Annotated in this window: 55 protein-coding genes (2 of these 55 cut by a window edge); 35 read left to right on the top strand and 20 right to left on the bottom strand. The window is 56.8% G+C overall.

Annotated elements, in window-relative coordinates:
• Both rfbD and HX783_RS26175 read right to left on the bottom strand, forming a co-directional pair.
• Positions 1–223: the 5' end (the start) of a dTDP-4-dehydrorhamnose reductase gene (gene rfbD / locus HX783_RS26180; protein ID WP_177018783.1), read on the bottom strand. Its footprint begins 674 nt before the window's first position; 223 of the gene's 897 nt are visible here — the first part of the coding sequence; its start codon is at positions 221–223; its stop codon lies beyond the left edge, outside the window.
• A 444-nt stretch (positions 224–667) separates the two neighbouring features.
• The gene (locus HX783_RS26175) at positions 668–1528 is read right to left on the bottom strand and encodes a DMT family transporter (RefSeq protein ID WP_159958800.1); all 861 of its coding nucleotides are present in this window, start codon (positions 1526–1528) and stop codon (positions 668–670) included.
• A gap of 436 nt (positions 1529–1964) precedes the next feature.
• Here HX783_RS26175 and HX783_RS26170 point away from each other — a divergent pair, with 436 nt between their 5' ends.
• Complete coding sequence (locus HX783_RS26170) at positions 1965–2753, top strand: CPBP family intramembrane glutamic endopeptidase (RefSeq protein WP_177018782.1); 789 nt, start codon at positions 1965–1967, stop codon at positions 2751–2753.
• Here HX783_RS26170 and HX783_RS26165 read toward each other — a convergent pair.
• Positions 2735–3160 carry an acyltransferase gene (locus HX783_RS26165; RefSeq protein ID WP_256347310.1) on the bottom strand — a complete coding sequence of 142 codons (426 nt, stop codon included), beginning with the start codon at positions 3158–3160 and terminating at the stop codon, positions 2735–2737. The genes HX783_RS26170 and HX783_RS26165 overlap by 19 nt on opposite strands.
• Before the next feature lie 466 nt (positions 3161–3626).
• On the opposite strand from HX783_RS26165, the gene HX783_RS26160 reads away from it, so the two are divergent.
• The 15 genes from HX783_RS26160 to HX783_RS26090 all read left to right on the top strand — a co-directional run bounded on the left by HX783_RS26160 (position 3627) and on the right by HX783_RS26090 (position 21506).
• Positions 3627–4640: a glycosyltransferase gene (locus tag HX783_RS26160; RefSeq protein ID WP_177018781.1), complete on the top strand. Its 1014-nt coding sequence runs from the start codon at positions 3627–3629 to the stop codon at positions 4638–4640.
• Positions 4640–5785, top strand: coding sequence for an FAD-binding oxidoreductase (locus HX783_RS26155; RefSeq protein ID WP_177018780.1), 1146 nt, complete (start codon positions 4640–4642; stop codon positions 5783–5785). The genes HX783_RS26160 and HX783_RS26155 overlap by 1 nt, the downstream gene beginning before the upstream one ends.
• Entirely contained in the window at positions 5727–6536 is an 810-nt protein-coding gene (locus HX783_RS26150; RefSeq protein WP_256347309.1) for a glycosyltransferase, read from the top strand. Before HX783_RS26155 ends, HX783_RS26150 begins: the two co-directional genes overlap by 59 nt.
• Positions 6533–7459, top strand: coding sequence for an aldo/keto reductase (locus tag HX783_RS26145; protein ID WP_177018778.1), 927 nt, complete (start codon positions 6533–6535; stop codon positions 7457–7459). The genes HX783_RS26150 and HX783_RS26145 overlap by 4 nt, the downstream gene beginning before the upstream one ends.
• A gap of 18 nt (positions 7460–7477) precedes the next feature.
• Entirely contained in the window at positions 7478–7867 is a 390-nt protein-coding gene (locus HX783_RS26140) for a GtrA family protein (protein WP_159958812.1), read from the top strand.
• A gap of 699 nt (positions 7868–8566) precedes the next feature.
• Positions 8567–9568 (top strand): GDP-L-fucose synthase, encoded by a 1002-nt coding sequence (locus HX783_RS26135; protein WP_177018777.1) that lies wholly within the window; start codon positions 8567–8569, stop codon positions 9566–9568.
• Between the two features lie 56 nt (positions 9569–9624).
• Positions 9625–11568: a glycosyltransferase gene (locus tag HX783_RS26130; RefSeq protein WP_177018776.1), complete on the top strand. Its 1944-nt coding sequence runs from the start codon at positions 9625–9627 to the stop codon at positions 11566–11568.
• On the top strand, positions 11565–12395 hold the full coding sequence (locus HX783_RS26125; protein WP_159958818.1) for an ABC transporter permease: 831 nt from the start codon (positions 11565–11567) through the stop codon (positions 12393–12395). Before HX783_RS26130 ends, HX783_RS26125 begins: the two co-directional genes overlap by 4 nt.
• A complete protein-coding gene (locus tag HX783_RS26120; protein WP_177018775.1) occupies positions 12385–13728 on the top strand; it encodes an ABC transporter ATP-binding protein in 1344 nt (447 codons plus the stop codon). The genes HX783_RS26125 and HX783_RS26120 overlap by 11 nt, the downstream gene beginning before the upstream one ends.
• Positions 13721–14731, top strand: a complete 1011-nt coding sequence (locus HX783_RS26115; RefSeq protein WP_177018774.1) for an FkbM family methyltransferase — start codon at positions 13721–13723, stop codon at positions 14729–14731. Before HX783_RS26120 ends, HX783_RS26115 begins: the two co-directional genes overlap by 8 nt.
• A 237-nt stretch (positions 14732–14968) precedes the next feature.
• Positions 14969–17395, top strand: coding sequence for a hypothetical protein (locus HX783_RS26110; RefSeq protein WP_177018773.1), 2427 nt, complete (start codon positions 14969–14971; stop codon positions 17393–17395).
• Positions 17396–17602: 207 nt separating this feature from the next.
• Positions 17603–18688 carry a GDP-mannose 4,6-dehydratase gene (gene gmd, locus HX783_RS26105; protein ID WP_016979321.1) on the top strand — a complete coding sequence of 362 codons (1086 nt, stop codon included), beginning with the start codon at positions 17603–17605 and terminating at the stop codon, positions 18686–18688.
• 7 nt (positions 18689–18695) lie between these two features.
• Positions 18696–19631 carry a GDP-L-fucose synthase gene (locus HX783_RS26100; RefSeq protein ID WP_177018772.1) on the top strand — a complete coding sequence of 312 codons (936 nt, stop codon included), beginning with the start codon at positions 18696–18698 and terminating at the stop codon, positions 19629–19631.
• The gene (locus HX783_RS26095; RefSeq protein WP_159958826.1) at positions 19632–20375 is read left to right on the top strand and encodes a glycosyltransferase family 2 protein; all 744 of its coding nucleotides are present in this window, start codon (positions 19632–19634) and stop codon (positions 20373–20375) included.
• A 12-nt stretch (positions 20376–20387) separates the two neighbouring features.
• Positions 20388–21506, top strand: a complete 1119-nt coding sequence (locus HX783_RS26090; RefSeq protein WP_159958828.1) for a glycosyltransferase family 4 protein — start codon at positions 20388–20390, stop codon at positions 21504–21506.
• Between the two features lie 39 nt (positions 21507–21545).
• On the opposite strand, the gene HX783_RS26085 is transcribed toward HX783_RS26090, so the two are convergent.
• The 7 genes from HX783_RS26085 to HX783_RS26055 form a co-directional block, all read right to left on the bottom strand.
• Positions 21546–22994 (bottom strand): mannose-1-phosphate guanylyltransferase/mannose-6-phosphate isomerase, encoded by a 1449-nt coding sequence (locus HX783_RS26085; protein WP_177018771.1) that lies wholly within the window; start codon positions 22992–22994, stop codon positions 21546–21548.
• Between the two features lie 500 nt (positions 22995–23494).
• Positions 23495–24133: an acetyltransferase gene (locus tag HX783_RS26080; RefSeq protein WP_177018770.1), complete on the bottom strand. Its 639-nt coding sequence runs from the start codon at positions 24131–24133 to the stop codon at positions 23495–23497.
• On the bottom strand, positions 24121–25776 hold the full coding sequence (locus HX783_RS26075) for a glycosyltransferase (RefSeq protein ID WP_256347308.1): 1656 nt from the start codon (positions 25774–25776) through the stop codon (positions 24121–24123). The genes HX783_RS26080 and HX783_RS26075 overlap by 13 nt, the downstream gene beginning before the upstream one ends.
• Positions 25773–28052 carry a glycosytransferase gene (locus HX783_RS26070; RefSeq protein ID WP_177018769.1) on the bottom strand — a complete coding sequence of 760 codons (2280 nt, stop codon included), beginning with the start codon at positions 28050–28052 and terminating at the stop codon, positions 25773–25775. The genes HX783_RS26075 and HX783_RS26070 overlap by 4 nt, the downstream gene beginning before the upstream one ends.
• A complete protein-coding gene (locus HX783_RS26065) occupies positions 28049–28807 on the bottom strand; it encodes an ABC transporter ATP-binding protein (protein ID WP_159958836.1) in 759 nt (252 codons plus the stop codon). The genes HX783_RS26070 and HX783_RS26065 overlap by 4 nt, the downstream gene beginning before the upstream one ends.
• Entirely contained in the window at positions 28804–29586 is a 783-nt protein-coding gene (locus HX783_RS26060; RefSeq protein WP_177018768.1) for an ABC transporter permease, read from the bottom strand. Before HX783_RS26060 ends, HX783_RS26065 begins: the two co-directional genes overlap by 4 nt.
• 102 nt (positions 29587–29688) lie before the next feature.
• Positions 29689–30774: a DegT/DnrJ/EryC1/StrS aminotransferase family protein gene (locus HX783_RS26055; protein WP_177018767.1), complete on the bottom strand. Its 1086-nt coding sequence runs from the start codon at positions 30772–30774 to the stop codon at positions 29689–29691.
• Positions 30775–31192: 418 nt separating this feature from the next.
• On the opposite strand from HX783_RS26055, the gene HX783_RS26050 reads away from it, so the two are divergent.
• On the top strand, positions 31193–32758 hold the full coding sequence (locus HX783_RS26050) for a PAS domain-containing methyl-accepting chemotaxis protein (protein ID WP_159958842.1): 1566 nt from the start codon (positions 31193–31195) through the stop codon (positions 32756–32758).
• 104 nt (positions 32759–32862) lie between these two features.
• Here HX783_RS26050 and HX783_RS26045 read toward each other — a convergent pair whose 3' ends face one another.
• Entirely contained in the window at positions 32863–33549 is a 687-nt protein-coding gene (locus HX783_RS26045) for an alpha/beta family hydrolase (protein WP_177018766.1), read from the bottom strand.
• Positions 33550–33628: 79 nt separating this feature from the next.
• Here HX783_RS26045 and ccoN (HX783_RS26040) point away from each other — a divergent pair, with 79 nt between their 5' ends.
• From ccoN (HX783_RS26040) to HX783_RS25995, 10 genes are all read left to right on the top strand, one after another.
• Positions 33629–35062, top strand: a complete 1434-nt coding sequence (gene ccoN / locus HX783_RS26040) for a cytochrome-c oxidase, cbb3-type subunit I (RefSeq protein ID WP_159958846.1) — start codon at positions 33629–33631, stop codon at positions 35060–35062.
• A gap of 10 nt (positions 35063–35072) precedes the next feature.
• Complete coding sequence (gene ccoO, locus HX783_RS26035; RefSeq protein ID WP_017134815.1) at positions 35073–35681, top strand: cytochrome-c oxidase, cbb3-type subunit II; 609 nt, start codon at positions 35073–35075, stop codon at positions 35679–35681.
• A gap of 3 nt (positions 35682–35684) precedes the next feature.
• Complete coding sequence (locus HX783_RS26030) at positions 35685–35885, top strand: cbb3-type cytochrome c oxidase subunit 3 (RefSeq protein WP_159958848.1); 201 nt, start codon at positions 35685–35687, stop codon at positions 35883–35885.
• Positions 35882–36829: a cytochrome-c oxidase, cbb3-type subunit III gene (ccoP, locus tag HX783_RS26025; protein ID WP_177018765.1), complete on the top strand. Its 948-nt coding sequence runs from the start codon at positions 35882–35884 to the stop codon at positions 36827–36829. The genes HX783_RS26030 and ccoP (HX783_RS26025) overlap by 4 nt, the downstream gene beginning before the upstream one ends.
• Positions 36830–37215: 386 nt before the next feature.
• Positions 37216–38658: a cytochrome-c oxidase, cbb3-type subunit I gene (gene ccoN, locus HX783_RS26020; protein ID WP_177018764.1), complete on the top strand. Its 1443-nt coding sequence runs from the start codon at positions 37216–37218 to the stop codon at positions 38656–38658.
• On the top strand, positions 38658–39266 hold the full coding sequence (gene ccoO / locus HX783_RS26015; RefSeq protein ID WP_159958854.1) for a cytochrome-c oxidase, cbb3-type subunit II: 609 nt from the start codon (positions 38658–38660) through the stop codon (positions 39264–39266). Before ccoN (HX783_RS26020) ends, ccoO (HX783_RS26015) begins: the two co-directional genes overlap by 1 nt.
• Positions 39267–39271: 5 nt before the next feature.
• Complete coding sequence (locus HX783_RS26010) at positions 39272–39457, top strand: CcoQ/FixQ family Cbb3-type cytochrome c oxidase assembly chaperone (protein ID WP_016775513.1); 186 nt, start codon at positions 39272–39274, stop codon at positions 39455–39457.
• The gene (gene ccoP / locus HX783_RS26005) at positions 39454–40431 is read left to right on the top strand and encodes a cytochrome-c oxidase, cbb3-type subunit III (RefSeq protein ID WP_159958856.1); all 978 of its coding nucleotides are present in this window, start codon (positions 39454–39456) and stop codon (positions 40429–40431) included. Before HX783_RS26010 ends, ccoP (HX783_RS26005) begins: the two co-directional genes overlap by 4 nt.
• Before the next feature lie 159 nt (positions 40432–40590).
• A complete protein-coding gene (locus HX783_RS26000) occupies positions 40591–40845 on the top strand; it encodes a type II toxin-antitoxin system Phd/YefM family antitoxin (RefSeq protein WP_101272438.1) in 255 nt (84 codons plus the stop codon).
• Positions 40846–41256: a type II toxin-antitoxin system VapC family toxin gene (locus tag HX783_RS25995; RefSeq protein ID WP_177018763.1), complete on the top strand. Its 411-nt coding sequence runs from the start codon at positions 40846–40848 to the stop codon at positions 41254–41256. It begins immediately after the preceding gene.
• 76 nt (positions 41257–41332) lie between these two features.
• Here the strand turns inward: HX783_RS25995 and HX783_RS25990 are convergent, their stop codons facing one another.
• From HX783_RS25990 to HX783_RS25980, 3 genes are all read right to left on the bottom strand, one after another.
• Positions 41333–41752, bottom strand: a complete 420-nt coding sequence (locus HX783_RS25990; protein ID WP_177018762.1) for a hypothetical protein — start codon at positions 41750–41752, stop codon at positions 41333–41335.
• Between the two features lie 258 nt (positions 41753–42010).
• On the bottom strand, positions 42011–42757 hold the full coding sequence (locus HX783_RS25985) for a hypothetical protein (RefSeq protein WP_177018761.1): 747 nt from the start codon (positions 42755–42757) through the stop codon (positions 42011–42013).
• 49 nt (positions 42758–42806) lie between these two features.
• Positions 42807–43502, bottom strand: a complete 696-nt coding sequence (locus HX783_RS25980) for a hypothetical protein (protein ID WP_177018760.1) — start codon at positions 43500–43502, stop codon at positions 42807–42809.
• Between the two features lie 456 nt (positions 43503–43958).
• Here HX783_RS25980 and ccoG point away from each other — a divergent pair, with 456 nt between their 5' ends.
• The 6 genes from ccoG to hemN all read left to right on the top strand — a co-directional run bounded on the left by ccoG (position 43959) and on the right by hemN (position 50915).
• Positions 43959–45374, top strand: coding sequence for a cytochrome c oxidase accessory protein CcoG (gene ccoG / locus HX783_RS25975; protein ID WP_177018759.1), 1416 nt, complete (start codon positions 43959–43961; stop codon positions 45372–45374).
• Between the two features lie 18 nt (positions 45375–45392).
• On the top strand, positions 45393–45932 hold the full coding sequence (locus HX783_RS25970; protein WP_159958868.1) for a FixH family protein: 540 nt from the start codon (positions 45393–45395) through the stop codon (positions 45930–45932).
• Positions 45933–46067: 135 nt separating this feature from the next.
• Positions 46068–48518: a heavy metal translocating P-type ATPase gene (locus HX783_RS25965; RefSeq protein ID WP_177018758.1), complete on the top strand. Its 2451-nt coding sequence runs from the start codon at positions 46068–46070 to the stop codon at positions 48516–48518.
• A 22-nt stretch (positions 48519–48540) separates the two neighbouring features.
• The gene (ccoS, locus tag HX783_RS25960; RefSeq protein ID WP_017735332.1) at positions 48541–48753 is read left to right on the top strand and encodes a cbb3-type cytochrome oxidase assembly protein CcoS; all 213 of its coding nucleotides are present in this window, start codon (positions 48541–48543) and stop codon (positions 48751–48753) included.
• Positions 48746–49429, top strand: coding sequence for a sulfite exporter TauE/SafE family protein (locus tag HX783_RS25955; RefSeq protein WP_159958872.1), 684 nt, complete (start codon positions 48746–48748; stop codon positions 49427–49429). Before ccoS ends, HX783_RS25955 begins: the two co-directional genes overlap by 8 nt.
• Before the next feature lie 103 nt (positions 49430–49532).
• The gene (gene hemN / locus HX783_RS25950; protein WP_177018757.1) at positions 49533–50915 is read left to right on the top strand and encodes an oxygen-independent coproporphyrinogen III oxidase; all 1383 of its coding nucleotides are present in this window, start codon (positions 49533–49535) and stop codon (positions 50913–50915) included.
• Between the two features lie 7 nt (positions 50916–50922).
• Here the strand turns inward: hemN and HX783_RS25945 are convergent, their stop codons facing one another.
• On the bottom strand, positions 50923–51393 hold the full coding sequence (locus tag HX783_RS25945) for a hypothetical protein (RefSeq protein WP_177018756.1): 471 nt from the start codon (positions 51391–51393) through the stop codon (positions 50923–50925).
• Between the two features lie 153 nt (positions 51394–51546).
• Between HX783_RS25945 and fnr the strand changes: the two genes are divergently transcribed.
• Positions 51547–52281: a fumarate/nitrate reduction transcriptional regulator Fnr gene (fnr, locus tag HX783_RS25940; protein ID WP_106576340.1), complete on the top strand. Its 735-nt coding sequence runs from the start codon at positions 51547–51549 to the stop codon at positions 52279–52281.
• A gap of 80 nt (positions 52282–52361) precedes the next feature.
• Positions 52362–52910, top strand: coding sequence for an adenine phosphoribosyltransferase (locus HX783_RS25935; RefSeq protein ID WP_124363896.1), 549 nt, complete (start codon positions 52362–52364; stop codon positions 52908–52910).
• Positions 52911–53037: 127 nt separating this feature from the next.
• On the opposite strand, the gene HX783_RS25930 is transcribed toward HX783_RS25935, so the two are convergent.
• The 5 genes from HX783_RS25930 to dnaX form a co-directional block, all read right to left on the bottom strand.
• Entirely contained in the window at positions 53038–54186 is a 1149-nt protein-coding gene (locus tag HX783_RS25930) for an acyl-CoA dehydrogenase family protein (protein WP_177018755.1), read from the bottom strand.
• A gap of 98 nt (positions 54187–54284) precedes the next feature.
• Complete coding sequence (gene recR / locus HX783_RS25925) at positions 54285–54887, bottom strand: recombination mediator RecR (RefSeq protein WP_177018754.1); 603 nt, start codon at positions 54885–54887, stop codon at positions 54285–54287.
• Positions 54888–54953: 66 nt separating this feature from the next.
• On the bottom strand, positions 54954–55988 hold the full coding sequence (locus HX783_RS25920) for an NADP-dependent oxidoreductase (protein ID WP_177018753.1): 1035 nt from the start codon (positions 55986–55988) through the stop codon (positions 54954–54956).
• 189 nt (positions 55989–56177) lie between these two features.
• Positions 56178–56516, bottom strand: a complete 339-nt coding sequence (locus HX783_RS25915; RefSeq protein WP_003175481.1) for a YbaB/EbfC family nucleoid-associated protein — start codon at positions 56514–56516, stop codon at positions 56178–56180.
• Positions 56517–56558: 42 nt separating this feature from the next.
• Positions 56559–57671: the 3' portion of a DNA polymerase III subunit gamma/tau gene (dnaX, locus tag HX783_RS25910; protein WP_177018752.1), read on the bottom strand. It continues 948 nt past the right edge of the window; 1113 of the gene's 2061 nt are visible here — the last part of the coding sequence; its start codon lies beyond the right edge, outside the window; its stop codon occupies positions 56559–56561.

Here is a 57671-nt window from a genome sequence, read left to right as displayed (position 1 = left end):
CAGGCTCACTTTCGGCTTTGTCGACGGCCGTGTAAGCCGCTGCGTTGACGATGACCTCGGGCGCAAACCGTTGCACGGTAGCGGCCAGTCCTTGCAGGTCGTTCAAGTCACCGCAGTAGTCGCGGCTTTTGGCGTCCAGCGCCAGGACTTGCCCCAAGGGCGCCAGGCTGCGTTGGAGTTCCCAGCCGACCTGGCCATTTTTACCAAGCAGCAGGATTCTCATACAGAGCGCTCGACGTAGAGCGTCGCTACCCGGCCCAATGCCACGTTTGCACCGATAAAACCTGCACTGCCGGTTACCAAAATAGTCATTGAGTTAAATCTTTTCAGTAATGTCGCAAGGATGAGCCAGAAGTGTCCCATCAACGTTCGCCGATTCAAACCGGCCAACCGAAACCCTAGCACTCGTCTGATAAAACCGCTCGCACGATTAACAGGCACGCACCAGCACGTTGCCACTCGCGAAAAACCCTCGACTGAAACCGGCGGCTTCGCTAAGCCCGCCGCCAGCTGCAAAGGTGCTTATTACTTCTTTTAAAATAATAACTTACACAATAAACAGCGGAATTATTACAGCATTGCCCTACAGGTACAACACGACCCACTGAACACCGAGGGGGAATTTCGGCGTGTCTCCACGGCCCCCTCGGCGCTCACGAACGCGCTTTTAGCGTTTGCGGAACACGAACACCAACCCGATGATGATCAAGACCATCCCCAGCAGGCTCAATACCGCGAGCCGATTACCAAAGATCAGATAGTCCATCACCGCCGTCACTGCCGGCACCAGGTAAAACAAGCTGGTGACGTTCACCAGATTGCCTCGGGCGATCAGGCGGTACAGCAACAGTGTCGCCAGCAATGACACCACCAGCCCCATCCACAGCACCGGCAGGTAAAAGCCGGCACTGTGTTCAAAGGCGAAGGGTTGGAACGGCACAAACACCGAGCACAGCAGCAACCCGGCGAAATACTGCACCGGCAGCGTGCCCAAAGGGTTGTCGGTGATGCGCTTCTGCATGATGGAACCGACGGTCATGCTCACCAGCGCCAGCAGCCCGAACACCATCCCCGCAAGCGACATACCCGACAGGCCGATGCCTTGGTAGACCACCATGATCAACCCGGCCAACCCCAGCCCCAGGCCGAACATCCGGCCCCAGGAACGCTGGCGCTCCATCAGCACCACCGTGAGGATCGGCTGCACGCCCATGATGGTTGCCATCACACCCGGCGTCACTTTGAGGTTCAGGGCCAGCAGATAGAAAATCTGGTAAGCCCCCAACAACACCAGCCCGGTCGCCGCTGCATACACCATGGGCTTGCCTGAACGTGGCAATTTCAGTTTAAGGATCGGCACCAGGATCACCAGGCCCGCCAGGGCGATGGCAAAACGGATCAACAGAAAAGCAAAGGGCGAAGCATGGGCCAGGCCCAATTTGGAGAATATCGCCCCGCTGCTCCACAACAGGACAAACAGGCTCGTCGAGGCCGCCGCGGCCACGGATTGTTTCGAAAAAACAGACATGGATACCACCTGTCATCAGGCAAAAAGCCGATTCAGCGAACGCTAAAGCTCGAAGGTTTTAGCTCAGTAGGTTTTTTTCAGGCGGGCACAGGGGAACAGCGTTTCGCTGATCAGCCCGAAATGCCAACACCCGGCGGTGATACGACTGCGTACACCGGCGTGCTACTGACAGGTGGGGGGTATTGACCGATCTGCGCAGGCTGCTGATTCCCGCACGGCACGACCACAGCGTTGAGCGCTGAATCGACTACCGCTATGCGTTGGGAAGCAGGCATGGGCTGATCTTGTGTGAAAGGTAAAGGAGCGATGACTATAAACACTCGTCGACATACTTTGCAACGAGCCTCGCCAAGTCCCACCCGCGTGGATGAGTTTTCACTTTGAGGGCCAGGTACGGTCGCTATAATGCCGACCAGTTTTTATCCAAGGATTTCATATGCTCGCTCTGCCCTGGCTGTACCTGGCACTTCTCTCGATTGGCTATGTACTGGCCTTGTCCTACGGGCAACTCGGCGCGCTGGCGGCGGTCTCGGTCGCCCTGCTGCTGATTGCCGGGTACGCCGTGCGCCAGCAACGCACACCGTGGGCGCGCTACCTCGGCCATGGGTTGTTCATCGTATTGGCCCTGGGCTTGGCGATGCACTGGCTGCCCGGTTTCTACAATGGCCGCGGCATTGACCCGCAGCGCTTTACCCCTGACGCCGTGCCGTTCTCGATGTACCTGAACCAGGACAAACCGTTGATTGGCTTCTGGCTGTTACTGGCCTGCCCCTGGATCGTGGCGCGGCGTTCACTGCGCCTGACGATTTGCGTCGCGGCGCTGGCCTTGGTCCTGACGGCGGTTGCCGCGCTGGGTGGCGCGGTGTTGTTAGGGGTCACCAGTTGGGCACCGAAATGGCCGGAACAGGCCTGGATCTGGGTGCTGAATAATTTGTTGCTGGTGACGCTGGTGGAAGAAGCGTTGTTTCGAGGCTACATACAGGGTGGCTTAAGCCAGCGGTTCAAACATCTGCCCTACGGAGAAAACCTGGCGTTATTGTTGGCTTCGCTGTTGTTTGGCCTGGTGCATTTAGGCGCGGGGTGGCAGTGGACGCTGCTGGCGGGCATTGCAGGGGTTGGGTATGGGCTGGCGTATCGGTTTGGTGGGCTGGGGGCGGCGGTTGTCACGCATTTCGGGGTGAATCTGGTGCATTTCGGCTTGTTTGTTTATCCAATGCTGGCGTGAACGCCTACCCGTTTATGATCCGTCAAATAAGGAATTGCGGCCGCCAGGCCCGGGAACGGAGACTGGCTGCTGTAAAGGAAAATCGGGTAGATCAGCCCAGCCAGGCCCAGCACGAATAAACACGTCGACGTGAGCGCGGACTTTTTAATGAGCATTGCCGGGAGCGCAATAAGGCTGCCGATCAAAAACTCGAATGCACGAAAGGGCAGAAGGTAGAACAACTCAAGAGGGTTGGCGGACAGTAGTCGCTGCGAGAAAAACAACGAAATAACCAGCATGGAAACAAGCGCGACAGGCAAAAACCGTCGTGAAACTTTTGAACAGGCCAAAATAATCTGGGGGAAGAATATATAAAACTGTTCTTCGATACCCAACGACCATAAATGCAAAAATTGCAGAATCGGCACAGGCGCGCCTCTTTCCAGAGCAGGCCACGATGCGCACAAACGGCTGAAGGGACACCGCCGCGATGGCCTTATGCCATAAGCGTCAATGGGTGGGCACACGCACTCGCGGCACGGTCCTGCGCCTATTGCGGATGACCCATTAACCGCCAGCCCCGGCAACCCGGGACAACTACCCGATGACGTCGGGTTTGTGATAATTTCCCGTGCACCTGAACAATCAGCCCCCATTTATGGTCAACGTGACGTTGTCGATGGTTATTTTCGAGCCTTGCATCCTGGATACATCGTTGGTGCATCTGCCTTGTAAGGAAGCGTCTGTGTGAGTACCGCCTCCCCCGCCACCTTGAGTGTTGCTCTGAATGATAGAGGGTGGCACTTCGCATTTACCGTATCGGCCGGCCTGCCCTGCCCGACAACTTCCACCCTTCATCATTTTTCTTTCAATGAATTGAATGAGCGCCAATAAATGGACTTTTTTCCCTGCTTCCTTTCCGTCGTATTTGTTGTTCGCAACCAATCAAACAATATTGAAAGGTACCTCGCCGACGCCGCAGCTATCATTTCTACCATCGTCAGCGATTACGAATTAATCATTGTCGATAACGCCTCCGATGACGACAGTATTGCGACACTCAAGCGCCTCACTGCGGAAACGGGGCTGGCCAACCTGCAGGTGTACGCACTGACCAAGGAAGTGGATACCGACACCGCTTCCTGGGTAGGCCTGGAAAATGCGCTCGGTGACTTCGTGGCTGTCATTAATCCATTGCTGGATGACATCAGCTTTATTCCGCACATCCTCAAAGAGGCAGCCAACGGTGCGGATGTGGTGTTTGCCAACAATGAGCAAAAGCCATCACAAAGCCTGGCGTACCGCGGTGCAAACGCCATTTTTCACGGGTTATATAACAAACTCAACGGCGTGAACCTGGCCAAGGAGGCGCCGCAATATCGCATGCTCAGCAAACGCGTCATCAACTTTATCCTCCAGCACCCGCAACCGGCCCTGACTTATCGCCATCTGCCGGCAACCGGCGGGTTCGCGCGTGCCTACCTCGCTTACAGTGCAGCGCCCAAGGCCTCGCCACCCAAGCGCCTGGGAGAGAGTATCGATCGCGGTATGCGGCTGCTGGTATCGACGACGCGTGCGCCGATGCGCCTGGTGACGTATTTGTCCTTGTTCGGCGCACTCGCTAACGTTGTGTACTCCATCTACGTGCTTGCCGTGGCCGCCCTGAAGCCTGACGTCGCTCCCGGCTGGGTGAGTTTTTCGCTACAGCAATCGGGGATGTTTTTCCTGATTTCGCTGGTGCTGTTGGTACTTGGCGAATACATCCTGAATATGGCCAGCCTGTCGAACGAGGGGCCGCTTTATCATGTAGGCCAAGAGTTCACCAGCGCGCGGATGACGCGCCTGGAGAAACTCAATATCGAAGAAGTCAGTGCCACCCCCGCCAAGACTGACGACCTCGTTTCCTGATGGAAAATCTCAATCATCAGCAGACTGCCGTTGTGATTGGTGGGGGTTTTTACGGCGCCGCCATCGCCGTTTATCTCGCCAAGCAACGCGGCCTGAAGCGTGTTCTTTTGATTGAACGTGAGCCAGCATTGCTCAGGCGCGCCTCTTACAATAACCAGGCGCGCGTGCACAACGGCTACCACTACCCTCGCAGCTTCACCACGGCTTATCGCAGCCGGGTCAACCTGCCGAAGTTTGTAAAAGACTGGCCACAAGCGATCAAGCAGGATTTCACAAAGCTCTACGCCATCGCCCGGCGCAATTCAAAGGTCACGGCCAAGCAATTCGAACGCTTTTGCCGGGATATTGGTTCAGCTATCGAACCTGCCGCGCCCGAGCTGAAGGCGTTGTTCGAGCCGCGCTTGATCGAAGATGTGTTCCTCGTTCAAGAGTACGCCTTTGACACAACAAAGCTCGCCGACTGGGCTGAACGCGAACTTAAAGAACACGGTGTGCAGGTCCTCTACGAAACGCGAGTGGTGGAAATAAACAGAGCCTCGGACCCTTCAGTGCGGGTCGTCATCGAGGGAAAAGGTGGTCAACAACAACTGATCAGTTGCGACTACCTCTTCAACTGCACCTATAGCGGTATCAATCATTTCACCGGCGACTTCACCGGCGTTCAAACCGGCCTCAAGCACGAAATCACTGAGATGCCGCTGATGCGCATGCCCGCTTCGCTGGAGGGTTTAGGCGTCACGGTAATGGACGGCCCGTTTTTCTCGATGATGCCGTTTCCTGCACGCGGGCTTCATACCTTGTCCCACGTCCGCTACACGCCTCACTTGCACTGGGACGATGAAAAAGGCGTCAACCCCTATGAAAAACTGGGTACGTACGACAAGGCAAGCCGAGTCGATCGCATGGTCAGAGATGTAGGCAGGTACATCCCGGCCGTCTTGAACGCCAGCCACGTCGACTCGTTATTTGAAGTCAAGACGGTACTGACAAAAAGCGAAGGGGACGACGGGCGACCCATCCTGTTCGAAAAGCACGCCTCACTGCCTGGCTGCTACTCCATCCTGGGCGGTAAGATCGACAACATCTATGACGTCCTGGAAAAACTGGACCTCGAAGTTTTCAGCGAAACAGAACCGGACTCTTGAGCACATAATGACTAACACTATCGAAATCACTATCCCGATTCTGAACGAAGAAGCGACCCTCGCCCAACAGGTCAAGACAGCCCATTCCTACATCCAGGAAAACCTTAAAGACCTCGGCATCATTACCATTACCCTCGCGGACAACGGTTCGACGGACAGCACTCAAGCCATCGGCGAAGCACTCTCCCAAGAGCTGCCCAACGTCAACTACCTGCGCCTTGAAAAGCGTGGTGTCGGCCTGGCCCTGAAGTCGTCATGGACCGCGTCCACCGCCGACATCGTGGGTTACATGGACCTTGACCTCGCCACCGACCTCAGCCACCTGCGGCCAGCACTCAGCAGCCTGCTGTCGAATAAAGCCGATGTGGTGACCGGCTCGCGACTGGCCAAAGGCGCGAAGGTTATCGGGCGCACGCCGTTGCGAAATTTCACCAGCGCGTGTTTTAACCGTATCGTGAAGGTCATCTTCAGAACGTCTTTCAGCGATGGCATGTGCGGTTTCAAGTTCCTGCAACGTAGCAAACTTGCCCCGCTGATGGTCGAGGGCGCGCAAAGTGATGGTTGGTTTTTTGCCACCGAAATCCTGGTTACCGCCGAACACCTGAACTACAGGGTGTTGGACCTCCCCGTCACATGGACCGATGATCCCAACTCCAAAGTTAAAATCATCAAGCTTTCGCTTGAGTACCTGAAGGCAATGTTTGCACTGCGCCAACGACTCCAAAATGCCAAGAGCGCACCCCACTCATGATCAATTTGTCAGCTGACAACAAAACCCTGGTTCTCGGCACGGCACTGTGGGGCTGGGGCATTGACGAAAGCAGCGCACACCAGCTGATTGACACCTTCGTCGCCAAGGGCGGTCGCACGATCGACACCGCGTCGAACTACCCGATAAACAAGCGGCCAGAAGACTTCGGCCTGGCAATACGCTGGATTGAACGCTGGGTGAAATCCAACCCCAATGCGGGTGTGTCCGTCATCGCCAAGATTGGCGCAACTGATAACACCGGCTCTCCCGACACGGACTTGTCCGCCGCCAACATTTTGTCGTCCGCCAGCGAACTGGCTGATCGGTTGGGAGACGCACTGTCCTGTGTGTCCGTGCACTGGGACAACCGGGGCGCTGAACAGCACGATTTTATCGACATCGAACAAACGCTGGAAGCCATGGCGACGCTGCATCGGTCAGGCCTGGACATTGGCTTGTCAGGCATAAAGTTCCCCGAGCTGTACTACAACGCCAAGCCCGACTTGTCTGAACATTGGCTCATACAGGTCAAGGAAAACTTCTCGACGCGCAGTGCACGCGAAAGCTATCACCCGCACTTTCCCAATGCGAAGTACCTCGCTTACGGTATTAATCTGGGCGGCATAAAAGCCAGCCCGGTGGAAAAGAACAGCTCCGCCGAGTTGAGAAAGATAGTCCACTCTAAAACCCTTATCGAAAAGCTGACGGGTTTCATCGCGTCAACGACTTCAATAGTGCCGCGCCCCAGCAGCTTGAATGACCTGGCCCTGGCGTTCATCTTTGCCAACCCGGCGCTGAGTGGCGTGATTATCGGCCCACGCAACAAAGAGCAATTGCTCAACACGCTGACGTACTGGGACGCGTTGAACAGCACTTTCAACCATGCCGATCACGCAGCGCTTTTAACTTCACTTGCAGATTAAACTCACCATGGGTGAAGCATGATTCAGCTTATAAAATATGCGCTCACGGGCGTCATCAACACACTCGTTGGCTATGGTGTTTTCTGGATACTGTTCACCCAGTTCAACCTGAAGGCCGAATACGCAAATGCCATCGGCTATGGCATTGCGCTTATCTTCGCCTTCGGGCTCAACAAAGTATTTGTATTCAACCAGTCAACCTTTCATCACGGCATGATCCCAAGGTTCATTGTCGCTTTTCTGGCCGCGTTCCTTATCAACCAGGTGGTGCTGATCGGGCTTCACAGGTTTCTGGGGATTCGAGCTGAAATTGCTCAAATCGTGGCGATGGCGACCTACACGGTCCTCTTCTACATATTGAACAAGCGTTATGTTTTCAACGAGCGTGCCGCTCATGGAAACCCCTGACAGAACAGACGCACTCGATAACTGCGAGCCGCTCTGTGGCGGGGCGAACACTGGGTAGTCGTGAGCACCGCCCTGCCACGGGTGACAGCAAACGTTTACGCGCCGGGCGGCTGAGAGGCTTGATTTAGACGCGTTTTTCGCATACGGCGAACGTGGCGCCTATGTACAAAAATTAATTCGACCCTCCGATTGGCGGGAGGGAAAAAATCCTACCACGTGGTAGTATCGTCCGCATGCATGCCCTGAAGAAGGGCAGTATAGAGGGGCCTGGTCAGTTGACCGCTCGTCGTCAAGGCGCGCCTGAGCGTCAAGGTTAAAATCCATGACGCACTGTTTGTCAGAAATTTCTGAACGAAGGTGCAACCTTTTAACCGACGCTACCTCTTAATACTTCAGCAGGTACGCGAGCTTAGCCATACGGACCATAAAAGAAGCTTGATAGGGCTTGCGAGCCACAAGAAGGCGTTGGCTTTCGAGGACTCATGAGGTCGACCTTCAGCTGAAATTCATCTCCCTATGCGGGTGTATTGTACTTGGGCAACACAGGCGCCACGTTGATTGCACGACCTACAGTAAACCGAACGCTCACCCTGAAACAGGAAGCTCGTTTTGGTACTGCGCACTGTTAGGTTGAGCACGACAAAGGGATATGAGGTGAAGGTGATTTTGCGAAGCTTTCTAAACAATTAGGATGATAAAATGTCTGCAACAAACGTCACTGCATCGCTACAGGGCTCTACCTCACGCTTCGCTGGGAAAAAAGTTTGGATTACGGGCCACAGAGGCATGCTCGGTTCAGCTGTAGTGCGAAACTTCCAAGATGAGGATGCCCAGCTGCTTCTGACGTCGCGGGCTGATCTGGACCTTACCAACCAAGCGGCTGTATACGATTGGATGGAAACAAACCGCCCCGATTATATCTTCCACGTCGGCGCCAAAGTCGGCGGTATTCACGCTAATGCCACGTTGCCCGCGTCATTCATTTATGACAATTTGATGATTCAAACAAATGTCATTTCCGGGGCACATAAGTTCGGTACCCAAAAGTTGCTCTTCGTGGCAACAAACTGCACCTATCCCAAGAACGCAGAGCAACCGATTCGCGAATCCGCTCTACTCACAGGCCCGTTGGACGACAGCATTCGTGCCTATGCCGTCAGCAAGATCGCCGGGATCGAAATGTGCCGCGCGTACCGCAAACAATACGGTTGCGACTTCGTGTCAATTATCCCACCGAACCTGTATGGCCCCGGCGACAATTACCACTCCCAACACAGCCATGTAGTGGCCGGCATTCTTCGTCGCACGCATGAAGCCAAGGTGCTTGAGAAAAGCGAGTTTGTCGTATGGGGCGACGGTACTCCGCGGCGCGAACTTCTGCATGTTGACGACCTGGCTGATGCGATGAAGTGCATCATGCTCGCCCCGACCACCGACGACCTTTACAACATTGGCTGCAACCATGACATCGCCATTGCCGACCTGGCGGCGATGATTGCGGAAGTCGTCGGCTATCAAGGCAAAATTGTCTACGACACTGACAAACCTAATGGCACGATGCGCAAACTGCTGGATAGCAGCAAGGTGCGGGCACTCGGCTGGAAGCCTAACATCACTGAAAAAGCGGGGCTGGAAAGCGCCTACAAAGACTTCTTGGGGCTCCTTGAGTCGCCGACACCCGACGCGCGCATCGATCTCTGATGCAAGGCGAAGACAAGACGTCTTCTTTTTTCACCCCTACAGTTGGATGCTGTGTAATGAGTAATGATTTCCCTCTGCCCGAGGGCGTATTTGGGCGCTTCGGTGTAGTCAAGCTTTGGCCAGGTATCAAAACCGCAGAAGATGAATGTATCGCACGCCTGAAACTGGCGGCCAAAGCCATCGGCGTTGAATGCGTAGAAGTGCATGCCGATGGAGGTCTCGTCTCCGCACCCGACATAAAAGTGTCCAAGACAACCGTCGATTTTGTGATCCATCTGCATTACGACACCCCCAAGCGCTACGATGCATTTTCCTTCGTAGCACTCTGGAACCCGTTGAAGTTCTACCATGAATGGGGCTATCAACGCTGTTCGCGCAACCTGACCACTCACGATGACTTCCTCAGCTGCAGCTCCATTGCCGCCGACGACCATGTCGCGCGTATGGTGCGCGGCTCTACAACGCACTTGCCGGCGCATTTCAAGCTGTACCATTCCACGCCCAAGATCGTCCACGAGCCATCCCTGGGCGACGGCAAACTGTTTTATGCCGGGATCAACTGGGAAGCCATCGTCAGTAGCCGCCAGTCGCGCCAGCAAGAAGTACTCAAGCGCCTGGACCCTACCGGCCTGTTGAAAATTTATGGCCCGACCATTTTCCAGGGCGTGCGCGTTTGGGAGGGTTATCAGAGTTATGTCAGGGAGATTCCATTCGACGGATTCTCCATGATCGACGAGATCGCCAAGGCCGGGGCTGCACTGGTGCTGTCTTCGCAGGCCCACCGCGACTCCGAAATGATGTCCAACCGACTGTTCGAGACCATCGCAGCCGGTACGCTCGTCATCTGCGACGAAAACCCGTTCGCCCGCAAGTTCTTCGGCGACTCGCTGCTCTATATCGACAGCCGCTCGCCAATGGAACAAATCTACGGCGACATTACCAAGCACTTGAGCTGGATCAAGGACAACCCCGAAGAGGCACTGGCCAAGATCCAAAAGGCCCAAGCCATCTTCAATGAGCATTACTCGCTGATTGGCAACTTGAAGGACCTGTACACCGGCCTTAATGAGCGAAAGCGCCAACTGACCGCCCGCCACCTGGGCGCAGACGGTGAGAAAACCCACATCAGCCTCAACTTGCTGATGCTGGACTACTCCACCGCCGCGCTTAAAAAACACGTGGAAAGTGTCGCTCGTCAAAATTACACCAACTTCACGGCCACACTGGTGATCGACTCAGTCGCCGCCAGCAATCTTGGATCAGAAATTTCGCGAATCCTGAGTACCTGCCCTACGCCTATTCACATCAAGGAAGTAGAGGGCTACACATACGGGATTCATCCTGAGATCAAGGCAAAACGTCGGTTGGGCGAAACCCTCAATGAACTGGTCGCCGATGCGGCGCAGTCCGATGCGATCATCTTTGTCGCACCCAATGAGAAATTGCTCGCCAACCATTTGACCGTCCTGGCCGGCGCGTTGCAGAGCAACCCTGAGACGAACTGCGCAGCCACGGCAGCCATCATGGACGACGGGCACTCCCCAGTGCATACCGTGCATGAACTGGTCGACTTTGGTCACGTGGACGCAGCAGGCCCGCCCGGGTACGGCCGCTTCATCTTCCGTACCGCGGCACTTCCTGCCGACCTGGATATTGCGCTGCCTTATCTTGATGGAAGACCATTGGCTGCCATGGTCAGCGGCAGCATCAAACATCTTCTGCCGGCGACAGTCACTTTGGATCTGCGCCAGTCTTTCCCGGAAAGAACGTGGGACGAAGCTGCCGAAACCGAACTGATCAAGGATTTCAATCCTGACGCGCTCAAAGTGTCAGCTGGCTTCTACCTCTCGAATGCACCCGCGCCCATCTTCATCGAGTCGCCGAAGCGGTCCATTGCCAAGCTGTTTCTCAACAAGACCTGGGTCAAGGCCCAGATCAATGCAATCAGGACCCAAGGTCTCAGCGCGCGCCTTGCCGTATTGAAGCGAAAACTAGGATGAACCCACACGCACCCGCTCCCATTTCGTTGCTTTCATTGCTCAAGAGCGTTTGGGCGAATTGGAATCTGATCCAGCAAATGACCAAACGGGATGTTATCGGACGCTACAAAGGTTCGATGATGGGGATTCTGTGGTCCTTTGCGAACCCGATACTGCTATTGGTCATTTATACGCTGGTGTTTTCAGTCGTATTCAAGGCTCGCTGGGGAACGGATGAGCCGGGGAGCAAAAGTGAGTTCGCGATTCTGCTGTTCACCGGGATGATCGTTCACAGTTTGTTTGCCGAGACCCTGACAAGAGCGCCGACGCTGATACTGAGCAATATCAGCTACGTGAAAAAAGTGGTGTTCCCCCTGGAGATTCTTCCGATTATCGCCATGGGCACCTCTTTCTTTCACGCCCTGGTCAGTATCGGCGTGCTGTTGGTTGCGCAACTGCTGGTTAATGGCGCTATCCCATGGACCGTGGTGTTTTTACCCTTGGTCATAGCACCGCTGATTGTTCTGTCTTTGGGGCTCGCCTGGATACTCGCCTCCCTCGGGGTGTATTTACGCGACGTTGCCCACCCAATCGGCTTGCTGATGACTTTACTGCTGTTTGCCTCTCCCGTGTTTTATCCCATATCGGCCCTGCCGGTAGAGATTCAACCGTGGTTAATGCTTAACCCCCTCACCTTCATTATCGAGCAAGCTCGCGGGGTACTGATCAGCGGATCAGTCCCCGACTTTACGGGCCTGGCGATTTATGCGGCGGTTGCAGTAAGCGTTGCATGGGCGGGATACAGCTGGTTCCAGAAGACTAGAAAAGGCTTTGCGAATGTCCTCTAATGAATTCGCGATTCGTGTGGAAGCCGTTTCCAAGCGATTCGAAATATTCGAACACCCGCGTGACCAGCTCAAGCAATTTATCTACCCAAGACTGCGCCGTTTGTTAGGCAGGCAACAGCGCAATTACTTCAAGGAATTCTGGGCTCTTCGCGAAATTTTTCTTGAGGTGCGCAAAGGTGAATCTTGCGCCATTGTCGGGCTCAACGGCAGCGGCAAAAGCACCCTGCTGCAGATCATCACCGGCACCCTGACCCCCACTACCGGTAAAGTCAGCATCAATGGTCGTGTGGCAGCCCTGTTGGAGTTGGGTTCGGGGTTCAACCCGGAGTTCAGTGGGCGTGAAAACGTCTACATGAACGGCGCCCTGCTGGGGTTCAACCGCAAAGAAATCGATGCAAAAATTCCAGACATCGAAGCATTCGCCGACATTGGCGAGCATTTTGATCAGGCACTTTCATCCTATTCGAGCGGCATGCAAATGCGCGTTGCCTTCGCCGTTTCTACGGCGTTCGAGCCCGATATCCTGATCATCGATGAAGCCCTGGCCGTAGGCGACGCCTACTTCCAACAAAAGTGCTTCCAGCGCCTGGAAAGCTTTCGTGAGCGCGGCGGCACCCTGTTGTTCGTGTCCCACGACGCCAACACGGTAAAACACATTTGCAACAAAGCTCTGCTATTAAGTCATGGGCAAACGTTGAGCTTTGGCGCGCCTCGCGACGTGATCGACCTGTATCAAGGCCTGGTGGCGAAAAAAACCGATATGAGTGGCAGCCAGGTATCGGTTGACCAGAGCATCGCGCCTTCTACTGAAAGCCTTGAACTCATCGAGCATCCAACGGCGTGGACAAAAGCCACGACCATCACGACCAATGGTGATGCGGAACTGATCGACTTTTCCTTGCTGGATGCGGAGAACCGCCCCGTTACGCACATTGAAAGCGAAACACAGCTGACCGTGCGCTATGTCATAAAGCTGAACAAGGACTTCGAGCGCCCTGCGTATGGGCTCATTGTCAGAGACCGCCTGGGGCGCTCCTTGTTTGAAACCAGCACCTTCGCACTGCAAATGCCCGACGCCCCATGCCCGCGAGGCACCCAGGTTCTGGTACGGTTCAACCTCAACTTGAACTTGAAAGCCGGTCAGTATTCATTTTCAGTCGGCGTGGCCAATAAAGGGTTTTCCAGAAGCGAATTTGAAGAATACAGCTTGCTGATGCATGACGTAGAGCAGCTACAAGTCACCGAATCACCACTGGCAGCTTTTTACGGTGGAATTTTCAACATGCACCCAGTCGTATCGGTGGATTTACTGGAAGAAAAGTCTAATGTCTGACCTCACAACGCTGTCCCAGCAGTTAGAAGAAGCCTTGAAAGAACTGAAGGCCCTGACCGAGCGCCAGTTGCACTTTGAGACTATTTTGCTGAACAAAGGCCTGTCGACGGTGGACGTGGCCGGTTTCAGCCCGTTGCTGCGTCGAAACTTCATAAGCAACGGTGATGCCGCACAGCAAAAGCACTTGATGCATAGCTGGAAGCACCACTCTCCAGCGGTGCTGGAACCGGCGGACCTGACGGACAGTGGCTTTCGCGCTTTTTCGCAAAATGATGAAGACGGACTTTTACTTCGCCTGTTTACCCATATCGGCTGCACCAACCGTTATGTCGTAGAAATTGGCAGCAATTGCAGTGACTCCGACGTAGGCATACCTGAAAATCTGTCGACCAACCTGCTGGTCAATCACGGCTGGCACGGCACCATTTTCGAACTCGATGAAACCGAGTGCAACAAGATGCGCTACTTCTTCGCGCGCACGGCGTCCACCCGCCACTATCATTGGACCCACGACGGCTTGACCGAGTACTACTCGCCGGCGATCGTTCAACAGGCCATCAGCCCAGAAAACATTAACGAGCTGCTGCTGGCTGCCAATCCGGAGCTGGAACCCGACCTTTTTATCATCGATATTGATGGCGGTGACTTCGCGGTCATGGAAAACCTGAGCGCGATCAAACCCCGCGTGATTGTCGTCGAATTTGAAAAGCGTTTTCGCGAACGTTACAGCGTCGTACAACGGGACCGCGAACACTTCAGCCTCAAATGGCAGCAATCGGGGGCGGCCAGCCTCACTGCATGGACGAGTCTGCTGGCGCCCAAAGGCTACAGACTGTGTGCGGTCGGGACCTGCTGCTTCAACGCCTTTTTCGTACGTGACGACGTTGCCGAAGGCAAGTTGGCGACCTTGTCACCCAAGTCAGCATTCGATTCGCACGCGATATTTTCTGCGATCAATGATGATTTCTGGCTTACGCCCGACGACAGCTGGCAAACATTTTGAATGTGTACTGAGCAACACCACCGTGAACGAAGATGCGCGCCACCTCTGAATCAGCACTGGCCCGAGCAATGCTGGAAAGCTCGCCATTCGCACAGGGGCGGTGGCGTACACATACGGTGAACCGCGAAGAACAGTAAAGCTGCGCCAGAACACTGCAGTCTTTTATCTTTGCCGACGACACCGCCGAACGGCCGCGTGGAAAATTTCAGCGCACACATGAGTAAGGATCACTGAGGCATGACGTTTAAGAACCCAACGCACACCGTGCTGACAGCATTATGTTTGAGCATTGTACCTTTAGTCATTGCCTACTATGCGATGGGGCTGGACAAGTCAGGTCTCGACTCGCCGTTTATCTATGAACACCTCGATGACATTTGGCAATTCACCTTAACTAAAGTACTCAAAGAAACGGGTTGGATTCTTTACAACCCTTACCTCGGTGCTCCTGAAGTTGCCAGTTGGCATTATCACTCTGCCGCCCAGACCAGTGCCCTGCACTCGATTATAATGCTGGCAATGAGTCCGTTTTTCGACAGCGCCATCACCCTGCAGCAAACGTACTTCATTTTAAACTTCCCACTGATCGCGATCACCGCCTATTGGGCCTGTCGCCTGCTTTCAATAGCTCGCTTGCCGGCGATCAGTGCGGCGCTGCTGTTTGCTTTTTGCACCTACCGCTTTAACATTCTTATTTATTCGTTCCTGCCCAACTATTTCTGCATCCCGCTGGCGATGGTCGCGATCATTTGGACCTTTCAAGGCAAGTTTGATGCGATTCTGACATCGGCCAAACTGCCCGTCGCAGTAAAATCACTACTCACCAACAAGTCGTTTTTACTCGGCCTGTTCTTTATTATTCTGATCGCCCTGTCCGACGGCTATTACGCATTTTTCTCATTGCTGTTATTCGGCTGCGCCGGTGCGATTCGACTGATTGTGGGCGGGTGGAAAACACCGAGGATCCTTATTCCCGCCATCCTGAACATCATCGTATTGGTCGTCGTTTCACTGCTGATTCAGTTGCCCCTGTACCAATACAAAAAATCCCATCACGATGAGTTCTACCAGAACAATGTTGCCGACCCCGTACTGTTAAAGTACCCCCTCGAGTCCGAAGTTTACAGCAGCAGCCTTAAGTTACTGATCACGCCCAACCAACAACATCACCTTGCCGTGATGGGCCACGTGGGCGATCGCTTGGTTGAGAGCAGCAATGCCGCTCGGCGAATTGCTATACCCGCCTCCATTACACTGGGTGTGTTCGGAACCGCGCTGCTGTTCCTGAGCTTCATCCTGCTGATGGTGCCACAGTTACGCCGTACCGTATTTACCGACAACGCTACAACCCTGGAACACGACAAGCGTTTTATTGGCTTGGGAGACAGTCTTCTCGCTATTATCTTTTTTGTTTTCCTGGCGAGCATCTCCGGCGGATTAGGTACGCTCATCGCTTTCGTCTTCCCAACTATCAGGGCCTACAACCGTTTTCCAATATTCATGGAGTTTGCCCTTTTACTCCTGGGCGCGCTGATCGCCAGCCGCGCCTTGAACACGTTGCGTCGCCCCGCACTAATAACCGCCGCCCTTGTGATCATCACCGCCCTGGGCATCTACGACCAGATCCCCGCCAATGTGGCGAACAGGTCACCCGACATTCGTCCTCGCGTGGCGCAAGAAACAGCATTCGTCAAACAGCTGGAGTCGGAACTGCCCAAGGACGCGATGGTTTATCAGCTTCCTTATTCCCAGTACCTGACAAACAACAAATACTATGGCTGGGGTTCGTTCAACCATATTCGCCTGTACTTGTTCTCTGACCACATTCACTGGAGCAATGGCGCCTCTAAAAACAGCCCCGCGGACAATTGGAATCGACGTATTTCGAAGTTACCAATCGACGCCTTGATCAATGAAATTCAAGCGGTCGGCTTCAAGGCACTGGTGATTGACAGGACCGTGGTTAAAGATGATGAGTTCGCAACACTCAAGTCGGCATTGCATTCGTTGAACCTTGTTGTGATTGAAGACCCGTCCGGGCGGTTTGCGCATGTACTGCTGCCACAGCCAAATTACAAGGTGTCCTACTCTAAAGACTACACGGCCATCGACAGCATCACGATAAACGCAGCCGCCCCCTTTGATAAGAACGCCTACCCCGAACTGATTGATGCGAACAAACTTGAACTTTATCTGAACAACAACCGTGCGCCCTTCCCTCTTCGCATAGAGCGCGCCCAGCATCCAGAAATTTTCAAGGACGTAAGGGTGCTAACTAGAGGCAGCGGTGATTCCGCGATTTTGCCTGCAACAGACCTCAACGCCACGCTGACCTGCACTCAGCTTGATAAACAACAGCACGTGGCGATAGACCTAAACAATAATGGAACTTTTAACCTGAGCCTGGGTCAGGGTGCATTCCCGATTAGCGTCGGGGTACACTTAAAAGGTCCAGATGGCGCGATGCTACTATGGGACTCGGGCTATCGCATTGCGGAAAACTTGGTAGTGAAGCCTGGCGAGAAAAAGCGGCTGGTATTCGATCTGAAAGACTATACTGGTGCCAATCAATACAAGGCCAACCCGGGTAATTCATTGCAATTTGAACTGGTACAAGATGGAAATGCCTGGTTCCCGAACGCCAGCTGTTCCTCTGCCCCATGATTGCGCACGATAAAAGCTCGAGTTCGGTGCCGATAAGTTTGCGAAGTCGCAGGCTAATCGGCACACATTGAGAATTCAGCCTCATTGAGGCAGTATAGGAAATTATCGGCCCAGGTATGGCCTGGGCTGTGTAGATCAATCGCGAGAAATTGCATTCCTCACTTTCGCGTCAAATATATTTTTTAAAAAACACGTTAAGAGAAGCATATGAAAAAAGTTGCGCTTATTACTGGAGTAACAGGTCAAGACGGATCCTACCTGGCCGAGTTGCTTCTCGAAAAAGGCTACGAAGTACACGGGATCAAGCGCCGAGCCTCATCGTTCAACACCGATCGAATCGATCACCTGTACCAGGACCCGCACGACTCCGATCGTCGCCTTGTCCTGCATTACGGCGACATGACCGATTCGACCGGCCTGATCCGCGTCATCAAGCAAGTGCAGCCCGACGAAATCTACAACCTGGCGGCACAGTCTCACGTTGCGGTGTCGTTCGAGGAGCCTGAATACACGGCCAACTCCGACGCACTGGGCGCGCTGCGTATCCTTGAAGCGATCCGGATCCTGGGCCTGGAAAAGAAAACCCGTTTCTATCAAGCGTCCACCTCCGAGCTGTACGGCTTGGTGCAGGAAACCCCGCAGAAAGAAACCACACCGTTCTACCCGCGCTCCCCGTATGCAGTGGCCAAGCTCTACGCTTACTGGATCACCGTTAACTACCGCGAAGCGTATGGCATCTATGCCTGCAACGGCATCCTCTTCAACCACGAAAGCCCGGTGCGTGGTGAGACGTTTGTAACCCGCAAGATTACCCGTGCGCTCGCGCGCATCAAGCTGGGTCTGCAGGATTGCCTGTACCTGGGCAACCTTGACGCACTGCGCGACTGGGGCCATGCAAAAGACTACGTCGAAATGCAGTGGCTGATGCTCCAACAGGAACACCCGGAAGACTTCGTTATCGCCACCGGCAAGCAATACAGCGTGCGCGATTTCGTCAACGCCGCAGCCAAACACGCCGAAATCAACATCACCTGGAAAGGTGAAGGCGTTGATGAGAAAGGCTACGACGCCGATGGCAAGTGCATCGTTTCGGTTGACCCACGCTACTTCCGCCCTACCGAAGTGGAAACACTGCTGGGCGACCCAACCAAGGCCAAGCAGAAACTCGGCTGGACACCTAAAATCAGCTTTGAGGAACTGGTCACCGAGATGATGACCGAAGACTTGAAGTCAGCGACTCGTGATGAGTTGGTGAAAAAACACGGTTACTCCGTCTACGACTACCACGAGTAATAGCTAGGTGGATAAAAGCGCCAAAATATATATCGCAGGGCACGCCGGCATGGCGGGTTCTGCGATCCAGCGGCGGCTATCCGCCGCTGGATTCAGCAATTTCGTTACTCGCTCGCACGCTGAACTCGATCTGACCCAACAGGCTGCGGTGGATGCTTTTTTCGCCGCAGAAAAACCTGAGATCGTTTTCCTGGCTGCGGGCAGGGTTGGCGGGATCAAAGCCAACAATAATTTCAGAGCTGAGTTTATATATCAAAACCTGATGATCGAGGCGAATGTGATCCACAGCGCCTGGAAGCATGGGGTCCAGCGCCTCCTGTTTTTAGGTTCAAGTTGCATTTATCCGCGAGATTGCGCTCAGCCGATTCACGAAGATTACCTGCTGACAGGGCCGCTGGAACAAACCAACGAACCTTATGCGGTGGCCAAGATTCTTGGCGTCAAACTGTGCGAAAACTACCATCGTCAATACGGTGCCCAGTTCATTGCCGTCATGCCGTCCAATCTCTATGGGCCTAATGACAGCTATGACCTTGAGAACTGCCACGTGCTGCCTGCTCTGATCAGCAAAGCCCATGCGGCAAAAATGAGCGACGCTTCAGAGTTGGTGGTCTGGGGTTCGGGCAAGCCAAGACGCGAGTTTCTTTTCGTTGAAGACATGGCCGATGCTTGCGTGCACCTGATGGAGTCCGACATTGAAAGCGGGCTTTTCAACGTAGGCATGGGCAGCGACCTGCCCATCAGCGAACTCGCCGAGTTGGTTATGGAAGTTGTCGGGTACAACGGTCAGATCGTTTATGACCGCAACCAACCCGATGGCACCCCCCGCAAACTGCTCGACATCAATCGCTTGAAAGGCCTTGGATGGACTGCCAAAACGCAATTGCGTGAAGGCATAGCTCTCACCTACAAAGATTTTCTCAGCCGCGCGGATCACCTCTGAATGTCTCAACCCTTGGTCACGATCGCAGTACCTTCATTCAACCAAGGCCGTTATCTCGACGATGCTTTGAGGTCCATATTCGAACAGGACGTTCCTGTAGAGGTATTCGTCCTGGACGGCGGTTCCACCGATAACTCGGTGGACGTTATCCGCAAATGGGAGCACAAGTTAGCCGGATGGCGCAGCCACCGGGATGAGGGTCAGGCAGCGGCTATCAATGAAGGCATCCTTCGAGGCACAGCCCCATTTGTGTGCTGGCTTAACAGCGACGACTGGTTCGAACCCGACGGGTTGAAACGCTTGATCGAAGCGATTAACGCCGCGCCGCAGGCCTCGGCGGTCTATGGTAAGTGCTGGAACTTTATTCAAAACACTTCCACGCGTAAGCCGGTCTGGGTTGAGCCCTTCAGCGAACGCCGGCTCTCTCTGCGCTGCATCATTTCACAACCCGCTACCTTGATTCGTCGATCCGCCTGGGAAACCGTAAAGGGCGTAGACGCCACGTTACACATGGCGATGGACTATGATCTTTGGTGGCGACTTTTTAAAGAAGTAGGTCCCCTCACCTACATTGATGCATTCGTGGCCGTTAATCGGGAACATGAAGAGACCAAAACAAAAACCCTACGCCGTCGCCATTACTCGGAAGCTATAGCGGTAGTGCGCAGACATCACGGTAGCGTTCCCTTGAAATGGTGGCTTTTTCAGCCCTACGCCGTCTGGCTAAAATCCATCTTCCCCTAACCGGAACTCGCCATGCGTATTTTGCATTTCTATAAGACCGCGTTCCCGGACACCATGGGTGGTGTAGAGCAAGTCATACATCAGATATGCCAACAGTCGCATCGTTTTGGTGCGACCTGCGAAGTGCTTGCACTGTCCCCTCACCCGAGCCCAACAGTGATAGAGTTGGACGGTTACAAGACTTACCAAGTTAAAGAAAATATTAAAATCGCTTCAACCGGGTTTTCGATCCAGGCGTTCTCGAAGTTCAAAGAGCTCGCGCAGCAGGCTGACATTATCCACTATCATTTCCCGTGGCCGTTCATGGATGTCATCCATTTCGCCAGCCGCATCAAGAAGCCTAGCGTTGTCTCCTACCACTCAGACATCGTTGATCAAAAGAACCTGTTAAAGCTCTATCGCCCCCTTCAGAACAAATTTTTGAGCAGCGTCGATCGGATTGTTATTGCCTCGCCCAACTATTTGGAGTCGAGCAAGGTACTGCCCGCGTTTCGTGAAAAGATCAGCATCATTCCGATTGGTCTAAACAAGGAAAGCTACCCCGTTCCTTCTCCCTCGCTGAAAGCTCGCTGGGCGACGCAACTGCCTGAGCGGTTCTTCCTGTTTGTCGGTGTGCTGCGTTACTACAAAGGCCTGCACACACTGCTCGAGGCTGTCCAGGGCACAGGTTACCCGCTGGTTATTGTTGGCGATGGGCCAAAGAAACAGGAACTCATGGCGCAAGCAGAGCAACTTGGGCTTCAGAATGTGCACTTTTTGGGAAAAGTGAGCGACGAAGACAAGGTAGCGTTGATTCAACTTTCAACGGCAATCGTGTTCCCTTCGCATCTTCGCTCGGAAGCGTTTGGGGTGGCATTGCTGGAAGGGGCAATGTATGGCAAGCCAATGATTTCATGTGAAATCGGCACAGGCACCACTTACATCAACATTGCCAATGAAACAGGCTTGGCGGTTCCGCCAGAGGACCCAACGGCATTCCGTGAAGCCATGCGATACCTGTGGGACAACCCGCAAGAAGCCGCAATCATGGGCGAAAAGGCAGAGACGCGATACACCGAGCTATTCACCGGTGATCAAATGTTGCGGGGATATATAAAGGTTTATCAGGACCTGATGAACAAGCAAGGATGACATCTGCCCGAATACTCATTCGGGCAGGTCATTAATACCTTACTTGCCGTTTTCGGCGCGACCGTAAATGTCCTCAAACCGAACGATGTCGTCTTCGCCCAAGTAATCGCCACTCTGCACTTCAATCAACACCAGATCGATAACCCCTGGGTTTTCCAGCCGATGAGTGTGGCCTGCGGGAATAAACGTCGACTCGTTGGTGTTGAGCAGGAATTCACGATCATTGTTAAACACGCGCGCCATGCCGCTCACCACAATCCAGTGTTCGCTTCGGTGGTGGTGCATCTGCAGTGAGAGTGAACCCTGCGGCTTGACCACGATGCGCTTGATCTTGAAACGCTGGCCTTCTTCCAGGGTGGTGTAGGCACCCCAGGGACGACGAACCGTGGTGTGATCAAGGTGCGAACAGTGACCGCTCTTCTTCAACTGCGCCGTGATTGCCTTAATGTCTTGTGCATGGTCTTTGTGGGCAACCAGCAGGGCGTCCGGCGTATCGACGATGATGAGATCCTCGACCCCGACCAAAGCAGTCAGGCGTCGCGGGCTGCGCACGTAGTTGTTGTTGGCACCATGAAAAATGGCTTCCCCTTCGACACGGTTGCCCTGCTCGTCCGAAGGCGACAGCTCGCTCATGGCATTCCACGAGCCGATATCACTCCAACCGATATCACAAGGCACTGTTGCCACCTTGCTTGAGCGCTCCATCAGCGCGAAGTCGATGGAAATATCAGGGACCCTGGCAAAGCTTTCCGGCTCCAGATGCAGGCTGCGATGGCTATTGCCAGTCATCGTGCCGGAACCTGCCAGGCACTGGTCCACAGCACTGGAAACATCCGGTGCGCAGAGTGCCATTTCTTCAATTAACGTACCGGCGCGGAAACAGAACATGCCGGAATTCCAGAAATATTCACCTGACGCCAAGTAACCTTGAGCGGTTTCAAGGTCGGGCTTCTCGACAAAGCGCTTAACCTTGAAGCCATTACCGAGTGGGGTTTCATTGTCTTTCTGGATATAGCCGTACCCGGTTTCCGGATACTCAGGCTTAACGCCAAAAGTTACCAGCCAGCCCTCTTTGGCCAACTCGGATGCTGCCGAAACAGCGTCGGCAAATGCCGCATGGTTATCGATCAGGTGATCAGCTGGGAGCACCAGCATGATGGCATCTTGCCCATGAGTGCGCGCAACTTCTTGAGCCGCCAGCGCAACAGCGGCTGCAGTATTACGCCCAAAGGGCTCAAGCACGAAACTCAGGTTAGTGAACTGAGGCGCTTGTGCGCTGTATTCATCTAAGGTTTTGAAATAGAGATCACGATTAGTGATTGTCAACACTTCGCTGACTGCATCCAGAGCCAATGCGCGACCATAGGTTTTGCGAATCAGATTACCGCCACCAGGCAGTTCGATAAACGGCTTGGGATGTGCTGAACGAGAGACAGGCCACAGACGACTGCCTGCACCGCCGCAGATAATGACTGGAACAAGTGTCACAATGTAACTCCTTTACGTACTGCCACTTGATTTCGGCTGCAGCGTTCGCCCCCTCGATGCGGCAGACCCGAAAACAAAGTGACGTAGAGTCTTTCAGCTAAATAAAGTCAAATCGCCGAAGCGTCCAGGGGGAAAAACATAGTGAGTTTTCTTACAAACTAGCGCCAACATTCTTATTTAAATGACTATTTATGTCTAGGAAAATACGGAATATTCCTATCGCCAAATCTGTTTTTCATCTCTGGCAAACTGGCCTCTGGATAAAACATGTCACTTTTCAGTGGAAAGGTCTGAGCATCCGCTCAGCAGGCGTCTAAACCGCTGCCTGCCACGGTCTAGAGCCCTGCCGGGGGCTGTCGCTTTTTAGTGTGAAGCGCCAGTGACGAAAGGCATGGGCAAGTGGGTGTGTTGTGCTGAACTTGGCCTTACATCCGGATGCAGGCGAGCGGTGCAGTAAACGACGATCAATTCGCACTTGGAAAGAGGCGCAAAGTGCGCGATTAACATGCCAAGGTGCACTTGATCAGCTTGCGCGTCGGTACGCCCACATAGACGCCAGGCTCCGCTAAATCACGGTGTGCGCACGCACCTGCGCCCAACGTCACGCCATCTGCGATCTTCACACCGTCAATAACGGTCGACCCCGCGCCAATAAAACAAAACTGTCCGACATGGCACCTTCCAGCGACCGCTGCATTGATGGAAATATGCGTAAAATCACCGATCGTGCACTCATGTTCAACGATCGCTCCGGTATTGACCACACACCCAATTCCCACGGAGGCCAAAGGGCCGACATGCGCGTGATGCCCTACAAACGTACCCACGCCTAATGTCGAACCGAAGCCGATTGTGGCCGTTGGGGACACGAGCGTGGCTAAAGGCCAACCACGCTGATCCACCCAATCGCACTGCGCTTGTCGGCGGGCGCCGTCTCCCGAGGCAGGCATGACAGACCATCCCTGCGATAGATCCTCATCCCAACTGCGACGCACCGGAAACGCCCCACAGGTTTCATCAGGACGCGCATGGTGGTCTACGAAACACAGGTGTTTCACGCCCAACGCCAATGCGACATCCGCCACAGCGCGAGCATGACCACCACAACCAAGGATCAACAAACCCTCTAGTGGGCGCACAGGGCGGGCTCCTGTGCGGCGGAGTCGGTTCTGGAGATAGCCTCCAATATATCGATGTGCTCGTTTACAACATCCGCCCAACTGCGCCTGGCGAGCGCCGCGTAGGCACGCAATTGAATACCCAGCAACTCATCCCGGTTCTGCACGCCCCACTCAATGCGGTAGGCGATATCCCTCCAATCATAGGGATCAAAAAACGTCACCCTTTGCAGTTCGGCATCCACCAGGATCTCTTCAGTGACCGGTATACGCGCCATGACCACGGGGGTTGCAACGGATAATGCTTCAGTAAATGTAAACGGACACCCACCTTCACTCAGGCTCGGATTCACCGCCAAATCTGCCAACGAGTAACACGCAGCCAATTCGCCCACTGACAACCCATGCATACACAGCACGTCATTTTCCAGGTGATGGTCGCGGATAAAGGCCTTCACCGGCGCAAACCCTTCTGCGTTCCCCGTGAGTATCAACTTATGCCGAATAAAGTGGTTATGAAGGAGGTGTTTGTAAGCCTTCAGCAGAGAAATTAAATTCTTGTTCGGTCGAAACTGACTCGCATAAAAAATGAACTTTACTTCGCCGTTGGCAAACGTGGAGGAATACGCCGGGTTTGAGGTTTTTCTCAGCGCCCTTTTAAAGAGCATCACACAATAGTTTTTGGACGCTGCCTCTGCGTCTACGCAACCTTTAACGGCGATATGCTCGCTGAGATCATTGGGTGCATGATGAGCCACAGAAACAGCTGACGATTTCAGCGCGTATCGCTCAACAAGTGTTTGCCATTTCACCTGCTGACTGTAGGTGACAAAGTGTTGTCCGCCCTGGATGGCAGCCTCTACGCGTTCGTATACCTGCAGAAATCGTTCCCCGCCTACCTGCGAGAATCCAACCGGAAAATCCGCTAGCACAACATCCGGCACACACATCAAACGGGGCGCTTGAATCTTATTGAACGCCGGCCAAAAAGCCGTAGGGCCGTACCACGCCTTCACCTCTGTCAGGGTGTTGATCAGTTGTAACATACGGTCTGACTCAACCTGCTCCAATCGACGGTACAGGCGCAGGACAAACGTATCCTCCTTTGGAGCCTCTGCAGAAGCCAGCAAGGGGTTGATCAAGCGTTTCACCGGTCGAAAACACTTCTGCGCAACACCGTTGAGCTTCAATTGAAGCCTATACAGCGGTACAAGGATCAGTAAGGGGCTTATCAACAAGAGCAATAAACACAAGGGCGCCACTTCGAGGCCCAGGCGGACCACACCCCGATAAGAGTCAACCGCAATCAAGCGTTCTTCAACGTGACTCAGGAACATCGCCTTCCAGGAAACCAGCGTTTTCACGATACGTTGCTTCAGCGACGGTTTTTTAAGCCGTTTCTTTCCAGCGATATAGTGTTCATAAACGCGCAAGATCAACGGAATATTCGGCGGACACACAATCTCGAACACCCCGTCCTGAACACCTTCGCTCTGAAACAAGTCATGCAGTGCTTTTTTTGTCCAGCTCGGGCAGACCAACGTAAACTTTACATCATCACGCCCGGCTGCCCCTTTAAGGAACGCGGCAAGGTAGCGGCCCAACCCTTCATGTCGCAGGTCCACACCGGGCGCGTACGCCAAGTAAATCCCGAAGTGTTTCATAAGCACTCCCTGGCAACCTGCCAATAGGCACCTGCTGACTTTTCTACACGTTGCTCACGCAATACGGCACACGACGGCAGGGTCTTGCGACGATCCAAATAGGTAAGTTCCATGTCTTTAAGCTGGCTGGCCATGTGCGCTGGGTCGTCCGACCGCATCCAACTCAACGTCAGGGAAAACTGTTGATCAATCTCCCTCATCGCCGGGTAATCACTGCTTAATGACGGCACACCCAGAGTGGCCGCCTCGATGACACTGAACGTTCCATTGTCTATTGAACCGGCGTGCCACAAAAAGGCAGCACGGGAAAGCACAGCCTGATAATCGCGCTCCGGCAACTCACCCAAAATTTTGATACGCGCGCGTACCTGTGAATGCTTAACAAGCCTGTTCGCTACCTGCTTGAGATGGGGCAATGTGCTTTTAAATAGTCCCTTCGTGTCTACGCCGGTCATTCTGCACTCGAGTGTTCCGCCCAGTGTTTCGTAATAAATCTTTAAGGCTTCCACTGCATTCAAATGGTTCTTGTGCAATGCCGAATTCGTCGTCCACACAAAATAGTCCGAGTGGTCGATAGCACACGCCTGCGTGCTGGAAAAATCGGGCGCGAGCATCGGCAGCTTGAAGACTTTATTGGCGGGCACACCGGCGTAGTTCAACGCATCCTGTTGGGTAAATTCAGTGGTCACCCATACTTGTGACGCGGCTCTTGCTGCTTCCAGAAATGGCTGATCAGCGCCAAAGGGAAGTATCGGCGTATACCGTTGAAGATAGTCATACACCATCAGCACCGACGGCCGCAGGGGTAAGAGCGGTGCACTCAAACGATCGGATATGACCAGCCAGGCATCACACTCCTGAAGATGGTTTATCCCATCATCAACAATCAGGTAGCGCGGGCTATTCGGCTCCCAGCCCTCATGCCCGGCATAGCGCATCGCCCGACGGGCCGGCATGGCGTCTAGAACGCCCCATTGATAGGCGCGAATGGTAATGCCCTGTTCAAGGTCTCTGAACGCGTCAGGCGGATAGCTCTGCGAGTTGTCCAGATGCAGGAATACGATATCGGCCGGTTCGCCCGCTTGACGGCTGCCCTGGTACAAGGCGTTGGCGACAAGTTTGGCGCCCCGCAGGCTGCCACCTCTGTACTCCACCGGCACGATTACCGCAATTCGCTTGCGGCGAACAGGACGATCCAGGCTGTCCTTTCTTGAGGACTCAAGCCCGTTGATTATTTGCCTGAATCCACGCTGCCAAGCCTGCTCACAGTTCTTGGCTTTCATCGGTTCAAGCAACACCCTTTGGGTGTCGCGGATGCGCTGAATAAAACCTTGGTCATCACGCATCAGTCGTTTGGCTTTAGCCTTGGCCTCTGCCACGGTTTTGCAGCGCCCTGGTAATGCAGCCCCGCCCATTTTATCGAGCATTCCACCGGCCATGAATAATAAAGGCATGCCCGCACGAATGGCTTCAAAGGGATGATAATGAATATGATTGGGCTCACGGGAGTGATAGAACATCACCTTGTGCTGCCGCATGTTGTATTCATGCTGTTCACGGGACACAAAGCCTATGACATGTTTATCCTGGACCGCGATAGGCTGCGCGCCGCCAATGGTGTATTCGATATCAGAAAAATCGTGAATAAAGTTTTTATAGATATTTTCAAAGTAGGGAGATGACCCAATCCTTGGGCAAACGAACATCACCTTGTTCAAATGCCCCTCCCATTGTTCAGGCGTGGCGTCGCCTTTCAAACCGACGGGTAAAAAACAGTCCCTGCTCGCCAAAAAATGCTGCTCCACCTCCTTCAAATGTTCATAGCCAGTACCCAACCAGAAACGTGAGCCTATGGCTTTGATATCCCGCACGAGCGCCTCACCCGCTGCTTCATACAATAATTGCGAATAGCTGAAGCCCTTGGACAACCCAAATACCCGCAATACGATCGCGCCGCGAAAATGGCGAACAGCACTTGTGATCTGCGGCACGAAGAAGCCGACCACGGCAATATCAAAGTAAGCATTGGCAATTCGCCAGGCTTCTTCGCTGGGGTTCGCATACCAATCCTGCGAATTAAGAATATCCACGTCTGACTGAGGGATTGTTAAGGCCGCGTCAAAGCTGAAATCGACATCGGCGGACAAATTCCCCTCATCATAGGGAAAGCGTTTGGGCATAAACACTTCATTCACGCCCAAGGCGCTCAGCTGTTCAACTTCGAAGGTTCGCAATGTCGTGTGATTGAGCAGCCAAAGGACTCTGAGTGTTTTCAAGATTGGGCCAGTCCATTGATAACTTTATATTCGGCCACCGCCTCGTCACAGCCACCGTCAAACACCAGTTCACCGTGATGAAACACCAGGCCCCGATTGCATATCGAACGTAATGCACTGAAATCATGGGTGGCCAGGACCAGAATTTCTGCTTGCTCGATAAGCCCGGTAATCCGCTCCCTGGCCTTGGCCATGAAGTTCGCATCGCCTGCCCCGATCACCTCGTCAAGCAGCAATATATCGCCGCCCACTGTGGTGGAAATGGCAAACGCCAGCCTGACTTGCATGCCGGCCGAATAGGTCTTTATCGGGTAGTCGATAAATTCTCCAAGCCCGGCAAACTCGACTATTTCGTCGGCTTTCTCACGCATGAACTTAGGCGACAGGCCCAGCAACAGTCCTCGGTATAGAACATTTTCGCGGCCGGTCGCATCAGGCTCGAAACCCAGGCTCAAATCAAAGAGGGAGCGAACTTGCCCTTCAACCTTCAGCAGGCCACTTGAAACGGGGTAGAGCCCGGCGACCGTTTTCAAAAAGGTACTTTTGCCTGCCCCATTGTGCCCAAGCAAACCGACACGTTCCCCGCTGTTTATTTCGACACTGATATTTTTCAGCGCATGGATGTCAGCCACGTTTGAGCGGGCGTGATTATTACCAAACGCACCGGCCATCAGGGATTTCAACGAACGTTCTTTATAAGCCACCGAGGCATAATGAAGATTAACGCCCTGAAGCAGAATCCGATTATTTTTCATAGGTAAAAGATCACTTTGCGCTCAACTCTGCTACCAACGACAATTGCCAACACACCAAAAAAAACCGCAAGCCCGATGCTGAATGCATAGTTTTGCCACGTCGGCCATTCGCCCTGAAGCAAAGGCGCACGTATCAATTGCAGCAGGTGGTAAATAGGGTTGTAATCGACCAGCGCATGAAGCCCGCCGTTCGTGAACATCTTGGCTTCGAAATACACCGGTGAAATAAACCACAACGACTGCATGATCAGCCCAAGGGCGTGGGGAACATCTCTAAAACGCGTACTCACGTAGGACAACAGGGTGGAGACAGGCCACGCAATCAACGCCAGCACCGGAAACAGCGTCAATGAGGCCAACCAGCTCCAGCCGATATTCTGTGGTAGTACCACGACCACCCAGCCATAGAGCGAGATACTGGCCAGCAGTAAAACGATGTTACTGCTCAACACCGTGCGCAAGGTATATATCGCCAGGGGATGATTGCACTGCTTGATGTAGGCGTCTGCCTGAACAAATGACAATGAAGCCGCCACGGTGTTCGCCGATATACACTCCCACACGATGATCCCGGAAAGAATATAAGGCGCGTACGTGACAATGTCCGCATTAAACAGCTTGCTGAACACTAACGTCAGTAACAGCGTCAGGCCTAACGGCTGGATAACTGACCATACAATGCCAAAAAAAGAGCGCCGCCATCGGGATCGAAGATCAGCCAGCGAAAGGTGAACCCAAAAGTAACGGGCATCCCACACACGGGAAAAGTACAAAAACATCACGTCACCTGAGCAAATAGAGTGAGTCCAAACATTCATCGGCCATTGGCCGCTTGAAGTTTGAAGGTGGCCCAAGTCAACTTATCAACCTGCCCCTGCGTATCAGTCGGCAAAGAAACGGCGAATCGCATCAGCCACGTGCACGACTTGCTCACGGCTCAGCGTCGGATAACTGGGAAGGTTCATTCCACGCGCACTGAGGTCTTGTGCGATCGGGAAGTCTTCATTGGTTTTGCAATGCGGCATGGTGTGAGCAGGCGCAAACAGCGGGCGCGTCTCTATGCCTTGGCTTTTGAGTTGATCACGTAACGCCTGACGCCGGCTCGGATCGTCCAATAGCACGGAGCACATCCAATAGGAGTGGCGGGTGCCTGGCTGCTCCGCGTGCATGCGCAACGGCAGCCCTTCAAGCGTTTGATGGTACCAACCGGCAATTTGGCGCTTAAGCGCGAGAATCTCGTCCGCACGTTCCAACTGAGCAAGGCCAATGGCCGCACAGATGTTGGTCATTCGGTAGTTGAACGCCAACTCATCGTGCCAATACTCACGCGTCTTGGAAACGCCTTGGCTTTTAAGGTGGCAGGCCCTTTCGTGCACAAAGCGGCTTTTGCACACCACCATCCCGCCTTCGCCGGTGGTGATGGTCTTGTTGCCAAAAAAGCTGAAGGTGGCGACATCACCGAAGGTGCCGATATGCCGGCCTTTATACAAGGAGCCGAAGGCTTCGGCGCAGTCTTCGATCAGCAGCACGTTATGCGCTCGACAGAGCGCAACCAGCCCATCCATGTCACAGGCCAGGCCATACAAATGCACAATCATGATGGCTTTGGTGTGCGGCGTAATTCGACGGCGAACGTCCTCGACACTGATATTCCAGGTGTCGGCGTGGGACTCGGCGTAGACCACCTTGGCCCCGGTCTGCATGATCGTGTTGACCGATGCCACGTACGTCAGTGTAGGAACAATGACTTCATCGCCAGGCCCAAGCCCCAGGGCAGCCATTGCCAGGTGCAAGGCAACCGTGCCGTTACTCACGGTGGTGGCGTGTGCAGCGCCAATATAGCGGGCGAACTCGTTTTCAAAGCGGGGAATGAATTCTCCTCGAGAAGATATCCATGTCGAGTCGAGGCACTGGTTGACGTATTCCTTTTCGCGCCCACCCAGAAAGGGCTGATAGACCGGAATCATCCGCGCCCCTCCGCGCCAAGCACAATGTTATTACGCGCACAGGTGTGGCAACGACAAACAAGCGTAGTGTCTTTCATTAAGATGAAGTCTCTGACGCGCCTTTTGAATATTAATCAAGTGCGCTTATTGACTGTTAGTTAAGTGCACCCAATCTTAAAAAGGCCGCACACCTACAACTCAAAGGTATTCTTCATCTTCAAAAAAACAACATGACATACGAAATACATCCACTTCTTACTTCAACTAAGCTCACACCCTTCAGATAATTCCTACACACACCGACTTCATGCTCTAAGCTGTCCAAGAATGCTTACCGACACAGCGGGATAGATCGCCCAAGCAAATAACCTTCAGAAATTTCCTCAACAATCGCCCCCACCTGCCGATACCCCCTGAAAGCCTTGCGGATTGAACAACCATGCGTAATAACCAACCCGTTACCCAGCGCGAACGTACCTTCCCCGCTCAGCAACGGTTGATCTCCACCACAGACGCCAAAGGCGTGATCACCTACTGCAACGACGCCTTCGTCGAGATCAGTGGGTTCACCCGTGACGAACTTATCCGCGCTCCGCACAACCTGGTGCGTCACCCGGATGTGCCGTCGGCCGTGTTCGCGCACATGTGGTCCACGCTCAAACAAGGCTTGCCATGGATGGGCATCGTTAAGAACCGCTGCAAGACCGGCGATCACTATTGGGTTAACGCCTACGTGACACCGGTCTTCGATGGCAACCAGGTGATTGGCTACGAATCGGTGCGCATCAAGCCCACCGCCGAGCAGATCCGCCGGGCCGAAGCGCTCTATCAACGGATCAACCAGGGCAAGTCGGCCGTTCCTCAGCGGGACAAATGGCTGCCGGTGTTGCAGGACTGGCTGCCGTTTATCCTGGTCAGCCAGTTGAGTTTCATGATCGGCGCGTCGCTCAACTCCCACTGGGGCTTTGCCCTGGCGGCGGGGTTGTCGGTGCCGCTGGGCCTGTTGGGCCTGAGCTGGCAACAGCGTGGCCTCAAGCGTCTGCTGCGCCTGGCTGAGCAGACCACGTCCGACCCGTTGATCGCACAGATGTACACCGACAGCCGTGGCGCACAGGCGCGGCTGGAGATGTCGATTCTCAGCCAGGAAGCGCGTCTGAAGACCTGCCTTACGCGCTTGCAGGATACGGCCGAGCACCTCAACGACCAGGCCGCACAGTCCAACACCCTGGCGCACAACAGCTCCAGCGGCCTGGAACGCCAGCGCGTGGAAACCGAGCAGGTGGCCACCGCGGTCAACCAAATGGCAGCGACCACCCAGGAAGTCGCCAGCCACGTGCAGCGCACGGCTGACGCCACCCAGGAAGCCAATCGCCTGACCGGTCGCGGTCGCGATATCGCCGGGGAAACTCGCGAGGCGATCCAGCGCCTGTCGGTCGCCGTGGGTGAAACCGGTGTGACCGTCACTCAATTGGCCAAGGACAGCGATGAAATCGGCGGCGTGGTTGACGTGATCAAGGGCATCGCCGACCAGACCAACCTGCTGGCCTTGAACGCCGCCATCGAAGCGGCCCGCGCCGGTGAGATGGGCCGTGGTTTTGCGGTGGTCGCCGACGAGGTCCGTCAACTGGCGCAGCGCACCGCCGAGTCCACCGGGCAGATCCATGCCCTGATCGCCAAGCTGCAGCACACCGCTGCCGCCGCCGTGCAAACCATGGACGCCGGGCATCGCCAGGCCGAAGAAGGCGTGGCGCGGGTGATGGAGGCGGACCAGGCATTGGTGGGCATCAGTGAAGCGGTGGCCAATATCACCGACATGACCACGCAGATCGCCGCCGCCACCGAAGAGCAAAGCGCGGTGGCCGAAGAGATCAGCCGCAACATCAGCACGATTGCGCTGTTGGCGGATCAGACGTCGGAACAGGCGATGAACTCGGCGCAGTTGAGTGAAGAGCTTACCCATACCGCGAATACCCAGTACTCGCTGGTGGAGCGCTTCAACCGCTGATACAGATCGTTCCCACGCTCTGCGTGGGAACGCCTCCTGTGACGCTCTGCGTCACTGCTTCAAGAGCGTCCAGGGCTGCATTCCCACGCGGAGCGTGGGAATGATCAGTGGAGAAACCCAGCCACCTTCACCGCCGCAGCCTCCAAATGCTGCTCATGACTAAACCCCGAAGCCTTCAACGGCTTCAAATCATGATCCCCCGCCACCAGCCACATCACCTCGATGCTCGGCGACAACTCATACCCTTCCACCGCCGCCCGATTGCCCAACGCATCACGCTCGCCCTGCACAATCAACGTCGGTGTCTTCAGCCCGGCCAAATGTTCGGTGCGAGGTTTTTCCGGCTTGCCCACCGCATAAAACGGATAGCCCAGGCACACCAGCCCATCAGCACCCAATTCATCCGCCAGAATACTTGCCATGCGCCCGCCCATGGACTTGCCGCCAACGGCCAGTTTCCCAGCGACATGACGTCGCACCTCGGCGTACACCTCACGCCAGGTTTCCAGCAGTTTGGGCGCCGGGTTCGGCGGGCGTTTACCGCCATCCACACGGCGCTGGGCCATGTAGGGAAACTCGAAGCGCAACACGTTGACGCCATGCCCGGCAAGGCGTGCAGCCATGTCGTTCATAAACCCCGAGTCCATTGGCGCGCCGGCGCCGTGAGCCAGGATCAACGTCACCGGCGCACGCGCGATAGACCCTTGCGCCGCATCCCACAACCAGCCGCGCTCACGCACACACTGCGCCCATTGATCCCCGTCAATACTGGCCTTGTGCTCTTTGCCCATGCTTGCCTCGCTTTTTAGTCTGCCTATAACTCCAGCCCAAGTGCCGCATTCGCTTGGGTTGAACCGTGGATGGGGAACCATGAACACTACTTTAAGTACCGCCTATAACTACAAGGTGGTCCGCCAATTCGCCATTATGACGGTGGTGTGGGGCATCGTCGGCATGGGGCTCGGGGTTTTTCTCGCCGCCCAATTGGTTTGGCCTGCACTTAACTTCGATTTGCCGTGGACCAGCTTTGGCCGCTTGCGCCCACTGCACACCAACGCGGTGATTTTTGCTTTCGGGGGCTGCGCGCTGTTCGCCAGCTCCTTCTACTCGGTGCAGCGCACCTGCCAGACGCAGCTGTTCGCGCCGAAAATCGCCGCGTTCTGCTTCTGGGGCTGGCAGTTGGTCATTCTGCTGGCGGCGATCAGCCTGCCGCTGGGCTACACCAGTTCCAAGGAATACGCCGAGCTGGAATGGCCGATCGACATCCTCATCACCATCGTCTGGGTGGCCTACGCCATCGTGTTCTTCGGCACGGTGATGAAGCGCAACACCAAGCACATCTACGTCGGCAACTGGTTCTTCGGTGCGTTCATCATCACCGTGGCCATCCTGCATATCGTCAACAACCTGGAAATCCCGGTCAGCCTGACCAAGTCCTACTCCCTCTACGGCGGTGCGACAGATGCCATGGTGCAGTGGTGGTATGGGCATAACGCGGTAGGCTTTTTCCTCACCGCCGGCTTCCTCGGGATGATGTACTACTTCGTGCCGAAACAGGCCGAACGCCCGGTGTATTCCTATCGCCTGTCTATCGTGCACTTCTGGGCACTGATCACCCTGTACATCTGGGCCGGCCCGCATCACTTGCACTACACCGCGTTGCCGGACTGGGCGCAGTCGCTGGGCATGGTGATGTCATTGGTGCTGCTGGCCCCCAGCTGGGGCGGCATGATCAACGGCATGATGACGCTGTCGGGCGCCTGGCATAAGTTGCGCAGTGACCCGATCCTGCGCTTCCTGGTGGTGTCGCTGGCGTTCTACGGCATGTCGACCTTCGAAGGCCCGATGATGGCGATCAAGACCGTCAACGCCCTCTCCCACTACACCGACTGGACCATCGGCCACGTACACGCCGGCGCCCTCGGTTGGGTGGCGATGATCTCCATCGGCGCGCTGTACCACATGATCCCGAAAATCTTCGGCCGCGAGCAGATGTACAGCCTTGGCCTGATCAACGCGCACTTCTGGCTGGCCACCATCGGCACCGTGCTCTACATCGCCTCGATGTGGGTCAACGGCATCGCCCAGGGCCTGATGTGGCGTGCGGTCAACGAAGACGGCACCTTGACCTACTCCTTCGTCGAAACCCTGGTGGCCAGCCACCCTGGCTTCATTGTGCGGCTGGTGGGCGGTGCGGTGTTCCTCAGCGGGATGTTCCTGATGGCTTACAACACCTGGCGCACCGTGCGCTCGGCGCCATCGCTGCAAGCCGCCGAACCCGCCACCGCCGCGCAGATGGCCTGAGGAGTCTGTGATGAAACACGAAACGATTGAAAAGAACGTCGGCCTGCTGATGCTGCTGATGGTGCTCGCCGTGAGCATCGGCGGCCTGACCCAGATCGTCCCGCTGTTCTTCCAGGACGTGACCAACAAGCCGGTCGAAGGCATGAAGCCCTACACCGCGCTGCAACTGGAAGGCCGCGACATTTACATCCGCGAAGGCTGTGTGCAGTGCCACTCGCAGATGATCCGCCCGTTCCGCGCCGAGACCGAACGCTACGGCCACTACTCGGTGGCGGGCGAAAGCGTGTGGGACCACCCGTTCCTGTGGGGCTCCAAACGCACCGGCCCGGACCTCGCCCGCGTCGGCGCGCGCTACTCGGACGACTGGCACCGCGCGCACTTGTACAACCCACGCAACGTGGTGCCGGAGTCGAAAATGCCGGCCTACCCGTGGCTGGTCACGGCGCCGGTCGACAGCAGCCACACCGAGACCAAGTTGAAAGTGATGCGCACCCTCGGCGTGCCGTACACCGACGACGACATCAGTGGCGCGGTCGCCAGCCTCAAGGGCAAAACCGAGATGGACGCGCTGGTTTCGTACCTGCAAGTGCTCGGCACTGCCATCAAGAGCAAGAGGTGAGCCATGGGATTTGAATTCGATGCGGGCACCATCCGCGGCCTTGGCACGCTGGTGGTCGCCATTGCGTTTATCGGCCTGTCGCTGTGGGTGTTCAACAACCGGCGCAATGCGGAATTCGAGCAGGCCCGCCTGCTGCCTTTCGCCGATGAACCTCTTCCATCCGACGCTCAAGAAGAGCCTGCAACAAGGAGCACACGCCCATGACGACGTTCTGGAGTACATGGATCTGCGTATTGACCCTCGGCAGCCTGATCGGCCTGACCTGGCTGTTGGTCGGCACCCGCAAGGGCGAGACCAAGGGCAGCGTCGACCAGACCATGGGCCACGCCTTCGACGGTATCGAGGAATACGACAACCCGCTGCCCCAGTGGTGGTTCATGCTGTTCGCCGGCACCTTGGTGTTTGCCGTCGGCTACCTGATTCTCTACCCGGGCCTGGGCAACTGGAAAGGCGTGTTGCCGGGCTATGAAGACGGCTGGACCCAGACCAAGGAATGGGACAAGGAAATGGCCAAGGCCGACGCCAAGTTCGGGCCGATCTTCGCCAAATTCGCAGCCATGCCGGTAGAAGAAGTCGCCAGGGACCCGCAAGCGCTGAAGATGGGCGGTCGCCTGTTCGCCTCCAACTGCGCGGTGTGCCACGGCTCGGATGCCAAGGGCGCCTACGGCTTCCCGAACCTGGCGGACAACCTGTGGCGCTGGGGCGGTTCGGCTGAAGCGATCAAGGCCACCATCCTTAACGGGCGCCACGCAGCAATGCCGGCCTGGGGTGAAGTGCTGGGCGAGGACGGTGTAAAAAACGTCGCCGCCTATGTGCGTCACGACCTGGCCAAGCTGCCGTTACCCGCCAACAGCACCGCCGACCTTGCCGCCGGGCAAGCCGCGTTCAGCACTACCTGCGTGGCCTGCCACGGCCCACAAGGCCACGGCGTGGAAGCCATGGGCGCGCCGAACCTGACCGAGCCTGCCGGGTTCATTTACGGCACCAGCCTGGCGCAGTTGCAGCAGACCATCCGCCACGGCCGCCAAGGCCAGATGCCGGCGCAGGAAGTGCTGCAAGGCAATGACAAGGTGCACCTGCTCGCCGCCTATGTTTACAGCCTGTCCCACAACGCTGACGGCGCAACGCCAGAAAGCCAAACGGAGTAACTGCTGACCTGTGGCGAGGGAGCTTACTCCCTCTCCACAGCAAGCTCCCTCGCCACAGGTTCTGCATTCATTCTTGAAGTTGCGCGACCAAGTGTCGCACCCTTCCCGAGACCAACTTTCCCCTCCTGCTAATCGGGTCTACGCTTGCTTGCACAGTGGACCGATTCCGGCGTACGCAGCAACAGCTGTTGCCCCCTAAAAAATTCTTGTCCACTTGATCAGCTTTCTATTTTTGATTTTGTCCTTACACCAAACATGGAAAGGGCGCAGAATCTGGCGTGGAACGCATTGATACAGGTCAGTCATTGCGTTGCAATGGCCCCTCGGTTTCTACATACTTGCGGCCGATTTTACCTATAAAAAAACCTAAACCGTGGAACCTTAGAATGAGCACAGCAATCAGTCCGACTGCTTATAACTATAAGGTAGTCCGCCAGTTCGCCATCATGACGGTGGTCTGGGGGATCCTTGGCATGGGGCTCGGGGTGTTCATCGCCTCGCAATTGGTTTGGCCGGAATTGAATTTCGGTTTGCCATGGACGACCTTTGGCCGCCTGCGTCCGCTGCACACCAACCTGGTGATTTTCGCCTTCGGTGGCTGTGCATTGTTTGCCACCTCCTACTATGTCGTGCAGCGAACCTGCCAGACGCGACTGATCTCCGACGGCCTCGCCGCGTTCACCTTCTGGGGCTGGCAAGCCGTGATCCTCGGCGCCATCATCACCCTGCCGCTGGGCTACACCACCACCAAGGAATACGCCGAGCTGGAATGGCCGATCGCCATTTTGCTGGCCATCGTCTGGGTGACCTACGCCGTGGTGTTTTTCGGCACTATCGTCAAGCGCAAGACCAAGCACATCTATGTGGGCAACTGGTTCTACGGTGCCTTCATCCTGGTGACGGCGATGCTGCACATCGTCAACCACGCGTCCCTGCCGGTGAGCTGGTTCAAGTCCTACTCGGCCTACGCCGGGGCAACGGACGCGATGATCCAATGGTGGTACGGCCACAACGCCGTGGGCTTCTTCCTCACCACGGGCTTCCTGGGGATGATGTATTACTTCGTGCCCAAACAGGCCGAACGTCCCATCTACTCCTATCGCCTGTCCATCGTGCACTTCTGGGCGCTGATCACCCTGTACATCTGGGCCGGCCCACACCACTTGCACTACACCGCACTGCCCGATTGGGCGCAGTCTTTGGGCATGGCGATGTCGATCATCCTGCTGGCGCCAAGCTGGGGCGGCATGATCAACGGCATGATGACTTTGTCGGGCGCTTGGCATAAATTGCGCACCGACCCGATCCTGCGCTTCCTCGTGGTATCGCTGGCGTTCTACGGCATGTCGACCTTCGAAGGGCCGATGATGGCCATCAAGACGGTCAACTCGCTGTCCCACTACACCGACTGGACCATCGGCCACGTGCACGCCGGGGCGCTGGGTTGGGTGGCGATGATCTCCATCGGCGCGCTGTACCACATGATCCCCAAACTGTTCGGCCGTGCGCAGATGCACAGCGTCGGGCTGATCAATGCGCACTTCTGGCTGGCCACCATCGGCACCGTGCTCTACATCGCCTCGATGTGGGTCAACGGCATCACCCAAGGCCTGATGTGGCGTGCGATCAACGATGACGGCACCCTCACCTACTCCTTCGTCGAAGCGCTGCAAGCCAGCCATCCGGGCTACATCGTCCGCGCCCTGGGCGGTGCGTTCTTTGCCAGCGGCATGCTGTTGATGGCCTACAACGTCTGGCGCACCGTGAGTGCCTCCGACCCGGTAGAAGCCGAAGCCGCCGCCAAGATCGCCGTTGTGGGAGCTCACTGATGAAGCATGAAGTAGTCGAGAAGAATATCGGCCTGCTGGCCTTCTTCATGGTCATCGCCGTGAGTATCGGCGGCCTGACCCAAATCGTTCCGCTGTTTTTCCAGGACGTGACCAACAAACCGGTGGAAGGCATGAAGCCGCGCACCGCGCTTGAGCTGGAAGGCCGCGACGTCTACATCGCCAACGGTTGCGTGGGCTGCCACTCGCAGATGATCCGCCCGTTCCGCGCCGAAACCGAACGCTACGGCCACTACTCGGTGGCCGGCGAAAGCGTGTGGGACCACCCGTTCCTGTGGGGTTCCAAGCGTACCGGCCCGGACCTGGCCCGCGTCGGCGCACGTTACTCCGACGACTGGCACCGCGCGCACTTGTACAACCCGCGCAACGTAGTGCCTGAGTCGAAAATGCCGGCGTACCCGTTCCTCGTGGAAAACAAGCTCGACGGCAAGGACACCGCGAAGAAGATGGAAGTCTTGCGCACCCTGGGCGTGCCCTACACCGATGAAGACATCGCCGGTGCCGCCGCCGCCGTTAAGGGCAAGACCGAAATGGACGCATTGGTGGCCTACCTGCAGGGCCTTGGCACCCTCATCAAAAGCAAACGGTGACCTGCATGGATATCGGGATGATTCGTGGCCTGGGCACCGTTGTGGTGATGGTGGCCTTTATCGGCCTGGCACTGTGGGTGTTCAGCCCCAAACGCAAGTCGGAGTTTGACGACGCAACCATGTTGCCCTTCGCGGATGACCCCGAAGCCATCAAGCACGTCGAGCAAGCGTCTAGGAGTAACAAAGAATGACTACGTTCTGGAGTCTGTACGTTACAGTCCTCAGTCTGGGTACCATCTTCGCCCTGACCTGGCTGCTGCTGTCGACCCGCAAGGGCCAGCGCACCGAACAGACGGACGAGACCGTCGGCCACTCGTTCGATGGCATCGAGGAATACGACAACCCGCTGCCGAAGTGGTGGTTCATGCTGTTTGTCGGCACCATCATTTTCGCCCTCGGTTACCTGGCGCTGTACCCTGGCCTGGGCAACTGGAAAGGCCTGTTGCCGGGCTACAACTACCTCGACAACGACAAGCAAACCCCCTTCGCCAACGGCCAGACCGGCTGGACCGGCGTGCACGAATGGGAAAAGGAAATGGCCAAGTCGGAGGCCAAGTTCGGGCCGATCTTCGCCAAATTCGCCGCCATGCCGATTGAAGAAGTCGCCAAGGACCCGCAAGCCTTGAAGATGGGCGGCCGTTTGTTCGCGTCCAACTGCTCGGTGTGCCACGGCTCCGATGCCAAGGGCGCCTACGGTTTCCCCAACCTGACCGACGCCGACTGGCGCTGGGGCGGCGAGCCGGCAACCATCAAGGAAACCATCATGAAAGGCCGCCACGCGGTGATGCCGGCCTGGGCTGAAGTGATCGGCGAACAAGGTGTGGCCGACGTCGCGGGTTTCGTGGTGACCAACCTCGACGGCCGCAAACTGCCCGAAGGCGCCAAGGCCGACGTGGCCAATGGCGCAAAACTCTTCGCCGCCAACTGCGTGGCCTGCCACGGCCCGGCCGGTAAAGGCACCCCAGCAATGGGCGCGCCCGACCTGACACATCCGGGTGCATTCATCTACGGGTCGAGCTTCGCGCAACTGCAGCAAACCATTCGTTATGGCCGTCAGGGCCAGATGCCGGCGCAGGAGTTGCTGCAAGGCAACGACAAAGTGCACTTGCTGGCAGCCTATGTGTACAGCTTGTCCCATGGGGATAAACCGGCTGAGGAGCAGTAAGCCTCAGGCATGACAAAGCCCCGAATTACGGGGCTTTGTCGTTTCTGGCTCCTCCCATTTCAACGACTGGCCCCTCAACCGCTCGTAACATCAAACTTGTCGACCGCGGCGGCAAAGTAGTAACGTAACTACATCAAGTCTGCCGAAGGGGGATGCCCCATGACCATCACCACCATTTCCAGCCGTGAATTCAATCAAGACACAAGCGGTGCCAAAAAAGCTGCCCGTCAGGGGCCGGTTTTTATCACTGATCGCGGCAAGCCCGCCCATGTACTGCTAAGCATTGAGGACTACCAGAAACTGACAGGTCTGAATGTCGACATCGTCGACCTGTTGGTGATGCCGGAAGCGGCCGAAATCGACTTTGAAACCGAACGTGCCGTGATCACTCACCGCCCCGTGGACCTCTCTTGAATGTACCTGCTCGATACCAACGTAATCTCTGAACTTCGTAAACCTCAGGCCGACGCCCGCGTGGTGGCCTGGGCAAAAAGCGTTATCGCCCCACGCATGTTTATCTCAGCCATTACGCTGAAGGAATTGGAAACCGGCGTACTGCGTATGGAACGCCGAGACCCGGCTCAGGGGAAAGTGCTCCGTACGTGGCTCAAACGTCACGTAATGCCAGCGTTCGATGCCAGGATATTGCCGGTTGATGCCGCCGTTGCGCTGCGTTGTGCCCATTTGCATGTGCCGGACCAGGCGAACGAAAGTGACGCACTGATCGCCGCGACCGCTCTGGTTCACGGGCTTACCGTGGTTACTCGCAACGTCAGCGATTTTCAATCAAGCGGTGTCTCACTGATAAACCCCTGGAGTGAATGAACTTGCGCCTCACGGGAGCGTAAAACGCTCCACCGATTACTATCGGCGAAACGTTTTATGCGTACGCACCAGCGAACTATTGACGAGGTTGACCGCCCACTCGAATAGGCCCAACGGGTTGTGGAGTGAAATCACGAACGTAGGGACGCGCCCCGTTTACATCCCTTGGCAGATAGTGGTCTACCACCCCGACGAAACGTTCAAATGGATAGCTCTGCGTATTGCTGCCGACAAAGCCCCTTAACGCTTCGTTATTCAGCAACTCAAGTGCCAACTGCTTGATGGCTGGGTCACCGTTGCCATTGGCTATCTTCTTGAGCGAGTCCAGGGTGATATACCCTTTTTTATCAGGGTCTTCCAACTTGGAAAAGTGTTCCACTACCTGCTGCGCCAGTTTGGCATCCTGGCCACTCGGCCTATATCGTGCACCTGTCGGCCTCTCGTACACGGCCGGTTCAGCTGCGGGCTTCTGGGTGACGAATGTTCCAATTTCCATCTTTAAGCACTCCTCTAAGTTGCACCGATTGAGGTTGAACGGTGTACCCATGAGTAGCGAATAAACCAAAAGCCGTTCCTGAAATACATATAGCGTCACACACATGTATTCTTACGGAATCGTTCTAATAGTTAATACCTCACTGAACAATCATCGGAGAGCTTCAGAGACCACAAAGCCCCGCGCAGCGAACGCTGACGGGGCTTTGTTACTTACGAGCGTAGACTGTACAGACAGTCTTGGGCTTCTATAGGGTGATCATGACAACCGCGTCCAGAAATCGGCATAATCCCCCTTGTAATAACCCGCTATCTCCTGCCCTCTTTCATCGTAATCAATTTTCTGAGGATATCGGGAACCATAAGTTTCCACAGAGGAGTACCCGACTATTTCTTTTAGCGTATTTATACCAATCTTGTCATCAAGGGAGCCGTTCGGCGCCGCATCCATCCTCTTGAACAGGTCCAGCCGGCGCAACAGTTCACGTGCAAACGATGAGTCTTCTGCTGTAAACCCATCCTCGCCCTTTGAGTGAGCCGCCTGCCCAAGAGAACTTCGAGTGACAAAGTTAGGATCATTCGGATCAGTAAATTTTTTGAAGTTCATGACCAGGTATTTACTCATGGCTTTATCACTCCAGCCACCGAAGTTTTTCTCATCGTTGCTGGGTGCGATTGCGTTGAATATATCCTGCCGATAAATCTTACTGTCTAACAGACCCTTGCCATCTTTGTCCAACGCATACATGAAGTCGTGCCGCTTCCGAGTCTCCTCGGCGACGGCTCTATCCTTTGGAGAATGCAAGCCCGAAATAGCGACGTTTCTGAGCGACTCGGGAGTGATATACCCGGTTTTCGGGTCGATGAATGTTTCAAAATTAAAAAACAAGTGAAAACCTAACGAATAGTTACTCGCAGACTGAGCGATTTGTGCAGGCGTGAGCCTGGGGGCTTCCACAGGCACAGTGTTATTAGTTGAATTTACGGCCGGAGCGTTTACATTCATAGATCACCTTTAGTTTAAAAATAGATACCGCATGATTGACTTAACGCTGTTAGAGAAAATCCGTTTTCCAGGAGGCCCCACCAAATTCACCATGTTTAACATAACGATTTTTCATCAAAAGCGTGCCATCCTCTCCATACAGAGCGTACGTATCAACAGTGTATGTGTTTGACGCATATTCACCACTGACGACTTCTTTACCCTCATATACTTTTTTCGTCACGAGCCTATCGTAGACATCTCGCTTAGATACAGCACCATCCACATCAGAGCAGTAGGGGTCTTCGTACCCGCTGAACAACTCTTTTCGGTTCAACAACTCACTCGCGAAGGCCATAGCCTCGGGGGTAAACTGACCGTCTTTCGAGTTTGCAACGCGCTCCAGAGAAGCCCGTGTAACAAACTCCTTATCACCAGAATCCATGGACGACAAAACCAGGCGGGGCTTAGCGTCTGCATCCATAAACGTATTGAAATGTTTACCGAGGTATTGAGTGATCTCCTTGTCGCTCCATTTACTCAGTTCTTTCGGACCACTGGGCGACGTGGTGCTTGCCACTGATGCATCGCTGGAAACATCCTGCTTTGCTGCCTCTTTCCTGGCCTCAGCAAATTTGGCTATTTGCCTGTCCAGGTAATTGGTTAGTACAAGACGGGGGTAATCAATGGGCTCGCCTGATTTAAGCGCATTAGCAAGCTGATCCACCGGAAAATTGGGTACAAACGAATTTCGTCCGACGTCCATATATTTGTTCCTTCAAATGTCCTGTGCTTGGAATTAAGCAAGGTTCCATTAAGTGGATAATTAAAAAGAACGGTTCCTTCGTATAAATTCGAGTCTGTTAAAAGGCATTTCCGACCTATCGAAACGTAGGCCTCCTACGGCATGGATTTCAATTGCGCACAAACAGACCGCGTGGCTGACTTGGCTCACCAGGGCGCATCGTGGTGTCCACCTGCCTGTGCCCGTGCTGACTATGACCCTGGGACGAATGCCCTCTGCGTCTGAAAACCGTCCATACTTCACAAGTCAATTGACCCAGATCACGTACACCATCAATTGATTTCCCCCAACGCGACCAAAGGTCGCACCCGTTCAGCCGTACCAGGGGCGTATCATTACGCCACTGCAAGAGCCTATTTTTGACCCCGGTTGGCACGTACTGGCCGAGGCAAATCTCCACCGCCGTGGGATGCAATGATGAGCAACCAAATACCGGTACATGACGTTACCCCGCCTGCCAAAAACGCCAGTCAATCCGTCGACCTCTATGCGTCGCGCGAGAAAATCTACACCCGCGCCTTCACCGGCCTGTTCCGCAATTTGCGCATGCTCGGCGGCGCCGGTTTGTTCCTGCTCTACTTCGGTACGGTGTGGCTGAACTGGGGTGGTCACCAGGCGGTGTGGTGGAACTTGCCGGAGCGTAAATTTTTTATTTTTGGCGCGACTTTCTGGCCGCAGGATTTCATCCTGCTCTCGGGCATTCTCATCGTTGCCGCCTTTGGCCTGTTCTTTATCACCGTTTACGCCGGGCGCGTGTGGTGTGGCTATACCTGCCCGCAAAGCGTGTGGACGTGGATTTTCATGTGGTGTGAAAAGGTCACTGAAGGCGACCGCAACCAGCGCATCAAGCTCGACAAAGCGCCCATGGGCGCCAACAAATTCCTGCGCAAATTCAGCAAGCACACGCTGTGGCTGTTGATCGGGTTTGTCACCGGCATGACCTTCGTCGGCTACTTCTCGCCGATCCGCGAACTGGTGTTCGACTTCTTCACCGGCCAGGCCGATGGCTGGTCGTATTTCTGGGTCGGGTTCTTCACCCTCGCCACCTATGGCAATGCCGGCTGGCTGCGTGAACAGGTGTGCATCTACATGTGCCCGTATGCGCGCTTCCAAAGCGTGATGTTCGACAAGGACACCTTGATCGTCTCCTACGACCCGCGCCGTGGCGAAGTGCGTGGCCCGCGCAAAAAAGGTGTCGACTACAAGGCCCAGGGCCTGGGCGATTGCATCGATTGCACGATGTGCGTGCAGGTGTGCCCCACCGGTATCGACATCCGCGACGGCCTGCAAATCGAGTGCATCGGCTGCGCGGCGTGCATCGACGCCTGCGACAACATCATGGACAAAATGGAGTACCCACGCGGCCTGATCAGCTACACCACCGAACATAACCTGTCGGGGCAAAAGACCCACAAGCTGCGCCCGCGCCTGATAGGTTACGCGCTGGTGTTACTGGCGATGATCAGCCTGTTGGTCGGCGCATTTTTCATGCGTTCGCTGGTCGGTTTCGACGTCAGCAAAGACCGTGTGCTGTTCCGCGAAAACGCCGAAGGCCGCATCGAAAACGTCTACAGCCTGAAGATCATGAACAAGGACCAGCGCGACCACACCTACGTGCTCGACGCCTCGGGCCTGCCGGACCTCAAGCTGCAAGGCCGGCGCGAGATCAAAGTCGCTGCGGGGGATATCGTCAGCATGCCGGTGGAGCTGTCCAGCGCCCCCGAGCAACTGCCGTCGAGCACCAACGAAGTGAAATTCATCCTCCGGGATGCCGATGACGACAGTGTCCACATTGAAGCCAAGAGCCGATTCATCGGCCCACAAGTCCGTTAATAATCAGAGAGCAAAACAATGCCCGTAGCCACTGCCGCAAGCCCTTGGTACAAGCACCTCTGGCCCTGGATCATCATCGGGATCCTGACCTGCTCGGTGACCTTGACCTTGTCCATGGTGACCATTGCGGTGAAGAACCCGGACAACCTGGTCAACGACAACTACTACGAAGCCGGCAAAGGCATCAACCGCTCCCTCGACCGCGAACTGCTGGCCCAGACCCTGCAACTGCGCGCCACCGTGCACCTGGACGAACTGACCGGTGAAGTCGACGTGCACCTGACCGGCAACAGCAACCCGACCACCCTGGAACTGAACCTGATTTCGCCGACCCAGCCGGAGAAGGATCGCAAGATCAACCTGGCCCGCAGCGACAGTGAACCGGGCCGCTACCTCGGCCAGGTCACCGACAAGGTCGAAGGCCGGCGCTTCGTGGAATTGCTCGGCGTGGAGGGCGACAGGACCTGGCGCCTGTTCGAAGAAGAACAGGTCAGCCACGATAAGGACTTGCTGCTGGGCGATGAGCCGTTGCAGGGTGCTGAAGACCTGAAGAAGTAACACGCCTGCGCTTAGATCGTTCCCACGCTCCGCGTGGGAATGCAGCCCATGACGCTCTGCGTCACAACAGCGGACGCGAAGCGTCCAGCGAGGCGTTACCACGCAGAGCGTGGGAACGATCATCGGAACTGAGCCATGACCACCCCAACCCCCTGCTACCACTGCGCCCTGCCCGTCCCGCCCGGCAACCGGTTCACCGCCGTGATCCTCGGCGAGCGCCGCGAGCTGTGCTGCCCGGGCTGCCAGGCGGTGGCCGAAGCCATCGTGGCCGGCGGGCTGGAAAGCTATTACCAGCACCGCAGCGAAGCCTCGGCCAACCCCGAGGCGCTGCCGGTGCAACTGGTCGACGAACTGGCGCTGTACGACCGCGCCGACGTGCAAAAACCCTTTGTGCGCCATGACGGCGAACTCGCCGAAACCACCCTATTGATGGAAGGCATCAGCTGCGCGGCCTGTGGCTGGCTGATCGAAAAACACCTGCGCAGCCTGCCCGCCGTGGCCGAGGCGCGGCTGAACCTCTCCAACCACCGCCTGCAGCTGCGCTGGGCCGACGGGCAATTGCCGTTGAGCCAGCTGCTCAGCGAGCTGCGCCACATCGGCTACGCCGCCCACCCGTACCAGGCGGACCGCGCCGCCGAGCAACTGGCCGGCGAAAACCGCCTGGCCCTGCGCCAACTCGGTGTGGCGGGGTTGCTGTGGTTCCAGGCGATGATGGCAACGATGGCCACCTGGCCGGAATTCAATATCGACCTGAGCCCGGAGCTGCACGTGATCCTGCGCTGGGTGGCGATGTTTCTGACCACACCGATTGTGTTCTACAGCTGCGCGCCCTTCTTCAAAGGTGCCTTGCGCGATTTGCGCACGCGCCACCTGACCATGGACGTCTCCGTATCCCTGGCGATTGGCGGTGCATATTTGGCCGGCATCTGGACGGCCATCACCGGCGTCGGCGAGTTGTATTTCGATGCGGTGGGCATGTTCGCGCTGTTCCTGCTGGCCGGGCGCTATCTGGAGCGACGTGCGCGGGAACGCACAGCCGCTGCCACCGCGCAGTTGGTCAACCTGCTACCTGCCTCGTGCCTGCGCCTCAAAGAGGATGGCCAGAGCGAACGCATCCTGCTCAGTGAACTGGCCGTGGGTGACCGCGTATCCGTGCATCCCGGTGCGGTGCTGCCGGCCGACGGGGTGATTCTCGACGGGCAATCCAGCATCGATGAATCCCTGCTCACCGGCGAATACCTGCCACAGCCTCGCCACGTGGGCGACGCGGTCACCGCCGGCACGCTCAATGTCGAAGGTGCACTGACCGTCGAGGTCCGCGCGCTGGGCCATGACACGCGCCTGTCCGCCATCGTGCGCCTGCTGGAACGCGCCCAGGCGGAAAAACCGCGCCTGGCGCAAATCGCCGACCGCGCGGCGCAATGGTTCCTGCTGTGTTCGCTGATCGCGGCGGCGTTGATCGGCTTGCTGTGGTGGGAGCTGGACCCGTCGCGGGCGTTCTGGATTGTGCTGGCCATGCTCGTCGCAACCTGCCCGTGCGCGTTGTCCCTGGCCACACCCACCGCCCTCACCGCCGCCACCGGCACACTGCACAAACTCGGGCTATTACTGACCCGTGGCCATGTGCTGGAAGGCTTGAACCAGATCGACACGGTGATTTTCGACAAGACCGGCACCTTGACCGAAGGCCGACTGGCACTGCGTGCGATCCGCCCATTGAGCACGCTGAACAGCGATGAATGCCTGAGCCTCGCCGCCGCCCTGGAAAACCGCTCCGAACACCCCATTGCGCGGGCCTTTGGGCGTGCACCGTTGGCTGCCGATGAAGTCTTGAGCTTCCCCGGCCTGGGCCTTGAAGGCCGTGTGGGCGAGCATCAATTGCGCATCGGCCAGCCGGGGTTTGCCTGTGAGCTGAGTGGCTGCCCGATCCCCGCTTCGCCGGACGAAGCCGGGCAATGGCTGCTGCTCGGCGACCGCGACGGCGCACTCGCCTGGTTCGTGCTGGATGACCGCCTGCGCAGCGACGCACCCGCCTTGCTGGCGGCGTGCAAGGCGCGGGGCTGGCGCACATTGCTGCTGTCCGGCGACAGCTCGCCGATGGTGGCCAGTGTCGCCCTCGAGCTGGGCATCGACGAAGCCCACGGCGGCCTGCGCCCCGACGACAAACTGCAAGTGCTGCAACAACTGCACAAGGAAGGCCGCAAGGTGCTGATGCTCGGCGACGGCGTCAACGATGTGCCGGTGCTCGCCGCTGCCGATATCAGCGTGGCGATGGGCTCGGCCACGGACCTGGCAAAAACCAGTGCCGACGCCGTGCTGCTGTCCAACCGACTCGACGCGCTGGTGCAGGCGTTTACGCTGGCGCGGCGCACGCGGCGGGTGATCATCGAAAACCTGCTATGGGCCGGGCTGTACAATGGCCTTATGCTGCCGTTTGCCGCCCTCGGTTGGATCACGCCCATCTGGGCGGCGATCGGCATGTCCCTCAGTTCGTTGACCGTGGTGCTCAACGCCTTGCGCCTGACTCGCCAACCGAGCGCGCGGGCTGACAGCGCCACTTTAGTAACCCGCCCGCTGCCGGCTTGAGCCGCGCGGGCATGGAGTACAGATGCCAGCTCTCTACGTGATGATTCCGGCGGCGCTGCTGTTAGTCGGCGTGGCCATTTACATCTTCTTCTGGGCGGTGGACAGCGGCCAGTACGACGACCTCGACGGCCCGGCCCACAGCGTGCTGTTCGACGATCAGGACCCGAACCACTTGGCCGCCGTCGACGAAGCCAACGGCCCCGAGCAACCGCCCAAAGACCCGCCCCATGCTTGAACTGGCGCCCCTGCTGGTCTCGGCGCTGATCCTCGGCCTGCTGGGCGGCGGCCATTGCCTGGGCATGTGCGGCGGGCTGATGGGCGCACTGACCCTGGCGATCCCCAAAGAGCAACGCAGCCGCCGCTTTCGCCTGCTGCTGGCGTACAACCTGGGGCGCATTCTCAGCTATGCCACCGCCGGCTTACTGATCGGCCTGGCCGGCTGGGCCGTGGCCAACAGCCCGGCGGCGATGTTCATGCGCGTGCTCGCCGGTTTGCTGCTGATCAGCATGGGCCTGTACCTGGCCGGTTGGTGGAGCGGCCTCACCCGTATCGAAAGCCTCGGGCGCGGCCTGTGGCGCTATATACAGCCTGTCGCCAACCGTTTGTTGCCGGTGTCCAGCCTGCCGCGCGCGTTGCTGCTGGGTGCGCTGTGGGGCTGGCTGCCGTGCGGGTTGGTTTACAGCACGTTGTTGTGGGCGGCGAGCCAGGGCAATGCGGCAGACAGTGCAGTGCTGATGCTGGCGTTCGGGCTCGGAACCTGGCCGGTGTTGCTGGCGACGGGCCTGGCGGCTGAACGGGTGACGGCGATATTGCGCAAACGCAGCGTGCGCGTGGCCGGCGGGCTTCTGGTGATTCTGTTCGGCATTTGGACATTGCCAGGCCCGCACCAGCACTGGTTGATGGGCCATTAAAAGGCCATGTGGCATAGCGCCGCTCCCCGTTGATGCAAATCAAGATGCCATCGCAGCCCTGCCCCTAGACTCGGCCCACTAGCCAATCCGGGGGACCGCCCGCATGCTCGACGCCATTCGTTGGGACACAGATCTGATTCACCGCTACGACTTGGCGGGGCCGCGCTACACGTCCTACCCCACCGCCGTACAATTCGACAGCCAGGTCGGCACCTTCGACCTGCTCCACGCCCTGCGCGACAGCCGCAAGGCCGCACGGCCACTGTCGCTGTATGTGCACGTGCCGTTCTGCGCGAACATTTGCTACTACTGCGCCTGCAACAAAGTCATCACCAAAGACCGTGGCCGCGCCCAGGCTTATTTGCAACGCCTGGAACAGGAAATCCAACTGGTGGCCTGCCACCTCGACCCGAAACAGCCGGTGGAGCAGCTGCACTTCGGCGGCGGCACGCCGACCTTTCTCAGCCACGACGAGCTGCGCCAGGTGATGACGCGCCTGCGCCAGCACTTCAATTTGCTGGATGATGATTCCGGCGACTACGGCATCGAGATCGACCCGCGCGAAGCCGACTGGGCGACCATGGGCCTGCTGCGTGAACTGGGCTTCAACCGTGTGAGCATCGGCGTGCAAGACCTCGACCCCGAGGTGCAACGCGCGGTCAACCGCCTGCAGAGCCTGGAAGAAACCCGCGCGGTGATCGACGCGGCGCGCACCCTGCAATTTCGCTCGATCAATATCGACCTGATCTACGGCCTGCCCAAGCAGACGCCGATCAACTTCGCACGCACCGTGGAGGAAGTGATCAGCCTGCAACCGGATCGCCTGTCGGTGTTCAACTACGCGCACCTGCCGGAGCGCTTCATGCCGCAGCGGCGGATCAACACCGACGAGCTGCCCTCGCCAGCGGAAAAACTGCTGATGCTGCAAACCACCATCGAGCAATTGACCCGCGCGGGCTATCGCTACATCGGCATGGACCACTTTGCCCTGCCGGATGACGAACTGGCCATCGCCCAGGAAGAAGGCACGTTGCAACGCAATTTCCAGGGCTACACCACCCATGGGCATTGCGATTTGATTGGGTTGGGGGTGTCGGCGATCAGCCAGATCGGCGACCTGTATTGCCAGAACAGCAGCGACCTCAATCACTACCAGAACGCCCTGGCCGGCGCGCAACTGGCCACCAGCCGTGGCCTGGTGTGCACCACGGATGATCGGTTACGGCGCGAAGTGATTCAGCAGTTGATCTGCACCTTCAGCCTGGGCTTCGAGCAGATCGAACAGGCCTTCAACATCGATTTTCGCGGCTATTTCGACGAGCTATGGCCACAGCTGGAGACGATGGCCGCAGACGGTTTGATCGAGCTGAATGCGCAGGGCATCCACGTGTTGCCCGCCGGGCGCCTGCTGGTGCGCTCGGTGTGCATGGTGTTCGATGCCTACCTGGAGCACCAGAACAGGCAACGGTTCTCGCGGGTGATCTAAGCCTGAATTATTTCGACAGCAACGTCATGGCTTCCATTTGAGCCTCAGGCGACTCATTTTTAAGCGATTTGGCCAGTTGCCCCTGGGCGGTCATCAAACCGGCCTGAATGTTAGCGATATCCCCCTGTAAGCCCGCGACCTTCGCCTGGCGTGCCTCAGGGCTCAGGGTGGTGTCATTCATGGCCGCCGACAGCTGAGCCATTTTCTCGGCAAGCTGTTTTCTCAGTTCGCGGATCATTTTCAGCAACTGCTTGATGTTGTCTTTCAGATTGCTGTCGTCGATGTCTTTGTTGGGGTTGCTACCGGCCTGGGAGGCTTTGAGCCCGGCACCGGATATCGTCACCACTACGCCTTCACCGGGTGTGGGTGGCGGGGCGGGTTTGTCATCGACTTTTTTGCCCGCGAGCGCATCTGCGGCCGTCAGCACCTGGGGTGCCTTGGTAGTAATGACTGGGTTATTGACTGGGATTACCGACATGACCTGAGCTCCAGCTCATAGGGATTCACCTTTGTATCGGCATCGATACATAAACCTTTATCCATGTGCGGCTTTTTTGTACACGCTGGCCTCATCCACCCTCGGTGCGTTACCCTTACGTCTTATGTGTGTTTTCCCACAAGGATTTAAGAAATGTCCGAGCCAGTTAAACTGCGCGCTCACAGCCAGGCTCACTGCAAGGATTGCAGCCTGGCTCCCCTCTGCCTGCCACTTTCGTTGAATTTGGAAGACATGGAAGCGCTGGACGAAATCGTTAAACGCGGTCGCCCGCTGAAAAAAGGCGAGTTTCTGTTTCGCCAGGGCGACAAATTCGATTCCGTCTATGCAGTACGTTCAGGCGCGTTGAAGACGTTCAGCCTGAGCGACAGCGGCGAAGAGCAGATCACCGGTTTCCACCTGCCCAGCGAGCTGGTCGGGTTGTCCGGCATGGACACCGAGATTCACCCGGTGTCGGCCCAGGCGCTGGAGACGACGTCGGTGTGCGAAATCCCCTTCGAACGCCTGGATGAACTGGCCTTGCAATTGCCGCAACTGCGTCGCCAATTGATGCGGGTCATGAGTCGCGAAATTCGTGACGATCAACAAATGATGCTGCTGCTGTCGAAGAAAACCGCCGACGAGCGCATCGCCACGTTCCTGGTCAACCTGTCGGCGCGCTTCCGTGCCCGTGGGTTCTCGGCCAACCAGTTCCGCCTGAGCATGTCGCGCAATGAAATCGGCAACTACTTGGGCCTGGCAGTGGAAACCGTGTCCCGCGTGTTCACGCGTTTCCAGCAGAACGAGTTGATTGCCGCCGAAGGCAAGGAAGTGCATATCCTCGACCCGATCCAGCTGTGCGCACTGGCCGGGGGTTCGCTGGAAGGCTGATTCAGCCGCTGCGGCCGCGCCAATCGGTGAGGCCGCAGGTATACTTCGAGTCCGTTTTCAACCCTCAGGACTCTTCGACGATGACCTTCGATTCGTTCGACATCAAATCCCTGATCCGCCCCGTCATCGACTTCCCCAAGCCTGGGGTGATCTTTCGTGACATCACGCCGCTGTTTCAATCGCCCCGAGCCCTTCGCCTGGTTGCCGACAGCTTTGCCCAGCGCTATGTCGAAGCTGACTTCAGCCACATCGGCGCGATGGATGCGCGGGGCTTTTTGATCGGCTCGATCATCGCCTATCAACTGAACAAACCGCTGATCCTGTTCCGTAAGCAGGGCAAGCTGCCGGCTGACGTGCTGGCCGAGGGTTACCAGACTGAATACGGCGAAGCGTTCCTCGAAGTGCACGCCGACAGCCTGTGTGAAGGCGACTCGGTATTGATGTTCGATGACCTGATCGCCACGGGCGGCACCTTGATCGCAGCGGCGAATTTGGTGCGACGCATGGGCGCGAAGATTTTCGAAGCGGCAGCGATTATCGACCTGCCGGAGCTGGGGGGTTCGCAGCGCCTGGAAGACATGGGCATTCCGACGTTTTGCCTGACGCAGTTTGCGTTGACTGAGCGGTAATACCTCAGGTTGAGATGTGTGTTGCCTGGGCCGACCTCTTCGCGAGCAAGCCCGCTCCCACATTTGGAATGCATTTCAAATGTGGGAGCGGGCTTGCTCGCGAAGAGGCCCTCAGGAACAGCACAGATCACAAGCCCATCTGCTTACTGATGATTTCATTCATCACCTCGCGCGTGCCGCCGCCAATCGACAGGATGCGGTTATCGCGATACAGCCGCTCCACCAGATTGCCACGCATGTAACCTTGGCCGCCAAGGATCTGCACCGCGTCATAAGTCACACGGTCTGCCGTGTCGGTGGCGAGGTTCTTGGCCATGGAAATCTCCTTGATCACACTCTTGCCGGCCGCCATCTTCGCCGCCTGGCGATAGGTGAATTCGCGCGAGACTTCCACCGCCGTGGCCATTTCCGCCAGCCGATGCTTGAGTACCTGGAATTTGCCGATGGGTTTGCCGAAAGCCTCGCGCTGGCCGGCCCATTTCAGGCTTTCCTCGAGTGCAAGCTGCGCGGTCATGTTGGCCATCAATGCCAAGGCCAGGCGCTCGCTCTGGAAGTTGCCCATGATGCAGGCAAAGCCCATGTTCTCGACGCCGATCAGGTTGCCCACCGGCACGCGGCAATCGTCGAAGAACAACTCAGCCGTGTCAGACGCCCACCAGCCCATTTTCTTCAGCGGCTGACCGACGGTGAAACCGGGCGTGTGTTTTTCGATAAGCAATAAACTGATACCGCCAAATCCCGGCCCGCCCGTGCGCACGGCGACGGTATAGAAGTCGGCACGGATGCCACTGGTGATAAAGGTTTTGCTGCCGCTTACGCGGTAATGGTCGCCGTCACGAATCGCGCGGGTTTGCAGGTTGGCCACATCGGAGCCGCCACCGGGTTCGGTGACAGCCAGCGCGATGATCTTCTCGCCGGTCAACACCTGAGGCGCCACGCGCTCACGCACCTCGGGCCGCGCCCATTTAACGACCGGCGGCAAGCCGATATCCAGCGAACCCAAGCCCGCCACCACCCCACCGGAACCGCAGCGCATCAACTCTTCACTGGCAGCAACCTTGGCAAACACATCGCCTTCATGGCTGCCGCCCAAGGCTTCGGGATAACCGATGCCGAGGATCCCCGCCGCGCCGGCCTTGAGGTACAGCTCGCGGGGAAAGCTCTGCGCTTCCTCCCATTGCTCGATGCCCGGCAACATCTCGCGCTCGACAAAACGGCGCACGCTGTCGCGGACCAATTGGTGGCTGGGGTCGAAGTAGTCCTGGTAGGCAGACATCGGCAAGCTCCACGGTGAGGTGGAGCGAACTTACCAAGCGCTTGCTTGGTTTTCAAGATTTCACTTACAACACAAAACCATTGTGGATGTTTTGTTCTTTAGAGTGCGATCGGCTTACGACCCGCAAACGAATGCGCCAACGTCCCACCGTCCACCAGCTCCAGCTCGCCACCCAGCGGTACGCCATGGGCGATGCGCGAGGTGATCAAGCCTTTGTTGGTCAGCAACTGGGCGATGTAATGGGCGGTTGCTTCACCTTCCACGGTCGGGTTGGTCGCCAGAATCACTTCGGTGAAAGTGCCCTGCTCTCCAATGCGCGCCACCAACTGCGGAATGCCGATGGCTTCCGGCCCCAGGCCATCGAGCGGCGACAGGTGCCCCTTGAGCACAAAGTAGCGCCCGCGATAGCCGGTTTGCTCCACCGCGTACACGTCCATCGGCCCTTCCACCACGCACAGCAGCGTGTCGTCGCGACGCGGGTCGGCGCATTGCGGGCAGAGGTCTTCTTCGGTGAGGGTGCGGCACTGTCGGCAATGGCCCACGCCGGTCATGGCCTGGCTCAAGGCCTGGGCCAACCGGGTGCCGCCGCTGCGATCACGCTCCAGCAGTTGCAGCGCCATACGCTGGGCGGTTTTCTGACCCACGCCTGGCAAGGTGCGCAGCGCGTCGATCAGTTGGCGAATCAGGGGGCTGAAGCTCATGAGCGAATGGTCCGACAAAACAACGAGACGCGGTTTATACCCGCGCCTCGGATTAGCGTCAAATGGTCAATCCTGCGCGACCCGCACCACCAACTTGCCGAAGTTGCGCCCCTCGAGCAAACCGATAAAGGCTTCGGGCGCCTGTTCCAGGCCCTCGACCACGTCTTCGCGGAACTTGATCTTCCCGTCACGCACCCAGGGCGCCATGGCGCTGAGGAATTCGGGCTGGCGATCACCATAGTCGTCGAACACGATAAAGCCCTGTATGCGCACGCGCTTGGTCAGCAAGGTGCGTTGCAACGCCGGCAGGCGGTCAGGCCCGCTGGGAGCTTCATGGGCGTTGTAGCCGGCGATCAACCCGCACAGCGGAATGCGGGCCTTGGGGTTGAGCAAGGGCACCACGGCGTCGAAGACCTTGCCGCCGACGTTCTCGAAATAGATGTCCACGCCCTTGTCGCACGCCTGCGCCAATTCGTTGGCAAAGTCCGCGCCCTTATGGTCGATGCAGGCATCAAAGCCCAACTCGTCCACCACGTAGCGGCACTTGTCCACCCCCCCTGCGATCCCGATGACGCGCAAGCCCTTGAGCTTGGCCACCTGCCCCACCACCGAACCGACCGCGCCGGACGCCGCGGCCACGACCAGGGTTTCCCCTTCCTTCGGCTGGCCGATGTCCATCAGCCCCATATAGGCGGTCATGCCCGGCATGCCCAGCACACCCAGGGCCATCGACGGGCTGGCCAGCCCTTTTGGCACCGGGATCAGGTTGCGACCATCGGAAATGCTGTGGCTCTGCCAGCCGGTGGAACCGACGACCAAATCGCCCACTTCGAATTTCGGATTACGCGACTGCTCGACACGGCTGACAGCGCCACCGGTCATCACCTCGTCGATTTCAACCGGCGCTGCGTAGGACGGCGCGTCGCTCATACGGCCACGCATATAGGGGTCGAGGGACAGGTACAGCGTCTTAAGCAGGACCTGACCGTCTGCCAGCTCCGGCAAGTTCACACGTTCCAGGCGGAAGTTCTCCGGGGTTGGCGCGCCCTGCGGGCGTGAAACCAGGACAATGCGCTGGTTCAGGATAGGTTCTTGAGACATGAGGGGGCTCCTTTATCGAATTCATCGGTATAGGGTGCAGACCATGACAAAGCGCTGGGGGTTCGATGTTTCGTCTGTGGCACCGATTCGTCTGCATCGCAGGCAAGCCAGCTCCCACCCTGACTCCATCACGGCAAAAAAAATGCCAGGCACAAGGCCTGGCATTTGAGTCTAGCCAAGGCTAGCGGATCAGAACGGCAGCTTCATGCCCGGTGGCAGTTGCATGCCGGCGGTTACACCGCCCATCTTTTCCTGGCTGTTGGCTTCGATCTTGCGCACGGCGTCGTTGACGGCCGCGGCGAACAAGGCTTCGAGCATTTCCAGGTCATCTTCGCCAACACCTGGCAAGACGCTTGGGTCGATGCTCACGCGCTTGATGTCGTGACGACCGGTCATCACCACGCTGACCATATCGCCACCGGCTTTACCGGTGACTTCGGCGTTGGCCAGTTCTTCCTGCATCTTGGCCATTTTTTCCTGCATCTGCTGCGCCTGCTTCATCAGGCCGGCCATGCCACCTTTCATCATGGGAATCACCTCAAAGTACGTGGATCAATTAGTAGCCCGGTGTTATGACGCTTGGGGCACCGGGGCGTCGACAGGTTCAATAGTATCGTGGCGCACGACGGCGCCGAACTGTTGCATCATTTGCTGGATGAGCGGATCTGCGTGGATCGAGCTTTCTGCGTCACGCTGGCGGTTCAGGCGCCGACGGGTGGCGGCCTGGGCCGGGGTTTCCTGCTCGGGCTTGATCAACTCGATGGCGATGGTCAGCGTGCGCTCATGGTACTGGTTCAGCGCATCGTTGAGCCGGCGTTGCTGGGTCGCGTTGAACAAGGCGCTGTGGGCCGGGTCCAGGTGCAACAGCCAGTGGTCGCCCTCGATAGAAATCAGCGTGCAGTTGGCGGCGATGCTGCCGGTCATGCCGGAGATCGGCAACTTCGGAAACAATTCCAGCCATTGCAATGCCAACCCGGTGGCCGGGGCCGCAGCGGGTTCCGCTTCGGGCTCGGGTGCCGGCTCGGCGGTGTGTTCGCTGGCCAGCTCGTCCAGGTAGCTGTAGGCCGAATCCATGTCCGGCTCGATATAGTCTTCGTCCAACGGCGGTTCGTCGTCGAGGTCGATGCCTGGCGTAGCGGCTTCGACCTGGGCAACGGTCGGCTCCGGCACCGGCGCTGAGACCCACTCGGGCGCGTCCGGCACTGCGCTGTCGGGCGTCGGCGTAGGCATCGGCGTCAGTTCAGGCTGCTCGCCACTGGTTTCCAGGACGGGCTCTACGGCAGGCTGCAGTTCGACTTCAGGCTCGGCGTCCACCGCGTCGTTCCAGGGCAGGTCGACCACCGGGGCGGGCGCAGGCGCAGGCTCGATCACCGGCTCAGGTTCAACCACCGGCGCGGCGACCACCGGCGCGGGGGCCGGGGTAACCGGCGCAGGCGCAGCCACTACTGGCGCGACTACGGCCGCGCCAGCCACTGGTTTGGCGGAATCAACTGTGGCCTGGCTGATCCCCACTGGCTTTAGCGGCTGTCTCGGCGCGTCTGCCGAGTCGGCGGGCCGGAAGGCCAGCATCCGCAGCAGGACCATTTCAAAGCCGCCGCGCGGGTCCGGTGCGAGGGGCAAGTCCCGGCGCCCGATCAGGCCCATCTGGTAGTAGAACTGCACATCTTCGGCCGGCAATGCCTG

Origin of the sequence: Pseudomonas sp. D2002 (genome assembly GCF_013385735.1) — a bacterium.
In the GTDB taxonomy this organism is placed as follows: Bacteria; Pseudomonadota; Gammaproteobacteria; order Pseudomonadales; family Pseudomonadaceae; genus Aquipseudomonas.
Note: the sequence above shows the minus strand (reverse complement) of the source record. Positions and strands in the feature narration are given on the sequence as shown.

What these genes read in the sequence shown, in the direction of transcription:
- HX783_RS26175 (WP_159958800.1), bottom strand. Translation starts at nt 1,528, where the DNA reads ATGTCTGTTTTTTCGAAACAATCCGTGGCCGCGGCGGCCTCGACGAGC.
- HX783_RS26170 (WP_177018782.1), top strand. Translation starts at nt 1,965, where the DNA reads ATGCTCGCTCTGCCCTGGCTGTACCTGGCACTTCTCTCGATTGGCTAT.
- HX783_RS26160 (WP_177018781.1), top strand. Translation starts at nt 3,627, where the DNA reads ATGGACTTTTTTCCCTGCTTCCTTTCCGTCGTATTTGTTGTTCGCAAC.
- HX783_RS26155 (WP_177018780.1), top strand. Translation starts at nt 4,640, where the DNA reads ATGGAAAATCTCAATCATCAGCAGACTGCCGTTGTGATTGGTGGGGGT.
- HX783_RS26150 (WP_256347309.1), top strand. Translation starts at nt 5,727, where the DNA reads ATGACGTCCTGGAAAAACTGGACCTCGAAGTTTTCAGCGAAACAGAAC.
- HX783_RS26145 (WP_177018778.1), top strand. Translation starts at nt 6,533, where the DNA reads ATGATCAATTTGTCAGCTGACAACAAAACCCTGGTTCTCGGCACGGCA.
- HX783_RS26140 (WP_159958812.1), top strand. Translation starts at nt 7,478, where the DNA reads ATGATTCAGCTTATAAAATATGCGCTCACGGGCGTCATCAACACACTC.
- HX783_RS26135 (WP_177018777.1), top strand. Translation starts at nt 8,567, where the DNA reads ATGTCTGCAACAAACGTCACTGCATCGCTACAGGGCTCTACCTCACGC.
- HX783_RS26130 (WP_177018776.1), top strand. Translation starts at nt 9,625, where the DNA reads ATGAGTAATGATTTCCCTCTGCCCGAGGGCGTATTTGGGCGCTTCGGT.
- HX783_RS26125 (WP_159958818.1), top strand. Translation starts at nt 11,565, where the DNA reads ATGAACCCACACGCACCCGCTCCCATTTCGTTGCTTTCATTGCTCAAG.
- HX783_RS26120 (WP_177018775.1), top strand. Translation starts at nt 12,385, where the DNA reads ATGTCCTCTAATGAATTCGCGATTCGTGTGGAAGCCGTTTCCAAGCGA.
- HX783_RS26115 (WP_177018774.1), top strand. Translation starts at nt 13,721, where the DNA reads ATGTCTGACCTCACAACGCTGTCCCAGCAGTTAGAAGAAGCCTTGAAA.
- HX783_RS26110 (WP_177018773.1), top strand. Translation starts at nt 14,969, where the DNA reads ATGACGTTTAAGAACCCAACGCACACCGTGCTGACAGCATTATGTTTG.
- gmd (WP_016979321.1), top strand. Translation starts at nt 17,603, where the DNA reads ATGAAAAAAGTTGCGCTTATTACTGGAGTAACAGGTCAAGACGGATCC.
- HX783_RS26095 (WP_159958826.1), top strand. Translation starts at nt 19,632, where the DNA reads ATGTCTCAACCCTTGGTCACGATCGCAGTACCTTCATTCAACCAAGGC.
- HX783_RS26090 (WP_159958828.1), top strand. Translation starts at nt 20,388, where the DNA reads ATGCGTATTTTGCATTTCTATAAGACCGCGTTCCCGGACACCATGGGT.
- HX783_RS26075 (WP_256347308.1), bottom strand. Translation starts at nt 25,776, where the DNA reads ATGAAACACTTCGGGATTTACTTGGCGTACGCGCCCGGTGTGGACCTG.
- HX783_RS26065 (WP_159958836.1), bottom strand. Translation starts at nt 28,807, where the DNA reads ATGAAAAATAATCGGATTCTGCTTCAGGGCGTTAATCTTCATTATGCC.
- HX783_RS26060 (WP_177018768.1), bottom strand. Translation starts at nt 29,586, where the DNA reads ATGTTTTTGTACTTTTCCCGTGTGTGGGATGCCCGTTACTTTTGGGTT.
- HX783_RS26055 (WP_177018767.1), bottom strand. Translation starts at nt 30,774, where the DNA reads ATGATTCCGGTCTATCAGCCCTTTCTGGGTGGGCGCGAAAAGGAATAC.
- HX783_RS26050 (WP_159958842.1), top strand. Translation starts at nt 31,193, where the DNA reads ATGCGTAATAACCAACCCGTTACCCAGCGCGAACGTACCTTCCCCGCT.
- HX783_RS26045 (WP_177018766.1), bottom strand. Translation starts at nt 33,549, where the DNA reads ATGGGCAAAGAGCACAAGGCCAGTATTGACGGGGATCAATGGGCGCAG.
- ccoN (WP_159958846.1), top strand. Translation starts at nt 33,629, where the DNA reads ATGAACACTACTTTAAGTACCGCCTATAACTACAAGGTGGTCCGCCAA.
- ccoO (WP_017134815.1), top strand. Translation starts at nt 35,073, where the DNA reads ATGAAACACGAAACGATTGAAAAGAACGTCGGCCTGCTGATGCTGCTG.
- HX783_RS26030 (WP_159958848.1), top strand. Translation starts at nt 35,685, where the DNA reads ATGGGATTTGAATTCGATGCGGGCACCATCCGCGGCCTTGGCACGCTG.
- ccoP (WP_177018765.1), top strand. Translation starts at nt 35,882, where the DNA reads ATGACGACGTTCTGGAGTACATGGATCTGCGTATTGACCCTCGGCAGC.
- ccoN (WP_177018764.1), top strand. Translation starts at nt 37,216, where the DNA reads ATGAGCACAGCAATCAGTCCGACTGCTTATAACTATAAGGTAGTCCGC.
- ccoO (WP_159958854.1), top strand. Translation starts at nt 38,658, where the DNA reads ATGAAGCATGAAGTAGTCGAGAAGAATATCGGCCTGCTGGCCTTCTTC.
- HX783_RS26010 (WP_016775513.1), top strand. Translation starts at nt 39,272, where the DNA reads ATGGATATCGGGATGATTCGTGGCCTGGGCACCGTTGTGGTGATGGTG.
- ccoP (WP_159958856.1), top strand. Translation starts at nt 39,454, where the DNA reads ATGACTACGTTCTGGAGTCTGTACGTTACAGTCCTCAGTCTGGGTACC.
- HX783_RS26000 (WP_101272438.1), top strand. Translation starts at nt 40,591, where the DNA reads ATGACCATCACCACCATTTCCAGCCGTGAATTCAATCAAGACACAAGC.
- HX783_RS25995 (WP_177018763.1), top strand. Translation starts at nt 40,846, where the DNA reads ATGTACCTGCTCGATACCAACGTAATCTCTGAACTTCGTAAACCTCAG.
- HX783_RS25990 (WP_177018762.1), bottom strand. Translation starts at nt 41,752, where the DNA reads ATGGAAATTGGAACATTCGTCACCCAGAAGCCCGCAGCTGAACCGGCC.
- HX783_RS25985 (WP_177018761.1), bottom strand. Translation starts at nt 42,757, where the DNA reads ATGAATGTAAACGCTCCGGCCGTAAATTCAACTAATAACACTGTGCCT.
- HX783_RS25980 (WP_177018760.1), bottom strand. Translation starts at nt 43,502, where the DNA reads ATGGACGTCGGACGAAATTCGTTTGTACCCAATTTTCCGGTGGATCAG.
- ccoG (WP_177018759.1), top strand. Translation starts at nt 43,959, where the DNA reads ATGAGCAACCAAATACCGGTACATGACGTTACCCCGCCTGCCAAAAAC.
- HX783_RS25970 (WP_159958868.1), top strand. Translation starts at nt 45,393, where the DNA reads ATGCCCGTAGCCACTGCCGCAAGCCCTTGGTACAAGCACCTCTGGCCC.
- HX783_RS25965 (WP_177018758.1), top strand. Translation starts at nt 46,068, where the DNA reads ATGACCACCCCAACCCCCTGCTACCACTGCGCCCTGCCCGTCCCGCCC.
- ccoS (WP_017735332.1), top strand. Translation starts at nt 48,541, where the DNA reads ATGCCAGCTCTCTACGTGATGATTCCGGCGGCGCTGCTGTTAGTCGGC.
- HX783_RS25955 (WP_159958872.1), top strand. Translation starts at nt 48,746, where the DNA reads ATGCTTGAACTGGCGCCCCTGCTGGTCTCGGCGCTGATCCTCGGCCTG.
- hemN (WP_177018757.1), top strand. Translation starts at nt 49,533, where the DNA reads ATGCTCGACGCCATTCGTTGGGACACAGATCTGATTCACCGCTACGAC.
- HX783_RS25945 (WP_177018756.1), bottom strand. Translation starts at nt 51,393, where the DNA reads ATGTCGGTAATCCCAGTCAATAACCCAGTCATTACTACCAAGGCACCC.
- fnr (WP_106576340.1), top strand. Translation starts at nt 51,547, where the DNA reads ATGTCCGAGCCAGTTAAACTGCGCGCTCACAGCCAGGCTCACTGCAAG.
- HX783_RS25935 (WP_124363896.1), top strand. Translation starts at nt 52,362, where the DNA reads ATGACCTTCGATTCGTTCGACATCAAATCCCTGATCCGCCCCGTCATC.
- HX783_RS25930 (WP_177018755.1), bottom strand. Translation starts at nt 54,186, where the DNA reads ATGTCTGCCTACCAGGACTACTTCGACCCCAGCCACCAATTGGTCCGC.
- recR (WP_177018754.1), bottom strand. Translation starts at nt 54,887, where the DNA reads ATGAGCTTCAGCCCCCTGATTCGCCAACTGATCGACGCGCTGCGCACC.
- HX783_RS25920 (WP_177018753.1), bottom strand. Translation starts at nt 55,988, where the DNA reads ATGTCTCAAGAACCTATCCTGAACCAGCGCATTGTCCTGGTTTCACGC.
- HX783_RS25915 (WP_003175481.1), bottom strand. Translation starts at nt 56,516, where the DNA reads ATGATGAAAGGTGGCATGGCCGGCCTGATGAAGCAGGCGCAGCAGATG.